The organism is Paenibacillus sp. YAE3, from assembly GCF_057546105.1.
This window is the reverse complement of the sequence record NZ_BAAIYF010000016.1, coordinates 1-57,671: the sequence shown is the minus strand read 5'-3', so window position 1 is coordinate 57,671 and position 57,671 is coordinate 1. Positions and strand designations below refer to the sequence as shown.

Below are 57,671 nucleotides of genomic sequence, written 5' to 3'. Positions count from 1 at the left end.
GGAAAGCGCCGATGTGGTTGCCCGTTATCAGGGCGGCAACAATGCCGGACATACCATTCTGATTGACGGTAAAAAATATAAGCTGAGCTTGATTCCATCCGGCGTGTTTTACTCCGACAAGATCTGCGTCATCGGAAACGGCATGGTGATCAATCCGGCTGCACTCATTGAAGAAATCAATTACATTCACGATAACGGATTTACAACGGATAATCTGGTCATCAGCGACCGCGCGCATGTCATTATGCCGTACCATCTGGTATTGGACGGACTGGAAGAAGACCGCAAAGGCCCGAACAAAATCGGGACGACCCGGAAAGGGATCGGTCCTTGCTACATGGATAAGGCTGCCCGGAACGGCATCCGGATCGCGGATTTGATGGATGCCGAAGAATTCGAGCTGAAGCTGCGTCACCTGATGAAAGAGAAAAACCAAATCATTCAGCAAGTGTACGGCGCCGAGCCGCTGGACGTGGAAGAAGTGCTGAAGCAGTATCTGGAGTATGCGGAAGTCATCCGCAAATACGTGACCGACACTTCGGTCGTGCTGAACGACGCGATCGACGAAAACCGCAAAGTGTTGTTCGAAGGCGCGCAAGGCGTTATGCTTGACATCGACCAAGGAACGTACCCGTACGTTACGTCCTCGAACCCTTCGGCCGGCGGCGTCTGCATCGGTTCCGGCGTGGGTCCTTCGAGAATCGACCAGGTCATCGGGGTAGCCAAATCCTACACGACCCGTGTGGGCGACGGTCCTTTCCCGACGGAGCTGAACGATGAAATCGGCGATTTCATCCGGGAAAAAGGCCATGAATACGGCACCGTAACCGGACGCCCTCGCCGCGTCGGCTGGTTCGACAGCGTCGTGGTGCGCCATGCCCGCCGCGTCAGCGGTTTGACCGGATTGTCTTTGAACTCGCTGGACGTATTGACCGGTCTGGACACCGTTAAAATCTGCACCGGATACAAATACCGCGGCGAAGTGATTACGCATTACCCTGCAAGCCTGAAAATGCTGGCGGAATGCGAAGCGGTGTACGAAGAAATGCCGGGTTGGCACGAGGATATTTCCGAAGCGAAAACGCTCGAGGATCTTCCTGAAACGACCCGCAATTACGTCAAGCGCGTGTCCGAGTTGACCGGCATTCCGATCGCCATCTTCTCCGTGGGACGCAACCGCAGCCAAACGAATCAAATTTTGCCAATCTATTAATCATCATCGCAAGCAGTAAGCTTCGGTCCGGATCGTTCAGTCGACCGCTGCTGCTTACCGTTACGAATCGAGCCCGCTGCCGGAAAATTCCGGACAGCGGGCTTTTTTTCTTGCCCGAATGGGTTAAAAGCGGCCGCAACCCGTCAATACTTCTAGTAAACAGGATTTTGCAAATCTCTTTCATAGATTGATGCCGATCTTTCTATACGCTGCAATCATCCTAGCGTGTTTTAAAAGGAGGAAGACTTGCATGAAATTGACGCGGTGGCTGGTCAAAACGGTATTGACGGTGCTTTTGATCAGCGGTTTGACCATCATGACGACCGGACTGATCGTTAGCAGCTATATGCAATCGCTGTTGTCCAGTTTCAATATTACGCTGGAAGGGCAATCTTTTGGTTTCGGCAGCATGATGAAAGGGTTGTTCGGCTGGAGTGGCGGAGGCGGGGAGGACAAGAAAACGGATCAGGAGGAAGCCGCCAAAACGCCGGAACAACCCGACGGGAAGTCATCGACGGACGATAACGATTCGGCAGCCGGAGAAACAGGCGGATCGGATTCGGGCAGCGGCGATTCGGCATCGGGGTCGCAAAGTAGTGCGGATTCATCCGGCAGCACCGGCATGATCGGCGAGGGAACGGACTCCAGCAGCTCCAGCGACAGAAGCGGCAGCGATGCAGGCGGCAGCGGTCTCGCTGAGGGCATGGCGAATGGCGGAACGTCAGAGGAAGCCGGTTCCTCCGGCAGCGGGGAATCCGCAACGGACTCCGGCGTCAGCGGCAGTACGGGGGAAGGGGCAGCGGAGCAAGAGAAAGCGCCGGATAACGCGTTCCCGGTCATGGGCCAGGATCTCCCCGGGGATGCCGGAACGGGAAGCGCATCGACCCAGGCAGAGGAGCAGAGCGGCACGGATGGCCTGCAAAAGAAACGCGAGCTCACCGGAAGCGAAAAAGAGCAAATATTCAACATGCTGATCACCAAGCTGCCCCCGGCGGAGCTTCAAAAAATTTCGGGCGCCATGGAGGACGGACTGACCGAAGACGAATCGAAGGCGATTGAAGCGTCGATCTCCCGGTATTTGAACGCCGAGGAATACAATGCGTTGAAACCAATGTTGGAGCCGTGAAGAATTGTTATTTTTTTGTTAACGCCGCAGCCTGTGCGAACAGCATACGATTCCCTGAGAGCCCGCATCCCGAGCGGGTTTTTTTGCTAATTCCGTAAAGTTGAATTGTTAACGGAGCTTATGTTAAAGTATACGAGGGTGTAAAAAGGTATCAAAATTTTAACCTTTTTGTCGTTGGATTATATTCCAGCCCACCGATACGCAAAGCATAAGGGAGAGTAAAATGAAAGGTTCTAACGATTTTCGCCAGACGGAAGGAACGCAGGCAGAGGCAACACCGACGGTGCAGGCTTCCGGGCACGGAGAACATGACATAAGCCATTCTAACCCTGTAGAGCCAAAGCGGCCGCGGTGGAGCGCTGCCCGAAAGTGGATCATCGGAACGGCGGGAGCGGCGATCTTGATTACCGGCCTCGTTTTTGCAGGCAATCAGTACGTCGATGCCCAAACCGTACCCTACTATCATGTCTACATACATGGGGAAGAAATCGGAACGATTGACGATCCGGCACGTCTTGAACAATTATACGACCAGAAACGGCAGGAATATCAGAATAAATATCCGGATGTGGCGATGAAGCTGCATACCGACGGGATTACGACGAAGCTGGAAAAAGGCTTTAAGGCGGAACCGAACACGCGGGAAACGCTGGACAAGCTGGGCGGGAAGCTGAAAGCTTACGCGGAAGGCGTCCAGCTGATAGTGGGCGGCAAGGTCGTCGGCATCGTGAAGGACCAGGCGACGATAAATGCCGCGGTGGAAAAAGCGAAGCAGAAATTCGTGCCGCAAACGAAGGCTGCCCAAGCGGGCGGCGCAGCGGTGCAAAAGCTGGCAGCCAGCGGCAAGGCCGTGCCTCAAAAAACGGCGGCCGGGCCTGCCGTAAAGTCGGTGCGGATCGAAGAGAAGGTCACTTCGGCTCCGGTGGAGGCCGATCCGAATAAAATACTCACGGCCGAGGAAGCAGCCAAGCTGCTCACGACGGGCCAGGACGCGCCGCTCGTGTACACGGTGCAGGAAGGCGACACGATCAGCTCGATCGCCGAAGAATTCCACGTGAGCCAAAAGGAGATTTTCGCGAACAATCCGCAGGTGAAGGAAAAATACATGCAGATCGGCGACCAGCTGAAGCTGACCGTGCCGAAGCCGCCTCTGACGGTGACGACGGTGGAAAAGGTATCCGAACAGGTGGCCACGGCCCCGGATATCGAAATCCGCAAGTCCAAGGACCTTCCGGCAGGGAAAAGCAAGGTGGTTCGCCCCGGCCAGGAAGGGCTCAAGGTCATGAACTACGTCGTGACGAAACAAAACGGCAAAGTCGTGGACGAGCAGTGGGTCGGACAGACGGTGATCAAACCTTCGCTCAAGGAGGTTGTGCTGCAAGGAACGAAGGTTCCCGGCAAGGGCACGGGGCGGTTCGCATGGCCGGTCAGCAGCGCCAGCATTTCCAGCTCTTACGGCTCGCGTTGGGGCCGGATGCATAAAGGCATCGATATCGTGTCCGGCAACCGGACCATCAAGGCCGCCGACGACGGCACCGTCACGTTTACCGGGCAGATCAGCGGTTACGGCAATGCGATCATCATCAGCCACGGCAACGGATATGAAACGCTGTACGGGCATCTGAGAAGCATTTCGACGCATGCCGGGGCGCGCGTAGACCAAGGGGATCCCATCGGCATTATGGGCAGCACCGGCCATTCGACCGGCACCCATTTGCATTTTGAAATCCATAAAAACGGCTCCATTCAAAATCCGATGAAGTATTTGAACTAATTCGCAGTCTTACCGCATCCGTTTCGCAATCATTCAACGAATATCGCAACATCCAAGATTCGCAAGTACATGGCACGGCCTCTTCCGGGAGGCGGTGCCTTTTCGCTTCAAGGGAGGCTGCCCAGGAATTGCCGCTTGAACGGGATGTGACGCGAAGCCAGGTATGGTAAAATGGGAAAAGGACTGTACAAGCTTTGATGAACGGGGTGAAAGGCGAATGCAGGGAACCATTTTGGTAGTGGATGACGAACAGCCCATTGCCGATATTTTGAAGTTTAATTTGGAAAAAGAGGGCTATGACGTCATTTGCACCTTTGACGGCGTCAGCGCGGTTGAAATGGCCTTGTCGACCCAGCCGGACCTGATGCTGCTCGATTTGATGCTGCCGGGTAAGGACGGGATGGACGTCTGCCGCGAGGTGCGCGCGCAGGGGCTCCACATGCCGATCATCATGCTTACGGCAAAGGACGGCGAGATCGACAAGGTGCTGGGCCTCGAGATGGGGGCGGACGATTACGTCACCAAACCGTTCAGCACGCGCGAGCTGCTGGCCCGGGTGAAGGCGCAGATGCGGCGGCAGACGAAGACGGCGGGGGCCGAAACGGCTGCCGTGGCGGCGCTGGAGACGAAGCAGGGCATTCAGCTGTTTGACCTTTTTATAGATACGGACATGTATTTGGTGTATAAGGACGGCGAGGCGCTCGATTTGACGCACCGGGAATACGAGCTGGTGTATTATCTGGTGAAAAACGCCGGGAAAGTGATGACGCGGGAGCATTTGCTCCAGGCGGTGTGGGGCTTTGAATATTTCGGGGACGTCCGGACGGTGGATGTCACGATTCGGAGGCTGCGCGAGAAAATCGAGGAAAATCCGAGCAAGCCGGAGTATATTTTGACGCGCCGCGGTCTCGGTTACATGATGCGAAGTCCCAAAAACGGAGGCCTGTAAATGAAGTGGACCTCCTTTTTCCGCACCATTCAGGCGAAGCTGATCATTATTTATGTGCTGCTCATCCTGATCGCCATGCAGCTGATTGGCGTTTATTTCGTGAGTGCCATGAAAAACTCGCTAACCCGGAATTTTACCCAAGATTTGCAGGAAAGAGCCGAGCTCTTGTCTGTGCTGGCTGCGGAGAAACTGGAGAGCGCCGCCGATACGGGCGAGAATAATTCCGTCGAAACCCTGGGGCCGATCGTGACGAACCTGTTCAATATGGACGGGGCGGAAATCCAGGTGCTGGACGCAAGCGGAAAAGTGTTGATCACGTCCAATCAGTCGCATATGGACATCGTCGGCCGCAAAAATACCCAAACGGTGGTGAGCCGTGCCCTTCAAGGCAGCAAGGACAACGAGGAATACGTCATCGACGAGGACAACGTCCGGAAGAAGGTCGTCGCCAAACCGCTGATCAACAAGGGGAAAATCATCGGCGCGGTCTATATCGTCGCTTCGATGAAAGAACTGTACACGACGATGGGGCGGGTCAACAACATCTTCATTTCGGGCATCCTGCTGGCGCTCGGGCTGACGGCGGTGCTTGGCGTCATTTTGGCGCATACCATCACGCACCCGATCAAGGAAATGACGCGGCATGCCACGGCGGTCGCCGAAGGCAAATTCGACCTCAAGATGCCGGTCTTCGGCAACGACGAAATCGGGCAGTTGAGCGAAGCTTTTAACTATATGACGACCCGCCTCCGGGAAGCGCTGCTGGTCAATGAAGAGGAGAAAGAGAAGCTGGCCTCCATCCTGACCAACATGAGCGACGGCGTGATCGCGACGGATGAAGCGGGGCGCATCATTCTGATGAACCGCCGCGCGGCGGCCATTCTGAACGTGGATGAAGAAGAAGTGTCCGGCTCCGCCATCGCCGAGGTGCTCGGACTGAGCGAGGAACAGACGCAGATGTTCACGGAGGGGACGTACGTGACGATGCTGCTGCAAATGAGCCAGGAGGCGGACCGGTCCTATATGATCCGGGTGACCTTTACTCCGATCCACCGCCGGGAGGTCGGCATTACGGGGACGATCGCCGTGCTGCAGGACGTTACCGAGCAGGAAAAGCTCGAGGCGTCGCGGCGCGAATTCGTGGCGAACGTTTCGCATGAACTGCGGACGCCGCTGACGACGATCAAAAGCTATACCGAAGCGCTGGATGACGGCGCGCTGGACGATCCGCCGCTGGCTTCGCGGTTCGTGGGAGTCATTCAGAACGAAACCGGCCGGATGATCCGGCTTGTGACCGATTTGCTCCATCTGTCCCGGCTGGATAGCAAGGAGGCCCTCATGCGCAAGCAGCCGACCGATGTGCTGGAGATGCTGGAGGACGTGGCGGACCGCTTCTCCTTCCAGATGCAGCAGAAGGATATCGGCTCCGAGGTCAAGGTGGGCGCCGGGCTTCCGAAAGCGCTGTGCGACCGCGACCAGATCGACCAGGTGCTGGATAATCTGGTGTCCAATGCGCTGAAATACACGCAGCCCGGCGGAAGCATCACGATGGGGGCCGTGCAAGCGCCCGGGGGCATGCTGGCCATCGCCGTGCAGGATACGGGGATCGGCATTCCGAAGAAGGATCTGGACCGGATCTTCGAGCGCTTTTACCGGGTGGACAAGGCCCGCTCCCGCAGCATGGGCGGCACCGGTCTCGGTTTGTCCATTGCCAGGGAGATCGTCATGGCGCACGGCGGCACCATTTCGATTCAATCCGAACTCGGGCAGGGCACGAAAGTGACGTTTACGCTGCCGCCGGCGGAAGACGAGGGGGTGGCGTCATGAAGGAACGGTTGAAATCGCTCCTCCTGCTGCTGCTCGTCGCGGGCAGCCTGGTGCAGAGCTATTATCTCATCTACCGGCTTCCGGGAAGCGATACGGCCGCCAAAGCGACCAATACCTATATCAAGACGGATAACATGGGTCCGCAGCAGCGGATCGAAAACATGGTGTATCCGGACAAGATGCTCATCCATATGGGCGAAGGCAAGCATACCGTTTTTTATCCGAATTCGACGTTTTATAAATTGATCTACGCGCGCCTCAAGGGGCGCAGCTTCGAAAATTTCCAGCGGGAATCCGTGGAAAACGTGGACTGGAACAAAATCAGGACCGAAAATCCCGGCATCGAGCTGACCTTCGGCGCGGGAATTCCCGTATCGCTGCTCGAACGCGTGATGCAGATTCAGCCCGATTCGCTGTTTGAGGCGGAGCGCATCAACCGGATTTGGATCTATAACACGCCAAGCGAATCGAAAACGCATGCGCTATTTTTCAGCACGCAAGGGGACGTGATGTACGAAGCGGCCAAGGTCGATTTGACCGTCCAGGACGTGCAGCAGCACGTGGATTTCGGCAAGAACTGGATTCCGTATTCGATGCAAAACGGCGGGGCTTATTACGTGCCGGAAAAGCCGCTCGACGTCGTGGAGGCGGACCTGGAGATCGGATCGTATACGGTGGCGCAAATGCAGCAGAGCCTCTTTTTCGACCCGGGCATCACCCGGTACATTCGGGAGAAGGACGGCTCGGAGATCTATACCGATTCGAAACGCAGCCTGCAGGTGCGCCAGGAGCAAAAATGGATGAGCTACACCGATCCGGCAGCGCCCCCGGCAGGGGAGAGCAGCGACAGCAAGGATATGTTGGCCGCCGTGGACTTCGTGAACGAGCATGGCGGCTGGAACGGCGAATACCGCGTGGATTTGTCAAGCGTCGGCGTCGGGCAGAACCAGGTCGTGTTCCAGCAGTATTTCGGCTCCTACCCCGTTTTGGATACGCCTGGCTTCCATTACGGCAAAATGAAGCTGGACCTGCAGCAGGGCAACGTGTCCACCTATGAGCGGTCGTTGATTTACATGAAGCCCGGGCAATCGAAGCAGGTGAGGAAGCTTCCGGCCGGAAACAGCTTAAGGCCGATGCTGCTTGCCATCAGCAAGGATTCGCCGATCGAAGATCTGTACCCGGCCTATTTGCCCAAGCTGGATGAAGGAAAGCTGAAACTGGCGCCGGTATGGGCGGTGAAGCTGGCCAACGGGCAAATCCGGACCATCCGATAGAGAAACGCAAGGTGCGGGTTGGCGGCGGGACCGGCCGGCGATGAACCGCTGGCGGGCCTGCGAAGCGGCCGCTGAACAAGCTTCATAAACGATTCAAGGAGGCGAAGCAATGGATTGGGGACGGGCCAAAAACGTGCTGATATACGCTTTTTTGCTGTTGAACCTGGTGCTGGGATACCAGCTGTGGATCGACATGCGCGAGCAGGCGGACACCAGTCTGGATTTCGCCTCCTTATCGGAAAGCACGCAGAAGGTGATGAAGGAAAAGTCGATCCAGCTGCTGTGCCAAATTCCGAGCATGACGCCGCAGCTGCCGAAAATTACGTACCAATACGTCAACGGGGACAGCGTCGGGCGGCAGGTTACGCTTGGGGAGCATATCGAAAGCCAGCTGATTTTCAAAGAACGGGAGCTGGTCAATGCCTTGAAGCAATCGATTCCGGACATCGCGAACTATCAGTATGACCCGCAGGCCAGCGAATACGCGACCAAAAGCGAGCTCGAACGCATCCAGGAAGCCGGAGCGGCCGGCCGGTTCGTCATGCATACGCTTGTGGACCACAAATGGCCGCTGTTTAACGATCAGCTGGAGCTGTATTACAGCGAGCAGCGGATCATCTCCTACCGCCAGTCGCCGGTTGAAATTACCGCGGTGGACGATGAAGAGCATCAAAAAATGATGCCTGCGAGCAACGCGCTGAAAACGCTGGTCGAGCGGCATCTTCCGCCGGGATCGGCGATCAAGGACATACAGCTTGGATATTACGGGCAAGTATACAATTCGGAAAGCCAGGTAGCCGCCCCGTCGTGGCGGTTCACATTGGAAAGCGGGGATATGTATTACGTTCAGGGCATCAGCGGAGATGTCACTGTGACCAGTCCGAAGACCGAGAAAGAAAGGGAGTAACGGGAATGGGGATATCTTTTACAGTGTTGTCCAGCGGGTCGACGGGGAACGCAACGATCGTCAGAAACGAAGAAACGACGCTGATGATCGATGCGGGCCTGAGCGCCAAACGGATTGACGAGCTTATGAAGGAGCGGGACGTGACGGGAGAGGAGATCGACGGAATTCTGGTCACCCACGAACATTCCGACCATATCAAAGGCCTCGGCGCCGTGGCGCGGAAATACGACCTGCCGATTTATGCGAATGAGAAAACATGGGAAGCGATGGAGAAATCCATCGGCAAAATAGCGGAGGAAAACCGGGTCGTCCTGGGCACCGGCGAGGTGCGCGACTTCGGCACGCTGCGGGTGGAATCGTTCGGGATTTCGCATGATGCGGCCGAGCCGGTAGGATACTGCTTTTACGACGGAAACGAAAAATTGAGCGTGGCGACCGACCTCGGCTATATGAGCGACAAGGTCAAGCAGGCCATCAGCGATTCGAACGTGCTTGTGCTTGAATCGAACCATGATATCGAGATGCTGCGGATGGGCCGGTATCCGTGGAACATCAAGCGCCGCATTTTGGGCGACATGGGGCATTTGTCCAACGAGGACGCAGGGGAAGCCTTAAGCGAGCTGCTGACCGGCGACCTGAAGCGAACGTACCTGGCCCATCTCAGCCGCGACCATAACATGATGGATTTGGCCAAAATGACGGTGCGCGACAGCATGGAGGAACGCGGCTGCTTTTATAAAGACAGCGAGTTCAAATTATGCGATACGTATTACGACCGTCCTACACCGTGGGATAAGGTGAGTGAACCATAAACTGGTCGAGCTCCGCCGCTTTTTTCTCCACCTCTTCGCGGGTGAGGATGCCCTTGTCGATCAGCAGCTCGATGATGGTGCTTAAGGCAAGGGTATTGCGGTAATGCTCTTCTTTCAAATCCCCAAGCTTGGCCATCAACTGCACGTAGTCCATGCCGGACGGAAACCGCTCTATCATCTGTTCTTCCTCCTTATATCGTTTTATCGTTTAGAAGACGACTGGATCGTTAATGCTATTTTTCCCAAAAACAGGCGAATCGATTCCACAAATCACCAGCGGCCGATTTCGATTTCAATTGGGACCTAAAGCCCCCTTGTGGTACAATGATTAGTACCTGAAAAACCTGAAATGCCTTGCTGTGCGAGGGCTTATGGCGTTTGACCTCCAACCCTTTTTTTGGCAGGGGCATCGCGTTTTTTGCCGCGGGAATGCCATTATGTTCAGGTATGCTGTGAAGTATAAGAGGTGCTTTCTCTTTTATTCTAGTAGCCCGCCGCCTGAATTATTCCTATTTTCAAAGAGAAGGTTTGCAAAACGGCCCATTTTCCATAAAAATTTCCTGATTTTCTGCTTGAAGGCACATTTTTAGGGTGATAGAAAAATAAAGGGCCGGCGAAACGAAACCTTTACGGCCATCGGTTAGTTTAAGATATATGGGAGCCTAACTTTCAAGAACATGCAGCCTTGTATCCCGAGACAATATTGGCTTAAAACGGCCTGTTTGCTTTGTAGGCCCTTTGCTCGGAAATGTTTTCCGAATGGAGACTTTTGCACTACAGAAAAAACGGCGCCGAAGAGGTAATCTTTAGGTATAGGACATCGGATGGATTACATACCTATATGGGTATTGGAGAAAGGCGGCAGAAACGGAATTTAGGCGCTTGATAACGAAGGGGAGAGGATCTCATGGGGCTGTTTCAAGATGATTTTTATTCAACCAAAGTGACGAAACGCAGACGTGTATTCGGCCGTGTTCGCAAGGCACGGGAAATTTGGCCGAGATCCAGGAGCAGCCGCGGGCTGTCGACGCTTCAGATCGCAACGATCAGTTCGGTTATCAGTGCGTTCGTGGCCGTGCTGCTGTTCAGCATGATTACGGGTCTGCCTGCCTCCGGGAAGGCGCCGCATGCGGTCGCCGCCCTGAATTCCAAGCAGGTGGACAGCGCCGCCGATCCCTATGAAAGACTGGTTCAGGCTGCGGCCAAGGTGCGGCCTACCGTTGTGAGCATCGTGAATTACAAGGACGGAAAAAAGGATAAAAGTCTGGAAGAGTCGGCTTTGGGATCGGGCGTCATTTTCAAAAAAGACAAAGGGCAGGCTTTTATCATAACGAATAACCACGTCATTGAAGGCGCGCAGGAGCTTGAGGCGGTGACGGTCAATGGCGAAATGAAAAAAGCGAAGCTTGTCGGCGCCGATAAAGTGAACGATATCGCGGTGCTTTCCGTAGACGGCAAAAACATCGGCGAAGTGGCCGAAATGGGCGACTCCGGGAAGCTGCGGCTCGGGGAGACGGTGCTGGCCATCGGCAATCCGCTGGGGCTCGGCGATACGCTGACCTCCGGCATCGTGAGCTACACGAACCGCATCGTGCCGGTTTCGCTGAACCAGGACGGCGTATACGACTGGGAGCAGGAGGTCATCCAGACCGACGCGGCCATCAACGAAGGGAACAGCGGCGGAGCGCTCGTCGATCTGAACGGAAAAGTGATCGGGATCAACACGATGAAAATCGCCGACACCGGGGTAGAGGGCTTGGGATTCGCGATCCCGGCCGATCAGGTGATGAAGACGGTCAACGAGCTGATGACGCACGGAAAGGTTGCCCGTCCGTATATCGGCATTTATTCGATGGACCTGAACAACTCCTATGCACCTTTAGAGGAAGACCAGCTCAAAGAGTTGAAGCTGCCAAGCGACGTTAAGGACGGCGTCGTGGTGTTGGATGCAATCGGGCCCGCGCAGGAGGCCGGACTTCAGCTGAACGACGTGATCGTGAAATTCAACGATACGCCGATCCCGACGACGCTGGAAATGAAAAAATTTCTGTACGACAAAGTCAAAATCGGCGACACCGTGAAGGTCACGTTTTATCGCGACGGAAAAGAGCAAACAACCAATGTGAAGCTGGCGGAAAAGCCGGATCAATAAAACGCATTGGAGCCAAAATAAGAAAGGGAGCAGCGGATTGCGAAGATGCCTGCGGTTCCCTTTGCGGGCCGGCAGAAGTTTCCCCCGCCGCAGGCCCGTCCATGGTATAATCAAAAGAAAGCGCTGGGAAAACCGGGCGCGCATACGCCTGATGAAGGGCTAAAGTCAGTAAAACTAGGGCAGGATCACAACCTTGTGTAGCGCTGGAAGGGATGCTTTCGATATGTACGTAGTATGCAAAGAACATTTGGAACTTGCCATCGACATGTTCGTGGACGAATACGAGGATGCTCCGGACATCGTGGATTTGAAGGAAACGGAATTCTCCGACTGGGATCCGCCGGTGCAGTGTGCGCATTGCGAGCAGGCAGGCAAGTTTCTGGTGGTCTGACATAAGTGAAAAAGCGAAAGAGGAGCGTGGGAGCACGCTCCTCTTTGCACGTTTAGCCTTAAAAGAAAATGAAAGCAGGCAGCGCCTGCCATAATAAATACATAACCCATGTATGAGGGATGGAGGATTCTTCATGTTGATTCAAATCATTGGCGTCGGCAAATTGAAGGAAAAGTATCTGGTGCTGGGCATCCAGGAATACGCCAAGCGGCTGACCCCGTACATCAAATTCCAGGTGATCGAGGTCGCGGACGAAAAAGCGCCGGACACCTTAAGCGAAGCGGAGGTGTCCATCGTGAAGGAGCGCGAGGGCGAACGCATCCTCGCGCAGGTGAAGGAGAGCGCGCACGTGATCGCGCTCGCCATCGGCGGCCAGCTCTGGAGCTCGGAGGAGCTGGCCGCCGAACTCGACCGGCTCGGCACCTACGGGACAAGCCATGTCGTGTTCGTGATCGGAGGGAGCCACGGGCTCTCCGATCAGGTGCTGCGCCGCGCCCAGCAGCGCTTGAGCTTCGGGCGCATGACGCTGCCGCACCAGCTCATGCGCCTGGTGCTGGTGGAGCAGATTTATCGCGCGGTGAAGATCAATCGGGGGGAACCGTATCACAAGTAGGGCGAAATTTTGGATCTTACGAGCTTAAGGGAAGTGGATTGGATTCTGCTATGTTAAAGAATAGGGTAGTTAAGCAAAAGACTTCAAAGATTATTGATCTGTCGAATTAGAGTAGAATTGTTGATACCGTTCTAAAGACTTCTTACCATTCTTCTTGACATACTCTCGTTGCTTCTCAACATTATATCCTACATAGTCAGAATAGAAAGTTCCCGTATCTAAATGTAGACTTGTAGCGTTAGATGCCATGCGGTTTTCAGGTTCCGTAGTAATTTCTATACTGTCATAAAGGCGACTTCTTTTAGCATCTACAACAGTTGCCTTCCAACCTTGATTGGTTTTAATATCAGCAAGTCGGACTCTAGCAACGAGCGCTATAACAACTTCTTGCTCATTATGCTCATCAGTTACAAATGCGTCGATAATATGCTTTTTATGAGCGAGGTCGAGAATTTGTGTAACATCGAGTGTTTTTATTTCATTTGATCCATTCGCCATATAATTCAACCCAACCTTTCATATGTAGTTATAGTTTGTATCGGTAATATATGGGTTGCTTATTATATCAAATGAAAAAGGTGAGCTTGCAATGCAATTTTGGGGTTTTTCCGGACAAAGAAAAAGCCCCTTCCACCGTTATTTCAGTGGAAGGGGCTACGCTTAAAAAATACTTCTCGGTCTCCTCATTGAAAGCTAGCTCGACGCTGTCGACGCGCTTTCTTTCGTCCAGCGTGATCTTCTTTACGATCAGGTGCATCAGGGTCTTGCGCTGCGGGAACGGCGAGCGGTGGAGCAGGGTGTCGAACCTGCCCACCAGGGAACGTACGAGCTCGTAGGAGACGGGCTCGGCCAGATCGTCGCGGAGTTCCAGTTCCAGCTTCGACCGGCGGGTAAGCTCGGTGTCGAGCTCCCTGTTCAGGTCGTTCAGGCGCTCCGCGAACAGGCCGCGGTCGATCTCGTCCATCTCGTACAGCCCGAGGTATTTGCGCTTCTTTTCCTCCAGCTTGTCGATGCGGGCTTGGACTGCCGCTAGCTCGTCGTGAAGCGGCTTGATGCGTCCCGATCGGTGTTCGTTGATGCTGCGTACGACTTTCTTGAGAATGTGAGGCTGAGTCACTGCCTGCCGGATGCGCTCCGTCACGGCTTTTTCGGCCTCGTCCTTGCGGACGCTGTTGGCGTGGCAGACCGAACTGCCCTGGCTGCGAAAGCGACCGCAGGAGTAGTACATGCGGACGATCTTCGTCCCGTCCTTCGCCCGGTTTACCGTGCGGCTTGCGGTCATCGCCGCGCCGCATTCGGGGCATCGGATGAGCCCGGTCAGCAAGTACTCCCCCTCGAAACGCTTCTTCGGCATGACACTCTTCTTCTGCCGCAGGAGCTGTACCTTCTCCCATAACTCTTCAGAGATGATCGCCGGATGATGGCCCTCGGAAAGTATGAGCTCGGTGGACTTGCCATTGCGGCGTCTTTCCGCCCAGTTCTCGTAGCGGTTATAGCGGATTTTTCCGACAAACATCGGATTGTCGAGAATGTCCCGGATGGCGCAAGTGGAGAAAGTCTTGCCAGTCCTGGTCTTGTAGCCCCGGCGGTTCAGGTCGTTGGCAATCGCCTTCAGGCCGTGACCGGCGGCATACTGTTCGAAAATGTTGCGGACAAGTGCCGCCTCCTCCTCGATGACGACAATCCTTGTCTCTTTCCCGCGTTCGTCGACCTTGACGCTCCGGTAGCCGATCGGCACCTTGCCGTTGTGCTTGCCCGTTCTGGCGCGCTGCTTGTGGCCCATCTTCACGTTGTCCACGATCGTGTTGCGCTCCAGCTCCCCCACAGCACCCATCATTTGAAGTGCGAATTTTCCCATAGACGTGGTTGTATCAAAATTCTCGGAAAGTGAGCGGAAGGCGACGTTGTTCTTTTCCAGCAGGTCGACGATATGGAGGAGGTCGATGTTCTTGCGGGCCATCCGATTGAATTTCCAGACTAACACCTCGTCAAACTTCCTGTCCTGAGCGTCGCGAAGGAGTCGTTGGAGCTCATATCGCCCCTCAATGCTCTTTCCACTGACGCCCCGGTCCACGTACTCCCCCACGATCTCCCATTTGTATACATCGCAATACTTTCGCAGAGTTTCAAGTTGAGCGTCGATGGAGTAGCCGTGCTCAGCTTGCTCCTCTGTGCTGACACGAGCGTAGATGGCGACTCTTATTGTTTGGTTCATCCTTGCTTGTCCCTCCTTGTTGGAATCGGCGGAATCTCCAGACTCAGCAGGGCTGACGTGCCCTGGATGGTCGCCGCCGAGATGTCCCGGTCACGCGGGACAGTGATGTAATCGATAAGGCTTCGGTAAAGCTTCTTTTGCTGTTCGGGTGAGGCATTCCGCATCATGGGCCGAAAGCTGTCCAGCGCTTGCCGAATGCTCGCCTCAGGAATGGGGCGCTCGGGCTGTCCGGCTACAGATCGTTCTAATTTTTCCCGCTCTTCCTCCAGAAGCCCTGATTCAGCCCGAATCTCATCCAGCCTTTTTCGGAGTTCCGGGGCATCGATGTGCCCATCTTCGAAAAGCTCGTAACATCGGAGGCTTCGCTTTTTCTGAGAGGCGAGCTGGGCGTCGATTTGCTTCAATGCCTGCCGGATAGGCAGCAACTTCCTGTCCCGCCTGAGATTGATCTCCTCCACCAGCCGCTCTGCAACGGAAGGATGGGTGATGAAATGCCGGACCCGGGATTCGACCCAGGCTTCGGCTTCATCTGCCCGAATATGGTTCGCCCGGCAAACCTTGCTTCCTCCGGAGTTGTATTGGCTGCACACATAGTAGAAGCTGTTGGAATGAATGCCGTTTTTTCGTTTTCGTGAGACGTGGGACGGAATCATACTGCTTCCGCAGCTCGGGCACTTGAGAAGCCCTGACAGCGGGAAGGGACGCGTGATGCGCTTTGTTGGCAGGCATGAGCTTCCGGCAAGCCGCAGCTGCACACGCTCCCAAAGTTCTAGCGAGACGATTGGCTCGTGCTCGCCGTCCACCGTTTGTTTGTTACCTTGCTCATCCGTGTAGGTAATCTTGCCGATGTAGTTCACGTTGGTCAGGATGCCGCGTACCGAAATGCTATGAAAGGCCTTGCCGCGCTTCGTCCTGTGGCCATTTCCGTTCAATCGGTTGACGATGGCCTTCAGGCCGCCGCCGCTGGCGTACATCTCGAAAATGGAGACGACCCGCTCGGCTTCCCCGGGCACGATCTCTAAGTAGGAAAGGCGCGGGTCGTCGGGATGGGTGACCCAGCGATATCCGAGAACCTGATTGCCGCTGTTCCATCTGCCGAGCCTGCTGCGCTGCTGCATGCTGTGGCGGACGTTCTGCGCGATTTGCCGCCTTTCGTGTTCGGCCACGGACCCGGCCATCTGAAGGGCGAACTTGCCCATCGGCGTATCCGTCTGGAACTCCTCCGTCAGGCTGCGCAGAGCGATGCCGTACCTGTCCAGCAGCTCGACGATGTGTAGGAGGTCCTTCAGATTGCGGGAGAGCCGATTCAGCCGTAGGCACACGACTTGCCGGAAGCGACCGCTGCGGGCGTCTTCCAGAAGCTCACGGAGTGCCGGTCGGCCTTCGATCGACTTACCCGAGCGACCCGCGTCGACATAAACCTTTTGAACATCGATGTGAGACTTGCGGCAGTAATCCTGCAGGGCGTCCCTTTGGGCGTCCAGGCTGAAGCCCTCAACCTGCTGCTCAGTTGAAACGCGAATGTACAGGGCGGCCAGTTGTTTCTCGTAATTCATGGAGCACCCCCTACGCCACAATCTGCGCTTCGATGCCCAGACCTGCGAGGTAATTCAGCCAGAAGGCTGCGCGCTGATGCCGCTCCTGTTCGGCATCGATGTATTGGCAGATCATGTCGGCAAGGATGTCGATAAACAGGTCTTGTTCGTTCGATTCTTGTATGTTATTCACGGCTGATTCCTCCCTGGTGTTTGTAGTTTTCAGTATTCTTCGGGTAGCATGATGTGGGCGTGAATGCCCTCGTCGACGATCCAGACGGTGAGGTCGACGGGATTTTCGATGCCGCCAAGCGTGTATTCGGTACGTCTTTCAGGCTGCTCCTGGCGGTGAATGATATGCTGAACCTTCTGCCCCTCGATGTCTCGCACGGACAATTCGAAGATTTGCAGGTAATCCATCTCCAGGTCCTGATCCAGCTGCGCGTCAATAAATTTAAACAGGGTGTACGGCAATTCATGGGGAAGGTTGTCCCAGATTCCTTTGGTCGCAGCGCGCGGAGCGAAAGTGGGTTTTGGCACCGGTGGTGGTGCCCCTTTCTAAAGATGATTTACATAAGTCCTCGTTCTTTCAGGCTGACAAAGCTCCCTTCTCCCAGCACGATGTGGTCGAGAAGCTCGATCCCCATAAGCAAACCCGCATCCCGGATGCGTTCGGTGATTTCGACATCTTCGGAGCTTGGCGTCGGGTCCCCGCTCGGATGGTTGTGGCATCCGATGATGGATGCGGCATTGGCGAGAATGGCGAGCTTGTAGGTTTCCCTCGGGTGCACCAGCGAGGCATTGAGCGTACCGCAGGATACCATGTGGATGGCCGTCGGCTGGTTTTTGGTGTCCAAAGTGAGGATGCAGAACGCCTCCCGGTCAAAGTCGCCGAGAAATTGGCGGAATAAGTCAGCGGCATCGGCCGCCCTGTAGATTCTCCGTTGAGGGTACAGGATGGAAGTTTTCTCGCGAACCAGCCGCAGGCTCACCACCTGAACCCTTTTCGCTGGCTTTTCAATTTCGTTTACCGTCATTCCGGATCGGCCTCCTCTTCAATAGCCTGTAGGGCGAGCCATGTTTCCAGTTCGACCTCCTGCTCTCCCTTCAAGGAGAACACGCTTGTGAAGCTCTCGTTATCGTGCATGAGCATGATCCGGTAGTACGGGATGCCTTTGATTGTAAGCAGCTCGACGAATTCTACATTCAGGTAGGGGTACCTGAGGCCGAGTGAGAAAATGGAGGCTTTCGGTTCCTGGGGTTCCAGGCACACGATGCTGTAACCTCTACCGTCTAGCCGAAAGCCGTCTCCCTTACCGTCGAAATCCAGCAGCTTGCGAAGCTGGTCGAGCTCTTCTCTGGCTGCGCGTATCAGGACGGGCGCGCATTTGTGAGCCATGGTGTCTATGTCTGTCGTGCAGTGAATGTTTAACATATAGGTTTCGCCTCCAAGCGGGTATTGTTCCGCCCCTGTTACTCAAGGGGTACAAGGAAATAATATATATCTGAAAATTCAGACATTCCGCTTGGGGCGATCCCAATCTTTTTGCTTTCTAATTTTTGCCCGAACCGGCGCTTGTGCCTGGACGATCGGGGCGGTAAGGACGGTTTCCTTCAGGGGTTCATTTTCCCTCTGCGTCTCTTCTTGAGGGAGAGGGAAGAAACCGGCTTGTAGTGTTCGTTGGTAATGATGACCTTTCTGTCGCCTGTTTTCCGGGATTCGAAGAAAAGTCCGGCCTGTTCCAGATTCGACCGCAGGTTGTTCATCCGCCGGGTGAGAGCGTTCGGGCTCTCGGGCCAGTTCCTTCCGGAGATGCGGATAGCGTTTCTCATACATACATCCTGAAGCGCCGTGTACAGGGCGGTTGGGCTGCTTTCCCATTCCCGCCGGTCTTCCATGAGCTTTAAGAGGGCCGCTGCTACAGGGTTATTGTGCAGGATTTCCTGGCTTGAGCGTTGCTGATTTTCATTATAGGCTCTCAGGAAAAGCTGACCTGGTTTCCCCATGGCTTCGGCAATGGCGTACCCCCATTTGGCAAAGTCGGCCATCCTTGGCTTCTCGGCAAGCTCCACTTGTGGGAAAATGGCCATTGCCTTTGAGAGTAAGAGAAGGCACGAGCCCAGGATTTGGGGCAGGTCCTCGAGAAAAGCCTCCCATACTTCCCCTTCATCCTTTCGCTCGGAGGGCGGGATGCGCTTGAATTCGATGACAATGGAGCGGTCCAACAGGTCTGAGCGCGTAACGACAATGTTTATGCCGTTAAGCATGACGCAGCGTTTGAGCTGGAGTATGACTTCCTCGTCGTCAGTATAAAGTCTTCTTTTGGCGATGCTGCCCCCAGTGGCTGCCATGCATAGCAGGTCGCTCCGTTCGGACGATAGGGAATCAAGATTGTCGAATCCTGGCATGTAGTTGTTGCTGAGAATGATGCCCAGGTTGTCGGTGCTGTTGGGCATGGAAAGCAAATCCGTTCTCGCAGGATCGACGATGGCGCGAATCATCCGCATGGATGTGGACTTCGCGGCGCCTTTCTCCCCGGCGAGCACGAGAAGCGGATGAGGCATTTCCGGAATGAAACAGCTAACAATGTAGACGGCCAGTAAGAAGAGGTCCTTTTTAAGCTGGGTCCGGAAATGTTTCGAAAGCAATTTCAGCAGGTCGTGCGCCTCATCGAAATCAGGCCACACTTGCGGAGCCGTATTCGTGGTACGGTGGAAGATGCCCGGCCCGTTTTTAAATGCCCGGCATTCATTTGGGCCGACGAGAACGACACTGGATTGCGAATCGGCCAAGTCGTAAGCAATGCGTCCGTCTTTTGCACGAGCTATACGCCTGGATAGCTTTCTGATCTTTCCATCGAATGTAGCAATGGACTCGAAGTGATAGGCTGCTTGCTTCAATGCTTCCGGGCTCACAGGCTTGCCTGTAGCGTTATAGAAACGTTTGTGAAGGAAAAGCTTGTATGCTTTGCTGTTAACCTTCAGGGAGCGCCGGACATTCTTTTCCTTGATTTCTACGTATGCTTCGCCCAGGCTATCCGTGAAGTAAACGCCATCAGCGCCGAGATTGATTAGCTTCTGTACATCGGTTTCCTTCGGGTTTTCCCCAAATCTGCTTTTCATCCTGAATCCCTCTTTCCGAATGTGGTTTTTAACAAACGAGTTGCTAAAAGTGTGTCCTGCAAGCGTGACTAGAAAAGGTCGTCCCAGTCAAGCTCATCAATGTCGTCTTCTGTGTTCCCGTTGGCATCCTCTTCGTACTCAAGGTAGCCTTCATCCATCACGCCGGTATCGTCTTCTGAATCAGGAAAGTCGTCCTCCGGGTCCCAATCGGTACGGGCGATTTCTTCCTCGGTCGCCGCCCGAATATCTCCGATGGTGTAATTTTCTCTCATATTACACATTTCTCCTATTGAAATAGTCGACATTATAGCCGTGCCAAGAAGATCTTCCAGCTTCAGGTGTCCACCTTCTAGGGGAAGACACTGGAGCACGGTGAGTGTATGCATGAATTGGCTGCCCGGCTCCCAATCTACAGGGATGACATGTTCCAGGTAATGGGGGTGATCGCTTCCCTCCGGTAGTAGATGAAGGCCAAGCTTTAGTTTTGCTGAGGCCCCATCTGCACGGTGACATTCCGAGCGAACAATAACACCCAGATGTTCACCGCATTCTAGCGGTGAAAGGTTAGGGCATGGGCGATACAATTTTTCTACTTGCATTTCTAGCACTCCCTCTTCTTTTGATAGGCCCCCCACCTTGCAGACCAGTTACCGCCCGAATCGACCTTCCCGTCCCAAAAGAAACAGGGCGGGCTTGGCGTCTGTGGCGGAATGCTGTACGCTAGCAGGCAGTCTTTGCAGCGGGGATTTTCCAGTGGTACATTTGGTGCTTGTATGTTCTGTTTTCAAGGTGCGTTTGTTTATGTATTTATCATATTAGATGCCTGTTTTTCTGTCATTCTGCGCTAAGCGGGACTGGCTAGGGGCGATCAGACCGATTGGGGAGGGGGAACTTCCGGATACGGCTTATGCTATTTTTCTTGTTTTTGAAATTCCTGAATTTTGGAGGGAAAATCATACTTTTTTAGCGAGTTTCCTCTTTCATTCTCTCCTTTTCTCGGAAACAGAAAAAAAGAAGAGTCCAGGGCTTGTACAGGGCTCTCTTCCTTTTGTTTCACGAATTGGTATCCTGCGCCTTAAGCGCACGCTTTTGGTCTCTCTCTTGTCTAGCCTCTTGAAGAAGCGCTTTGAGTTCAGTTTCCGGGGTATATTTGAGAAGGGTGGGTATGAGCTGTTCTTTTTTCAGGTGCTTGAGAAGTCGTGCACGTTTCTTAAACTTATCCGCTTCCTTCTCCTGTTGTTCTCTCTTCATTGCCCTCTCTGCGGCGGTTCTGGTCTTACGCTTGTTTCCAAGGGCTTTAGCAAGTTCATTTGCCATTTCCCTGCACTCAATCTTGGCACGCTCACATTCACTTCGATCCGGGAAGAGCTGATTCATGTTCTGATTGGTAGTGAGGATTTTGTGGAGAGTAAGAATCCTCCCATGGGAAATAATTTTCCGCGCTTGTTGTTTTTGGGTCATATCTATACCGAATTCATCGTATAAGCAATGGGACTTCTCAACCAACTTTTTCAGGTTCCGGCCCCTTGGTGATAATCTTAGAATGTTACTATTCATGTTGGTAATGCTTCCTCCGTTTTTCGTTTCCTATCTTTCTATATTATATATGTCGGTTGGAGAGAGTGCATTTTGGAAGGTGTATGACGCTGGTAGGCTATGTTCTCCCGTCTCGATTGAATGAGAGAATTGGAAGGGCGGGTTGATCTCGCCAAAATAAAAAAAGAAGACCCGATTCCCAAATAGGAAGAATTGGATCTTCTCACCATGTCAGCTAGCGCCTACTTTTTCAACCACTCCAGCCATTTCGTGTTGACTTGTTCGAAGCTACCAAACGTTTGAACAAAGGCCTTTTCCATCGTTGGCTGTGTGCTAGCCAGGAAGCTGTTGAACTTGTCGCTACCGTAGGTTTCGTACAAGAATGCTGTAAACATGTAACCGCCGATATACTGTGTTTTCACGGAAATATTGTCTTTATAGATGATGATATGCTCCTGAGGCTTCTCAAGTATGATTGGCTTCCAGTACGCCTCGCTTTTCTTGAGATCATCAGTGCCTTTTGCTGCCAGGTATTCTGCTTGTCCTTCCTTGATCCACTGCATCTCCTCTCCACCGGTAAACCATCCTTTTTTATCTCCACGACGAATATTTTCCTGAAGATAAGTTTGCGGTGTATGAATGAATTCGTGTTTGAACAGATGGGTGAAGTAGGACTCGTCGTAAAGACCTCCTTCTAGCGTGTAACCCTTCTTTTGGTACGCTGATGGGGTGAGGACATGAATTTCTGCCTTCAGAACTTCATCAGTGCCGTAGGTGTAGTTGTAAGCCGTTCCCTCACTTACCTTGTCGGTTGCGGTAGGATGCAGATAAATATAGATTGGATGCAGACCGTCGTTCAGAATGCTACCAACCCCTGGCAGGAGAGATGCAAACTCGGTGGTTGCGACGTTGTACCCCTGTTCGAAATCGGCAGCGGCTTTCTCGACGTCCTTTTCATATTGCTTCGTGTATAGCAGCGTAAAATGCTTTGAATGATATTCCAACCAGCCGTCTTCCTTGTTTTTGGTTGATTGTGCCTGGGCCAGAAGCTGCTTCAGAGTCGAGACCTGGCCTTGAAGCTTCTGGATCTGCGCTTTGTCCTGATCCTTCTTATAGCTATTGAACATGAAGGTGCTCGTTTTGGAGTCGAATGCATAATTTGCCTGGAAGACCGTTCCGATGGCTGGTGCAGCGATGTATGTAGTCCCGTTCTGAGCGATCGTTGCGGGTACCATTTTGTTTCCGACCTGTATCTTGCCCTTGTTCGTAGTCAGGGTAAACCCGTCCAGCCCGATCTTGAGAATGGGGTTCGTGGCTGCTGTAGCTACTCCGAACCCGAGCAGAAACACGCAGAGTAGCGAGACAATGACTTTGACTTTTGAAAGCTTCATTTTCTAGTATCCCCTCTATGTTTAATTTCGACATCAGACAATAATTTTCGACATGTCAGGAAAATCCTTCCTGCATGTGGGAAATTCATAATTCATTGGGCTTATTCCTGCTGGTTCTTTGGAACTCCCTTTTTGGCTCCATAAGCGATTAGTGCAAGGACGACGACAATGATGGCAGTCCAGATGTAATGGTGTTTGATAAAGCCGATTCCCCACTCTATAATGGCGAAACCGATCATGACGCAGATGCCAAAAACGACGATCATGCTGTAGAACCCGCCGAAGGTAATGCTGAACATCCGGTTCAGCATAATAAATAGGACAATACCAACAATAAGGCCGAGAATGATTCCGAATGTGCTCACTTGCAAATCGCTCCTATGTTAGAAATTTGGTATGCAAAAATGCTGTGTCATAAGTAGTTCTTTGTTCTTCTCCTTTCGTAATGGTGGCCGTACCCACGCAAGTAAAATGTCGAATTTGTGCGTCTCAGGTACTATTCGTACTATATTCTCATTATAAGAACTTATAAGTATTATTTACAACATTTTCTTCTAGTTTGGTGCTCTGTCCGATAGAGACGTTATTTCCTACCCTTTGGATAAGGGTGGTGGTAGGAATGTCTGACTTCTTGGCGCTGGTAGGCGCCAGAATCAAGCAGTTAAGAGTGCAGAAGGGACTGTCGCAGGCCAGGCTGGCAGAGTTGGCCGAGCTACAGGATTCGTATATCGGGGGCGTAGAGAGGGGTAACCGGAACATCTCTCTGAATTCACTGGAAAAAATCATGTCGGCCCTGGGGGCCGACCCGGTAGAGGCACTTAAGTTTGGTAGATTGGACGAGGTCGCGGATTTGGACGGGGAATTGGAAAAGCAGGAGATCTTGGACATTCACTTGTCCCTGCTCAGGGACCGCAGTCTGCCGGAAATCAGGCTGGTGCATCGTGTGGCGAAGGACATGTTCGATACTTTTGACAGGAAAGCAGAGCACGAATCGTGAGAGGGGGGCGAGCGGGCGGCGTAGGCTGCAGCGCTCGCCCTTCTATTTATTGTCAAGGCCTTACCGCTCGGTAAATGAGACTAAGCCTGCACTTCAATGGCTTCCGATCTGCTTTTGAAAACTGGCAATGAGCTTCGAGACCCACTGGGAATGCGGTGGAGATGTTAAGGCTAAGAGAATGCTTGTCGACATGAAGAAGAATGCCGGTCAGCAGGTTTTGTGACGCCTCGACCTGCTCGAGCAGTTGATCTGCCTGCTTTGTCAGTGGAGCGATACGGTTATTGTTGAACATGGGTGAGTCTCCTTTTCAATGGAAATTGATATTGTTCAGGATTTGTTGTTGTTCCAAAAAGCGTCGGTACCGCCCTTGTCGCCGTCGACGCAAATGACGCAAACTTGGGGTCAAGAGCGGGCGTACTTCGGATTGATGTTGATAGATGCATCCAAATGCTTGCGGTAGAAGCGCATATCCCGGCTCGATTGGTTAGCCTGGGCGGTGAACGCCGTATGTAGCGTCTCATCCTCGAATGTAAAGAAGTCACGTCCCTTCTGGCCCCCGAAGAGGGCGATCATGGCATAGTGGTAGCTGCCCGGATTGCAGACGCCGCCGCTTCCGAGCGGGACAAGTTCGGCAACTTCCCCGACGGTCAGCTTTTCCTTGCGTTCCGGCTGCCTGTCGAGGGCGAGGAGCAGGCAGGCGAACAGCACGTCCGCATTTGCCCTTCCCGCTATTCGTTCGGGAGCGTATTTCTTGCAGTCGATGGCTCCCCAATTCAGTGATTGGATCACGGGCTCAATGGTGGGCGGAGTCTTGTCCGCCAGCTTGGCCAGCGCGTGCCGGTTCCCGTACGCCTTCAGGAAGCGGTCCAGCTGAACACGCGCCCGATCTACATCTTTGGGTTGCATCTTGGGGAGCAGTGCCCGGAAAAAGTCGGTGTAACGCAGGAGTCCGTCCAGGCTGAAGCCGTCGTCAGGCTCGCCGCCATCATGCCCGACCTCCATGAGGAGGTCCCACATCGCTTCTAACCGCTGTGCGTCCGCCAGCTCTAGCGCGTCAGGGCAGATCAGGTGGGCGAGAAATGAGGCGGTATCGAAGGCGAGGGGGTCGTTTTCGAGCCTGTTTGTCCAGTAGTCGAACACATGGGCGGGTTCAGCAGCCTCCTCCCGCACGAACTCCGGCCATAACCTGACGACGGACAGGGCAGTCTGCCGCTGGGCGTAGGGTGCGTCTTTCCGCTGCCAGAATCCACCGCGCCAGGACAGCGCTGTGCGAATCGTCTTCGGGTCGACTGCCTTCGGATCGGAGAACTGCTCGCGCCACTGGTTGAGCGGCTCGGTTGGGTACTTGGCGTAGGGGAAGTGTGACATGTGCTCGTCGAAGTGATCGTTAATGTAAGTGATGATGGCTTTTTTCTTGTTCTCACTGATGCTTAGGGCCATTGTGGGCTCCTCCTTTTTCGTTTTGATAGCTGACTTGTCGGAATCGACGTAATTGACGAAATTCTGTTTGGTCAGAAGGGTAGGCCAAGGTCGTCTTCTTTCTGATCGTCCTTACACTGTGGCTCGGCGAAGTCCTTGTCATGGCCGTTCAGGGAAATCCACTGTTCAGGTGTCAGGAACGGGTCCCTAAGCTGAATGTAGAAAGGTTCTGCGAGATCTCGTACCCATCGGAGTGCGTCGGGGATCGTCCCGCCATGAAAAATGGGAGGTCCCTCTGCCCAGAGGTCCTCCCACACGAAATCTGCTATCTGGTTTTCTTGGTCTAGCCTAACGTAGACGTCTGTTCCGTCTACGTAGTCGTTTGGGCCTGTTTCATCGGTTGTTCGTAGCACGAGGCGTACGATATGAGTAGGTTTATCTCCATTTGGTGTGGGAGTTTCATCGTACAGCGAGAGAGCTGCCGCCATAATCCAGCAGTTATCTCTTTGCGCGAGGTCATTGTATTGAAATTCCTTCTTTAAAAGTTGAAGGAGTAAGTGAATGTAATTGTCCAAGAAAATCATCCTTTCTATACCATGGTCTCTCATAGGGAATTGCCTGGAGTGTTAAAATCAACGTTGCAGACGATTGAATAATGTAGTAAGATTCTCCATAACACAAGGGAGGGATTCTTATTACTAACTGGTACGAAAGCTCATTACCTGATGTTGAATTTATTAAAGAGAGATTGCAGGCAATTATTCCCGAAAATGTTGAGAACGCTAATCATGCTAGGAATATAACTGCCGCTCGAACAGTATTTGTCATGCTCTACGCTTACGCAATAGATGGAGAGGATGGAAGAATTCGCCCATCAATGGTAACCGTTATGACTGACGAACAATGTTTGCAGCAATCTCGAGAGGCGAGGGAATCATGGCGCCTACTTGTGCTGGGACCTAAAAAGCCTAATTTCCCAGGAAGATGGTATAGTGAAAATACCCGTGAACCTATTCGAGATGATACCATAGCGGCTTTAAGGCAAATCGGTGCGGTTGACGAGGTACCAGGTGTTCCAGTTACCTCATCTAAGCCTCGATATTATCTAGCGAGGGATTTTGCAAATTTGTTAAATCCCTTTTTAGATGAGGCAGAGCTAGAAGAGTTAATATTGATATGGAGAACTGCTCACTTAGCGAAAGGCGCACTTATATTGCAGAGCTTAAAGGAACAGGAGCTACGAAGTGAGATATATGTGGAGTTTGGACATATCAAGCATCCAATGGCACCTGGAAAAAGCTCGGTGCTTACGAAAGCAGCTGTCGAGGTATTTGCTCAGAATTTCTTAGAAAAACCCGAAGTTCTTTTAATCAGTGAGTCGGCTGATAAAGTTCACAGGGAGTTCGGGAAAGGTTTAGATAGGATAGGTTTAAAAATTGATCCTAAGAAAACCCTGCCGGATCTTATACTCGCAGAAACGGGATCAAAGGGGTTTCGACTCGTGTTTATTGAAATTGTACATACAGACGGACCCATATCTAATACGCGAAAAAGAAATTTGCTGGAGCTTGCCAAGGGGAGTCGACTAACAGAAGAGGAGTGTACATTCGTAACCGTATTTGCATCACGCTCTGATCCCGCCTATCGCAAAGTACAGAGCAGCATTGCTTGGGGGTCCTTTGTTTGGTTTGCTGATGAACCTGAAAGGATTCTACACCTAGTAGATAAGAAAAAGAAGAAACAAACTTTAAATGATTTGTTGGATATTGAATAAAGGAAATGGGCTACTGCCCATTTCCTAAACACCGTTATATACCTAAGACGCGAGAAACAATTCCATCAATTTCCTGCTGGTTAGGGAGGAATTCATCAAAGGCCTCTCCCATTTGGAGAATCATTTCATAAGAAGGATAAGGCAAGCTTTTTAGATCCCCTACATTAACCTGTGTATGTCCATTAAATTGTCTAAAGAAAGAATCCACTAGGGTTGAACTTAGATAAATAGCAAGCCCTTTAGCAAGATTTAACGACAACCCGGAACCGTTCTGGTGATAAAAGTTAATGTGATTCTCAAACCCTACATATTCGAATCTCATTTGCTTCTCAGCATATACAGCGGGGACAATCCGGCGCTTGTCCTCTTTTGGTGAAAACCTCCGAATGAGTACGTAGTTTCCTCTTGGAACTAACATTTTAGCAGTTTGATCGTTTTTCATAATTGCATTTGGCTTGTCAGCCGGAATGATAGGCCATCTCAAGTATCCCTCATGAAAATGAGAGGGGTAAATCAGCGGGACAGCATCCTCCGTGATTTGATCTCTTAGATTTTCTTTTGTACGGAAGTCGACAACCCTCCCCGTAGAAACACTTATGCCTAAGTCGGCAAGGGAACCCGTAATTTTCTCCATTAGTGTCTTGACTTTCAAGTCGTCCTCATCACGCAAGATCCGGATAAACCTTTCCGTGTCTTCTGGATGGATCAACTGATCATAACTTAATTTATGCGTTGACACTTCTGTATCTAAATTGTCTGATGAAGTTATGATCACATCCCCATGTTGATTACTTTTAATGGCATGGTAGATGAGATTTTCTTGAAGGACTTCATCATCTTTAAAAGCATCGGTTCTTGAATTAAAGAGATGGATCTTTCTAAAAACCATATCGCCGAGAAAGTCTAACCTAAATGGTTTGAAATAAGTCCCATTGCAGAAGCTACGGGGAGTAATAGCAATTAACTCACCCTCCCTGACCAGAAGCCTCTTAGCAATTGCGACAAAAGCGGTATATAAATTTGTCGTCTCAATTCCAGCTTCTCTCAAAGTACTCCTTGTGTTTGATTTACTGCTTATTTTCTTGTATGGCGGATTCATGATTACTTTGTTAAAGCGTCCATGGTTTTTTAATAAGGAAGCACCATACTCTATAAAGTCACCTTGGACTATTGAATACTTAAAATCTATATCATTAAGAGAGCAAATTTTCTTACAGAATTCCATAGTATTCCGTAGATATTCGATTAAGTTTTCATCAATTTCCACCGCAGTTACCTCAATGCTTAAAGGCTTTATTTCATTTTTACAAAGATGAGTAACTGCTGCATTTGTAAGAATACCAATTCCAGCTCCAGGATCGAGGAGCTTAACGTGAGGGACTTCTAGTTCGAACATATTACTCATAAATGTAGCTAATCTGGGCTCTGTGAAGAATTGGCCGAGGCTCGCTTTGGTTTGTTTTTGTGTAGCTTTACTCACTTGCTGACGGAGAAAGTCAATTTGGGTAAGCATTAATTCAGAATATAGTTCATTTTGTTTGTTAAGAGTAAGCATTAAAGCACCTCCAATCCGACAAAAATAAAGTCGGCTTTACTATAGAACAGAACGTATGTGCGATAGATGATCTAGCAGTTATATTGTATAATAGAACGCTTGTTTTCGTCCAACCAAACTATACGGTAGGTTTGCTGATATACATAGGAAAATATACCCACTTGTTGTAAAATGAATACATAAGAACAACAGACAACGGGAGACGGCTTGCCTGATCGGAGCACGGTTTCTAGATATGAAAACTTGGAGGGGATTTTATAGTGAAAAACTTAACGGCATTTGTGGATGAATCTGGAAATTCGGGAGTCAAAATTTTTAGTGGAACAGAAAAATTTCATTGGGTTGGAGTTATGCTTTCCCCTCATGATGTTGAGCTAGTTAAAGATGAGCTTCACGAGTTGTTGAAAACAGTCGGTTTTCAGGAACTTCATGCTGGTAAGCTAGGAGTTGGCAATATTAACTCAATTGCTAAGGGCTTAATAAAGTTATATAAAGATATAGATGCAAAGTTTATTTTCTCTAGAGTCGAAAGAGAACATGTCGCAACGATGAAGTTTGTTGACTTGATATTTGACAATGCTAATAATGAGTCTGCTCCTGGAGAGCTATACAATGTGAAGATTAATCGTTTTTTAATAACATATGCTATGGCAAAAACAATGACAACAGAACATCGAAAAAGATTTTGGAATGTGTTGGGGCTGCTAGATAAGGGAGTGAATGAATTTCAAGAGTTGATGAAGGAAATAAAGCAACATTGCATAGCCAACCCCGACTACATTCCAGACACAGAATTGTTCAGTGCAATATTTGACTATGCTATTGCTCATCCAACACAGATTCTGGAACTTGATATATTAGGGGAAGAAAGAGGACGTATTCACAGAGAGGGTCCAAGAGATGACTCAGATGATGTCTTTACGAATACTGCGAAATATCGTTCGGCTAATCTAGCTACGTTTAACATTACAATTGGAGCGATGAATCATTACTTAGCAAGAGAAAACTCAAGGATTTGTAAATTGGTTCATGATGAACAAAATGAATTTTACAAGCAATTAAAGGTCGCTTACGATAATAATACTAAAATAATTGATTCATCGGAACTTTATTCTGGTCCAATAATAGATGTAGCAGATTATTTTAACGGAGATATAGAGTTTGTTAATTCAGCTAATAACGTCGGGGTTCAGCTTGTAGACTTAGCTATTTGGTTAGGCAGACGAGTATATGACTTGAAACAGGATTTGAAAGGGGATTGTCTAGAACTTTACAAATTTATTGCTGAACGTAGCGTACTCGATGGATTCTCATTAGAGCAACTTGAATATACGCTTGCTGAAGCATACAGTAAATAAGTTGAATAAGTAAGAAGACAACAGAGATAGGCCCTGTAGATTTTGAAAGGGCCTATTTTAATTTTCGCCCTATAGATGATACGGTGAACCGTATCATATGTAGTGGTAAAGCGGAGACGGGAAGTTTCTATTGGTGTATATATATTTAAGGGCATAGTGGAAGATTACTGATGTTCTGATAGAATTTATCAAACATTTTCACATCGCTCAAGAATAGAGTAAGTCTAATATTTTGGATGGAGTGGTTTCAATGTTTGATAAGAAGGTCGAGATTGTGAAAGGGATAATCAATAAGTTGGCACGGGAAACCGCCTCTAACAAGCTGCAGTGGAGTTATTATCAAGAGAAGAACTTTAGTTTGATCTTTGGAAATAGCGAATCTGAAGATGAATCTACTCAGTTTGTGTTTAATAAAAAGTCACTGAGAAAGAGCTATAAAAAAATTTATAAAATTGATTCCATAAAAGAAGAAGCAAGTATTTTTACAAATATTTCCAATAGCAATGGTGAAGAGATTAGGGTATCAATTATTAATTGTAGGTTAGCTAGTGAGGATGATCCCAACGGTCAAGAGAAGTCGAGGAGGAAGAAAATTTATCTGCTAATCTGCGACTTTGAAGAAAGTGACAACTATGAAAATATAGCTGAGTCAGAGTCCCTGCCAGAAGTAAAAGACCTCTACGAAATGGCTTCATTTGTTGCATCAAGAGAAATTAGGTTAGTTTATAACTATTTTTTTAGCGAAGACAGCAAGGCGGATTAACAATATCAATACACCTATTTAAAAGAGAAAGGGATTATTATATGGGGTATTAAGTACCTTCTATTTACCAATGTTAGGTGGTAGTATAGAATTATTATTAAGTTAGCGTAAGCACCGCAACGTAAAAGCCAATGGAGAAGCACTCCTTGGCTTTTCTTATCTTATTTTGTATAACGGTTTGAGGAGAGATACACCAGTGAAAAACCGCTTTTGGGAATTCTATCTTGTCCGCTATTTGGCTGGGACTATCTTTGGTGTTGTGATTTTGTTTTATTTGTTTCACAACTATAACGAAGAAATCAGCAGATCGTTTTATGGTGATTCCACTTCGATGGATATCACGCAAAGCTTGAATAAATTTTTATTCTACACACAGTTCGACTTCGAAGGAGTTACCTTGGATAAGGTAAAGCTTGATAACAATGAACTTCTCCTTCAAAGTTCAACGACTAACGGGCAAGACAACGGTAGCAAGGTCTCAGTGTTAAAAAATGAAGTTACCATTTTATCAATGGTTATTGTTGTTGTGGCGGGTTTTTTATTTATGTACATATCAAGTATGTTGATCCTCTTCCTCCATACAGTTAGATATCGTATATATGGTTTGGTAAGAGGTGGTAGAAGATCTCCATTATTTTATTTTTATTTAGTTTTATCAGGTACAAGAGCAAGAGGGAAACATTATGAATTAATCGGGACTGCAGAAACTGCTGAACAAGCACAAGTACAACTGCAGGAGGAACAGAGTAGGGCTTGGGTTAATGAATATGTTGAATCATATCGACATCTAAGGGAACATGGCAATGCGTTTGGTATTTTAATATCAGAGATCGCATTCGCAGGGTACTTGATTATTACCGATTTTGATGTGCGATGGCTTATGGGGTGGCTTGCACTCGGATTTTTCTCTTGGTGGGTAGCATCTTATCTAGAGGTTAAGCTAGAAAGAAACCATACACATATTTTCAACAAAAATGGTGAAGATAATAAGGTAAGATAGTAGAGCAAAGGCCGCAAAGCAGACGCTGCGGCCTTTTGTATTTTTAGAACACATGTTCCGTCACCTCAAATGTGATATAATAATTAGGTCATGAATTAAGGAGGGGAATCCTTTGTATAATATTGCGGTACGTAGAGAACTAAAAAGGATTTGCCGAGAAGTAAAGTACGATAATAATCTCATAGATACTCTGACATATAGTGAATATAATATGACCATTCTCTCCATTATGGCAGTTTGCTTGCTTAAGCGCATTATGGGGAAAGAGACTTATGAAATCGGCAATTATTATGATTTTAATAATCAATATGCAGAGGAAATTCAGGTACTTACTTCTCAGTTTCCATCCATAAAAGAAAAGTTAGACTCTCTAGAGAGGGTTCCATTTTTATATGTGAAGAAATTATGTGAATATACCCGTTTGCTTGATGGGCCCTACGATAATATCCTCGCGTGGTCATACCAGTATTTAAAATATGATAAAGAAAAAGAAGTATATGGATCATCTCTAAAAGAGGGTAAGAAAATTGGAGGAGACTCGATAGCTCCTGCTACACAATTCTTTACCGAAGACTATATGGTAAGTTACTTGGTAAATCAAGCGCTTAGGGGAGTTTTTGAGAATAAAAAAGAACTCCGTGATATCCGAATAATAGACCCTGCATGCGGTGGAGGAAATTTCCTTATTTATGCCTTAGATGTTTTATATCAAAGGTTCTCTCCATATACCGATTCTAAGGTATTGTTACTAAAAATTATTCTTGAGAATGTCCTTTGTGGGTATGATATTGACTCTGATTTATCGGAAATTGCAGCAATTTCCTTGTATTTAAAGGCAATTTCTTATACTGCACCAGAGTTTATTGAGGTCACACCCTCAATTTATACTACTAGCTTGTACGGGGATGAAGTTGGTTCCTTAAGAAGGAATTCTGCACAAAACAGGATTGTCAAAAACACTAGCGATGGTTCAATGTATTCAATTGGGGAAATCCTCAAGGATCACTATTTTGATGTAATCATTACAAACCCTCCTTTTATGGGTAAGCGAAACATGGGGAAGGATTTATTAAACTTTCTGAAGGAAGCTTATCCCTTATCAAAAGGTGACCTCTGTATTGCATTTATTCTAAGGTGCATTGAGCTAACTAATGCAACTGGGGCTATTGGTATCGTAAATCAAACTAGTTGGATGTATTTAAGTAGCTACACGCAAATAAGGAAACAGCTACTTGAAGAAGGGCAAGTTCTAGAAGTAGTTGATTTAGGTTCAAACTCTTTTTATGATATCAACGGTGAAAAAACGACGGTGGCATTAACCGTATTATCGAATAAGAAGCGGGATTCCGTTATTAAATTTATGAACCTTAAAATGCTTTCTCTTGAGGAAAAAGAAGAAGCACTACTTCATGGAAAAGTGAGTAATGATGTAATTTTTAATCTTCCAGCCTCACATTTCCTGCAAAATGAGGGTTATGTTTTTCAATACAGCGTATCTGCTTCACTAAGTGGCATACTAAAAAGTATGCAATCTTATAAGGAATTTGCCACGCCTATGCAAGGGACCTCAACGGGAGACAATAAATTATTTATTGATTATGCATGGAATCGTATAGATGACCCTGATTGGGTTCTTGTAAGTAAAGGCGGAGGGTATTCAAAATGGAGCGGATTAAACCACTTCAAAGTAAGGTGGGGAAGGGACGCAGAATATATAAAACTTCACCCTGGTTCTGCTGTTCGGAACTTGAAGTACATGAGTGAGACAGAATTAGTGTATAGCGACACTGGAACTTTGGGGTTAAGTGTCAGAGTACTAAAAGAAGGTCAAGTATTTATCGCCTCTGGTCCAGGAATTCGTATTCACTTGGGTAATAAATTTGCGCATCTTGCTTACTTGAATTCGAGAACAGCGAGTTATTTTCTTAAGCTGTTGTCGCCAAAATTCACAATTGCTGCAGGATATATTGGACAATTACCGGTTACAACCGAGTTAATTTTATCTAAACAGTTAGAGAAACTAGGCCAAGAATGCTTGAAGATAAAAGAAAGCTACTTGAGTAGGAAGTTAAGTAATCATGAATATGTGGAACCAAACTTCGAAGGAATAAAGTCACTCGAAGATTACGTCATGACGAGTATCAATAAAGATCTGCATGACGAGTTGCAGCGTTTGGGGAAGGAATATGCAATTGAATTGCATGTTCAGGAGTATTTGGGGTTATCGGAAATGGATATTCTACAGATTGAGGATACTGTTGGGGTGCCTTCGTATAAGATTAAAAGAAATAAGAAGTTACAATGGTCCCCGAGTGAAACAGACAAGAATATATCTAGACTTCTTAATGAATCTTGCCAGTACATTTCAAGGGGGAAGAAAAGGTATGGAGTAGAAGGCGTGCTAGAGGACCTCTCCCAAACATTACTCATCCACCCAGAGGAAGTTTATAATCACATTATTGAACAGATGCCGCATTTGCACGAGGTAAAACAAAAATATATCGATGACCTACTTCACAAAACTTTATTAATGGTCTTTAACTTGCATGGTCATAACTATGAGAATCATGGCGAGATAAGCGTAAATGAAGCAATTATAAGTATTGAGAGTAAAGTTCCCTTTTTAGGCAAGGGGGAGCTTGAATATTGGCTTATGAATCGCTTTGAGGATATTCATAATAAGGTGTTTTATGGTAGCCCAATAGTCAAATTGCTAAAGACATCGAATAATGCAGTGTTATGCCCTGTTAGCGAACTAACAACTGTCTAGATATTATACGTCTTTAGCTTGGAAGGGAAATACATCATGAGTCGTAAGATAATATTAGATATTGTACAGATGGTACAAGAAAGTATTAACGGGTCGATAGCAGAGAACCGTTTAGTAACTGATATTGATCCGGAACAAATTAACAGGATTAAGACGGAAAAAATAGCTCTATGTATAGGTATTCTTTTAATAAGTAAATATGAGAGTGTAGGTTTATTTGAAGCTGAAAGCAATCAGTTTGAGCAAGTTGTTAAGCAGTTTTTAACAAGGTGTCCTTGGAATGCAGACTTATTTGGTTATTTGAAGAATACATCCCCGCAAGAGAGAGAATATTTGGGGGGCTGGTATCAAAGATTGGGTACCGAGCAAGAGGAGATGAACGTTGGTTTAATCTATGAAGCACTGCTCTCCTTTGAATGGGTCCATGATTCAGAGGGATTTCGGTTTATCCAAGATAAATCAAGTAGAAATAGGTCAGGCTCGTACTACACACCTCAGGAGCTGGCAGATAGTTCTGTAAGACTGCTTCTTGATCAGATAATTGAAGGACAATTTAATATAAAAGAATTTTCTCAGAATAATCAAAAGTATCAAAAAATCCTTATACAGATTTCCAGCTTTTTATCGTCTTTGAAAGTAATTGACTTCTCATGCGGTACAGGACAGTTCTTGAAGTCTGTAGTACGTTATTATAATCATTATTTGGTTCTGGAAAGTAATCACGAAATTAAGGAGCAGATGATTAACCAGTTAATATCAAATATCTGGGGAGTAGATATTGATTTTATTGCACTTTGTATTGCAAAAAATGAAATCATTCTAGAGACAAACTTTTCTGGTAACATGGACGCTCTCAATAAACATTTTATACACGGAAACCCATTGCTTCCCCCGGTTAATTCAGCAATAGCTAGTGATGAAAAGAGAAGCATTGCAGCTAAAGGATATCTATACCACCCAGACCTAGGTCTTTCATGGGGAGAAGCGGAGGATGAAACGAGAAATGGGTTCGATCTTATTGTTGGAAACCCCCCTTGGGAGAAGATCCGGTTTGAGGATAAATCCTTTTTTCGAACGTGGGCAGGGAGTATAGCCAGTACTACTAAAAAAGATCAGCGTTCAGAAGCGATAGTGAATCTAAAGGATAGTAGGCCATTGCTTTATGGTTACTATATAAAATTTACAAATAGTTTGAACAAGTCTAAAGCGCTTATACAACAAAAATTCCACTATTCTGTAAGTGGTGAATTAAATACCTATTCTCTATTCACAGAACTCGCCGTATCCAACCTTTCACCTAAGGGTCGGATTTGCTATGTAGTTAAGAGCGCAATTGTAGTGAGTCCTGTGAATGAAAATATTTTTAATTATTTAGTAAAGAACAAGTTGATGATAAGCTGTTATGATTTCATCAATAGAAAGAACATATTTGCTATAGATAATCGGGAGAGATTCTGCGTACTTATACTTGGTTTGAATTCCAATGATTCTTTTAGTTATAAATCTGGGCTTACAATTCCAGAAGAATTATTTACAACCACCGATCTACGTATCAGAACTAATGATTTGGAACTATTAAATCCTTTAACTGGCATGCTCCCAAGTGTCACGGATAGCAATGAGTTGGCATTTTTGTTGGAAATGCACTCAAAACACCCTGTACTATCTGAGGTTTTTCCAGAATGCAAATTTGGGCGAATTGTGCATTATACAAATCATGCTGAGTTTATTGAAACCGAACAATCAGAAAGAAATTTACCAGTATATGAAGGTAAGTTTATTGAGTTGTATGACGGAAGGTATTCAACGTATGAGGGAATGCAACATGAGAAAAAGTATGGTAGTAAAGCAAGCTCAAAACTTATGAGTGAGGAAATGAAGGAAGACCCTAATTGTATTCCAATGTCTAGATATTTCATAAGAAAAGATAAGTGGAACGCACTTACAAAAAACTACCAAGAACAATATTCTTTGATGTGGAGAAGTCTAACCTCTGCTTCAAATAGGAGAACTTGTATTGCAACAATACTCCCGCATATGCCTGCATCGCAGTCAGTACAATTTTTGCAATTAAAGAATAGCAATCACCTAACGCTTTTATTGGCGCTGTTTAATTCAATAGTTTTCGACTACATGGTAAGACTAAAGTTGAATGGTATTGATTTAACTCAGAAGATTCTTAAACAGATTGCAATACCTAAACTTGAGGACTTCGATAAGATTATAAACTTCCAAGGGGTGGAAGACACAATATACAATCATATTGCTGGTAGAGTAGCTGTTTTATTAGGGAATGATACAAGATTAGCAGATTTCTCGCGACAGATTATGCCTGATAATTATCCAGTCAATACGGTAGCAAGTAATAAACGAAAAACAGTCATAGCTGAAATTGATATATTGATTGCTTACACATATAGAGTTAGCAAAGAACAGTGGCATGCTATTGTTACTAGTTTTCCAAGTTATTATAACACGGAAGAAATTGAACTATTCTTTAATAAATTGGGAGACCACTCTTTCTTTCAGTAAAGAGTGGTCTTTTTCTTTATTATTGCCCGTAATGTATAAGTGTTGCAGCACAGTTTTGAGCCTGTTCAATGTTTAATCTGATTCTCAAGCCTCCCTATGGCTTTTCTAATGGGGTTAGTCTCACCACCAACGCTAAGTTCGTCTTCGGGGACTGTGTGGAGTTGAGTTATTGCGGGATCAATGGTACCAATTATCCTGCCCCCATTTAGGTTAATTCCTAGACGAATTTCACGGTCCAAGTAGATATTTCTAAACTGACCAACAATTCTGCAACCAGCTATACTCGTAGAGTTTGGTCAAAAGTCACTAGTTCAAGCAGCTATGGAACTAGGGGCAGATATATTTTCATTAGTTGGTGCTGCCCACATCGCTGAACTGGCAACACTAGAACCAGAGGATTTTAGAGTTGGAACACAAACCCTACCACACATCGATGAGGCTAGAGGTGTGTATACGCCAGCTCTGTAAAGACTGGGTCTTGAATAAACCTTCGCAAACCAATATGAATTGATTATTCTCAAATTTCTCAAATTGAACATCCATCATTGGATTATGCCCTTGGTCTCTAATAGTGGCTATATGGGAAAATATCACGGTTTGTTGTTGGTACTTTTACGACATGCACTCTACGTGGTGGCATCTTAATAATAGCTCCTTTATATTAATTAAATTCTGCCGTAAAATCGTCCTCTTGGAGGGCTTTGATCGACAAAGCTACTTATTGCTTGGTAATGGGATAATCTGGAGTTCGGTTCAACCGTGAGCTCATAATGATCTGGCCCAATCTCATTTAGGACAAGAATTTTGTGCTTTAGCTGACCATTTCTCGTGTGATCGGTAAATCTTTGATTGGATGGCCCGATTCCTTTCATTTGAAGACGCCATGTACCATTAGTTTTGCCGGAAGAGTTAAGTGGAAACTTTACGGTGTTATCAATATAATCGGTACCATTATACCTAATAGTGATCGAATGATTATTTCTCATACTAGGGTTAAGAAGTTGTACTCCACCAGTCCCGCCGTTTCTTCCAACTTGTGAGAGATCCAGGATATTACCGGACCCCCCTGTAAGTGCTCCTGTTTGGAACCAGATAGTCCTCCTAGCTTGATTTAAACCCGAAGTGGCAGCAGCCGTTCCAGTCCCTGTACTTGGAGGTGATGCGTTCGTTCCGGTTGATATACCACCAGATGGCAATGTAGCCGCCCCGACCCCTGTATTTGTAGCTGGTGATGTAGTGGCTCCGGCTTCCGCAGCTGTTGAAGGCGATCCAGTAGTTGTTACTGTATATTCGGAGGTTGCTGCAGCGCCTTCTTGAGTACCCGAGGTACCCTCAGAATCCGATGCTTCCTCAGACTTTGGTTTCTGAGTGCTTCTGGCCGGTGCGGAGGGGATATCTCGTTTAGGAAAAAAGGGGATACTAACGGTAATACCACTATTACTTGCGCCTTGGTTAGTATCGTAATCAGCGAAACCTTCCCCAAGTATTACCTCTCCACCGTATTTCCTTGAAGATTCTGAAGGTATTTTATTTTGTGAGTACAGTTGGTCAATGAGGGTATGATCTAGCAATCTCAGGCTTTTATCTGTGCCATCTAAAAATTCAGCGAAATAAGATTCAATGTTGTCTAGCAAATCTCTTTCAGTTTGGCAGTCGGCATCAATAAGAAAAGATGCTTCGACGTTCTGGTAAAGTCCAGTAGTGGTCATGTTTGAAGACCCTGTGATAATTCGATACTCATTCTGTCCTTTAAATACATATACCTTGGGATGATAAATAACTGATGGGTTTGGTATATGATAAACATAAGTAGGAACTTTGATATCTAATAGTGCTTCTAGTGCTTCCTTAGAGGTTGCCTTATTATCCACACCAACAAATAAAATAGCAGTATTGCCCGCTTTGCTGAGGAACTGTAAAAGATTGTTTCTTAAACGATCCACACCACCCTCGCTCACAAAGGCGATATATCCAATAAAGTGGTTATACTTCTCAGCCATAAGACTCTCGTTAATGATATTTCCCATTTGAAGATCGTTAGTTCGAAGCCCTTGACCAATAAATTGAATTTGCAAAAGATTTCACCACCAAGAATTATAGGTAATATAGCGTAATACTTCCATACTACATCTGATGGTCGATACATGTCTATATGATGCTTTTGCGTTTTACCAATAGTACTTAGCATTAAATCAGACCTCTCATTATAAATTATTCATTCCTTACTTTAAAGTTCACTTAACAATTCTTTCAATATAACCTGGCGAGTTTGGACCTCACTTTATATGTCGTGTAACGCTGAATTCTAGCATTAAACTAAAAATATCAAAAAACTGAACAGGCAATAATAATTATCTGATCAGTTTTGTGTTACACATAATAGGAGCTTGCTGGTGGGGGCACAGGGAATCAGATCCAAGAATGGTCTTCTTAAAATCTTTATTTAAGCAGCTGAAGCTTGGGTTTTATGAAATATTGAATAATAGTAGGTGTGACAATAGCCACGCTTGTATGGGGGACCGCAGCGGACCAGAATCCAAGATGCTCCCTAAAGCCGTAAGTAGCATTTCTTACGCGGTTCAAGATCCGATTTTATGAAATATTGAATATTAAGCGTGGAAATCAGCACGCACAAATTTGACTTTGGTAGATACGAATATATAATGATTTCACCCTTTGATTAGGTGGAATATTATATTTTACGGATGTGATAAGCGTTCACTGATAAGATAACGAAAGAGAACCAGCGAGTGAATAAGGAGAGTCTTCTGAATATGAGACTCTCCTATTGCGCGTTTTCAACTCTTAAGTTCATCTGAGATGCTGTGTGATGAAGAGCGCAGCAGGGTCTAGGGCTTGATCGGGTTCATCGAGAATACCTGTGAACGTCTGGAAAACATGCGGGACGTCGGCGGTAACGTCAAGGATGACATCCACGCCTGCTGCATGGGGATCTTCCACTCAGAGACACCCATCTTCCAAACTTTTTACATAGATTTTAAATACTTTACGATTTTTATGACTTGATTTATGTTAAAGTATTTCAGAACAGAATTTGGAGAGGGGTTTTTTATCTTATGTTATGGAAAAAAGTTCTGGGTAAAAGCACCATTCGTGTGGCTGCTACTGCTCTATTGCTTTCCCAACTGTTTGGCGCGGCGGGTTCTGTCTCGGCTGCAGGCAACGATGTCGAAGTACACTTGATCGGTATCAATGACCTGCACGGTCAGTTAGATACCACATCGATGGTTGGCGATAAAAAGGCAGGAACTGCTCCAATTCTAGCAACATATCTAAAAGAAGCTCAAGCCAAATATAAAAACTCCCTGCTTTTCCATAATGGAGACTCTGTCGGCGCGTCCGCTCCAATTTCATCCCTGGATCGTGATGAGCCCACGATGGAATGGATGAATATGATGGGCTTTGATGTAGGTTCTTTGGGCAATCATGAATTCGACCAAGGTATCGCTGCATTAAAAGCACAAATCTTTGGCGGCCTTGATCCCAAAGAAGGCAAGGTAACCCATGCCGGAGCAAAATTTGATTATGTCAATGCAAACGTCGTTGAAACCTCCACGGGCAAACCATTGATCAAGCCATATGTGATTAAAGAAGTAGGCGGAGTTAAAATCGGATTTATCGGATTAGTGACGAAAGCGACGCCTTCTAAGGTATCCCCATCGGGCACAGCAGGTGTGCGTTTCTTAAGCGCAGAAGAAGAGGTTGAAGCCGTTAATAAATATGCAAAAGAATTGCAAGGTCAAGGCGTAGAAACGATCATCGTCCTGGCGCATGATCCAGCAACAACCAAAGAAGGCGTAACCACTGGAGAAGCGGCTGATTTGGCCAAAGCTTTGCCTGCCGATTCCCCTGTCGATGTGATCGTTGCAGGTGACAATCATGCTTTGGCTAACGGTGAAGTGAATGGAAAATTGATCGTGCAGGCTTATTCTTATGGTACGGCATTTGAAGATATTAAGTTGATGATTGACCCTGCGACGGGGGATGTAACGGAAAAATCAGCTACAGTTACAACGACTTATCAAGACGGCGTAAAAGAAGACCCTGAATCTTTAGCTATTATTAAAAAATCATTAGACAAGCATCCTGAGCTGACGAAGCCGGTAGGTACAACAGATGGTTCTGTGACTCGTACAGATGCTTATAATAACGAAGCGCCTCTAGGAAACCTCATTGCAGATGCCATGCGTCAGGCAGACTTTGGTGATAAAGCAAGCGCTGCTGACTTTGCATTTATGAATCCAGGCGGGATTCGTGCGGATCTGCCGCAAGGCGATGTAACCTTTGCTGATCTTGCTAAAATCCAACCTTTTGGCAATACTTTAGTGAAGCTAGAGCTGACCGGTAAACAAATTCAAACCTTGTTGCAGCAACAATGGGGTACAAACGCTGACGGTACACCAAACACCAAAACACTGCAAATCTCTGGCTTGAAGTATACAGCAGATTTCAATAAGCCGGTCGCAGAACGTGTGACCAGTCTGACTCTTGAAGATGGTACACCGATTGATCCTCAAAAAACGTATACGGCTGTAGTGAACAACTTTATGGCAGCAGGCGGAGATAACTACAAAGTGCTGGTGGATGCTAAATCATCCTTAGCAGGTCCGATCGATCTGGATGTATTCTATCAGTACATTGTGGATACGTTTAAAGGCGGTAAGATTGAGGCTAAAAAAGAAGGACGTATCACGAACCTGGCTGCATCTACCGAACAACCGAAAACACCAGTAACCACAGAAGCTATTTCCCGTGCTGAATTTGTACGTGCGCTGGTAGACATGTTGAAACTAAACGAAGTAGCCACAGCACCTGCATTTAAGGATGTTGCTGCTAACGCTGCCTATGCAGATGCTATTGCTGAAGCTGCTCATGCCGGATTTATTCAAGGCTACAGCGGCAACTTCAATCCGGATCGTGATATCACTCGTGAAGAAGCGGCTACCATTCTTGCTAGATTGTTGAACAATCCGGTTTCTGATAAAGACGCTGCTGCGATCCTTGCAGGTTTTGAAGATGGCAAAACCGTTTCTGCCTATGCGGTTAAATCTATGGCAAAACTGATTGATAAAGGTATTCTAAGTGCAGCGGAGAAAAAGTTGCTTCAACCTAAACAAACTTTGTCTACTGACGATGCAAAAGCTTTAATTCAAAAAGCAGTGGCAGCAAAAGCTTCATAATTTAGAACTTAACCCAACCATATATTGCGACAGGAACACACATCCTTTTTGGTGAATAAGCTTTCTTCAATTGATAAACCTCGATTATGCCTTCAGTTCATGGGAAGGTTTATCTAGAAGAATGCTGTATCCCCAATTAGGATGTGTTTTTTCATGCCGACCAAACCGCTTATACGAATGCATGAAATTTAGGAAAGTTGTCCGTCAAGGCCTGCCGCTGAACCGCTCGAGCGCTTCTTCCGTTACCGGCGCGAAGAGGTTGACGAGGTTGCCGTCGAGGTCGCGAAACAATGCAGAGCGGTTCCCCCATGGCATCGTGGTCGGTTCCTGTACCCACTCGTCGACAAGCGGCTTCAAGCGCGTGTACTCGGCATCGACGTCGTGGACGCGAAATTCGATGATGACGGTGTGGTTGTCGGCCGGGCGCACGGAACCAGCGCCGAACAGATGCACCGTTTGGGAGTGGCCGATCGCCAGCGTACACGATGGCAAAACGAACTCAGCGAAGACAGGCGCGGGACGCTTCGCCGAAACGCCTGTGACTTTCTCATAGAACATGACGAGTCGATCCAGATCGTCGGTAATGATGCGTACAGAAGCGAAATTCATGAGATAACAACCTTTCAATAATGGAATATAACGCTACGATACCGTATCGTATCATATTAGCCTGAAAAGTACAAGTGATCGCATGACAAAGCCTGATGCGGTCGTGAATCCGGCGCCTGGGATGCCCTCATGGTATAATGTGAGGGACCTTTGTTTTAAAGTAACGAACCTTAGTTTAAATATGTTGATGTTGGAGGGAAGATGGTGAATACGTCTAAGAAATCCGAACGTGTGCCGTCGGCTAAGATGAATAGTCGCGTCGAGCGTTCGCGACATAACATTTTGACCACTGCGTTTGAACTGCTCAGCGAAGGCGGTGTGGGTGGCTTCACCGTCGACGAGGTGGCGCGTCGTTCCGGGGTCGCGAAGACGACCATCTACCGCCACTGGCCGACGCGGGAAGCACTGGTGATCGACGCCTGTTCACGAATGATTGCCGAGCAGGAAACTCCCGATACCGGCTCACTCGAAGGTGATGTCACGGCAATCCTGATGGAAATTGCGCATCTGCTGCCCACGGCGAATTGGTCCTTCGTCCTGCCCTCAATCGTCGACACCGCCGAGCGCAATCCGGAGTTCGCGGAAATCCACAGTCGGATTCAGCGGGGACACGCGGCGCCCCTGCGAGAGGTCCTGCAGCGCGCGATAGAGAGGGGCGAACTGGCCGCACACACCGATGTGTCAACGATCGTCGCAGCCCTGATGGGGCCGCTCTTCTACCGCCGCTGGTTCTCGCGCGAACCGATCGACGACCAGTTCGTAAAGGCGATCATCAAACGCGTACTCGCTTCACTTTAGTACGAGACGCCTATAACTGCTTGGTCGGACATCGATGGCGGCCCAGTGCTCACCCCTCGATCTTTTCAGCTCGCTGAGTCATATCAAGTGAAGGCAAACTATGCTGTAATAGGATGACAAGCAAGCCCCTCTCGAATCATGATCGAGAGGGGCTTGCTTATTGAAGCCATTTCCTAAGGCATCCCTTTCCTCTTCGAGTCTATTGCACGGGAGCCGAAATCATAGCCTTCAGGCTGTCTTCCGGGAGTTTGTCCATGCCCCAGAAAACGGCAGTATAATAAATATCGTTCTGCTTCCATAAGTAATAAGGAAGTTTTATGTCTTCGTCGGATGATAAGTAGACATGATTTTTATCTTCATAAGCCGAAATTGCGATGCCGTCCATCTCCAGCGTCCGGGTGAGCGAGAGTTGGGACGCATCGAAAAGCGGCTCTTTGCTCTGATACAGCGAGACATTGGTTGAGGAATCGTCAGATCCGCGATAGGTCGTCCATAGAGCGTCCGTCGTTTGTCTGAACCCATACCTGGTATTCTGGTCGCCGGCTCTAAGCAGTACCGAACCGTTCAGGCTAAGTCCGGGCAATTCCTGAGGGATTTTCACCTTAAAGCCGAGAATATTCTTCGCCGCAAGCAAATCCTTCTCATCATACAAGGGAAATGAGTTTCCGGCTCCGTCGTAGCGGACATGCTGTACTTCCTTCGGTTTAACAAAAGATTGCACCATTTTTGTGAGATCTTCCTGCGACATATACCCGCTATAATAATCGATTGCGTACCATACGTTGTCATCCTGCCAGTAGAAGCTTTTGCCGGTTTCCGGCTTTTTCTTGTCGCGTCTCATTTCCGTGAATAAAGCGCCTTTGACATTTCCGATCGTCACAGCTTCCTGTCGGTATTCAAGCGGCTTGTTCGGATTTGGGTGAATCTGAGCATAAGGAGCTCCTCGCAATTCACCTTCCTCCAACAAATTACCCTTGCCCTTGGAAGCCTTGACCTCTATGGTCTGTTCATTTTTTTGGCCAAAGTTAGATACAAAAGTAACGGATGCTACATCGAGAATAGGATCGGTATCATTGATGTTGGTGACATTCTTATAATATGATATAGCATCCAAATGATAACCTTCAGGAAGATAGTCAGGCACTTTATAATTATATTTTGGGAAATCGAGAGCCCGATCCAGACTATGAAACCATCTGAATCTGTCGTTGTATGCAGGATATAGATTCAAACCAGGGTTTACGGATGGTTCCGCCATATCCAACCTAGTATCCTTCCCGGCATCCGACGCATTGGTAAGCAAGATGGCTCCCAAGACAATAACCCAAAGAATCGCAGCGGCGGATAGCTTGTACGAACCTTCCTTAAACTTGGTAATCATCATCATCCTCCGTTTCGCTTCATATTTGCTGTCCCCAAAATGCGACAGGTTGATCCCAGGAGGAGGTTGTTGGGAAAATGAACGCGACAGCAGGAGTAACGTCTTGCCATATGGCAAAGCTTGGCGCTCTCCCAGTGTTTCAAGAACTTTTGCGTCGCAGGCCACCTCCTGATCGGCCTTCATCTTTCTTACGGAAAGCCACACCAAAGGGTTGTACCAATGCATCCCTACGGAAAGAGCCCACAGGGAGTTGAACCATAGGTCCTTACGCTTGTAGTGCACCAGCTCGTGCATCAGGATATGCGTCAGCTGGCTTGGGTCGGCGATCGTGCATATATCTTCAGGTAAATAAATTCTCGGCTTCCATAAGCCATAAAGACAAGGGCTGCGAAGATAGCTTGTTTCATAGGCGTATATCCGTTTTTTTATGTTCAGCTTCCGTTTGCACGCCTCAAGAGCGGTGAGTACTTCAGCATCCTCGATCTTTAGGGAGTTCCCGACCCTATTTCTGAAAATGAGCGCGCAAAACAGGTAATATCCTCCCAAGCATAGAAACCCTATAAGCCACGCCAGCGAGCCAATCGATAGCCAAGTCTGTCTATCCGTGTTCACTGGGGAATGATCTTGAGAAGAACGCGACACGGCGGAAGGAACGGGTTCATCCGCACGGTTCAGGGTGAACTCGGGAAGATTTTTTTGTACATCCGCATCATTGGACTGAATTTCCGGGTTGGAACCGTTCTCGCTAAGGTGAATAGGTTGCTTACTTTTCTGACCTGAATCCCATTCCATCGGGAACGTTTGCGGCAGCACATTAAACAGGCTCACCGGACTCTGCGGAGCAATGGGAACCAGAAGCTTAATCAACACAAGAAACCACAATATATGAACAATTCTTGGTTTAAGATGCTTTTGGAACAGCTTCCGGATCAAAAGCAATAACAATAGGATTACCGTCGATGCCACTGAAGCGTTGAACAGAAGAGAGAAGGTTGTTTCCAGATACCTCATGACTTTTTCTTGTTCTCCAAGATTTGTTGGAGCTCCTCAATATCTTTCTCCGAAAGTGACTCTTCTTCGAGAAATTTCGCGCACAGCATCCCTACAGCTCCTTTATAAACTCTATTCAGGAATGAGCGATTCTCGGATTTTAAGTATTCATCATGCGAAACGAGCGGATAGTAAAGGTAATTCCGGCCGGATTTTTCAAATCGGATGGCTTTTTTCTTGTGAAGCCTATTCAGGAAGGTTTTAATCGTTTGATCCGACCATTGCATTTGTTGGGTTAATTCGGAAATGATTTCGCTGGCGGTCATAGGCTCCTTTTGCCAGAGAAGCTTCATCACTTCGCTTTCAGCCTCGGTAATGTGTGGAGACTCGTGCATCGTATTCACCCTTCTAGATTTTTTTGTTTACACACGTAAACGATATTTAAAGTTTACAGGTGTAAACGTAATGTGTCAAGCGTACATCGAGCGTAGAACGCAAGCGTCTATACCATCTTGCATGCAAGCCATTTCCCTTGATCGAGAGGCAACCGGTCTTTGATAGGCATAAAATCAAGGCATCCGAGCGGATGCCTTTTAATTTCGCGCTATAAGTGGTATGAAGAACCGTATCATCGCTAGTGGTAATGCAGAGAATCGGGCTAAATGTTGGGGCTTAAATTGTCGAGTTACTTGACGCATGTGGAGTGTCTAATTATGAACGGTTTTAAAAAATCTGCACTGGGCTGGTCTTCATTTCATAGATTTTTTGGAGCGTATGGACATGTTTCGTCTTCTCGTCATCGTCCTCTGTGTGGAGATAACCCTCCACAAGCCTGTACCCGAATATGAGAAGGATCATCTCGTAGACGCAATGATCAGTGATAGGGGATACATTCGCATACTCCGAAAAGCCTTTGTAATACGCGGGGATGCATCGCTGGTAGTATTCGACCATGTGATCGATATCTGCTTCATCCGCAATCAGGCTTGCGAGATCTTCTCCCAAGTAACCCCATCCGGATGTGTCCCAATCGATGAGCGCGATTTTCCCGTCGGCATAGATCAGGTTGGTTACCCAGAAATCCCTGTGGCAGAACACGAGAGGCAATTTTTCGATGCGGGCGAAAATTTCGTCTGAATGCTCATCGATATCGATGAGCATTTGCCGCACGTGCTGCGGCAAATCACAGCCATCCGAACGGATATACTCGTAGACGACCGGCCATGACCGGTAATGCAGATACGTATTCTTCATGAGATCTGCATGGCTCAGGTTGGTCAGGCTCTGCAGCATAGCGGGCTTCTCCATATACAGCTTGCCTTGATAGCGTCCTAACTCCAGCGCGGCCTGTTCGTACATGTCACCGGTCAAGTCTAAACCGGTTACGCCGTCGATATATTCCAGCCATAGCCGGAATTCATTTTCTTCCGCATTAATCTCGGCGTGATAACATGTCGGCCAGCGGAAGGCATCCGAGAACGTCGCTCCCAAGTCGGACGCGTAGAGATCAAATTCCCGGCGCCATGAACCCGGATCTCCGTATCGCTCCCATTTCTTCTGGATTTTCAGCACGATACGGTACGGCAATGATTCACTATCTGCGGTTTCGGCGATCCCCGTTACCAGGTACACTTTTCCCACAGTTCCGCCCTGTAACGGCATCGTTTGGCAGTCGGCAGAGATGATATCCTTCCTGAACCGTCGGCTTAAGGCATAGATCAGCGTTTCATATTTAATAATCATCTCTTCCAACCTCCGTTTTTTTCGTTTGCTTGCTCCAAAGGGGAGCATGATATTTCTGTGTAGCCATAGGCTTTCAAATCCATCACGTTTTTTTAGTTAGCTCCTTTAATGTTGTTTTTTGGACGCAAAAATGCCGCGGACAAGCAGCCTCTAAAGAAGCTGCTGTCGCGCGGCATCAGGACGCAAAAAAGATACGACCTTCATCGTATCCTGCAAACAGCAATATTCACGAAAGGTTACTTTTGAATGGCATACCAAATAATACGGGCGTTTTCCCGCTTTTTTTCGCGTATGCCTGCTATATTCAGTTTTAAGACCAAACCACCATATAAGTCGTTGCCATTAAAACACATCTCCCTTCATGTCAGGAACTCGCTTATCGCTAAGCTGTGTATAGAGTAATTTGTTTTGGAAAAAAAGTCAATGTATTACAGCGCTATACTGACGGTACGGATTGTGTCAGCCTGTTCTGCGATGCATCATTTGTGGGGCTTTGCATAATTTCGAGGTCTTGTTTAAGGAAGCAACTAATGATGAATTCCTGAAGTCTTTTGTGCTTACCCATTAGTGATTTGATGTGCCATTATACGTAGAGAGTATGACGGCCAGGTTTTTTTCGAAAATAAATTCCAATACGATATTGTTTTCTTTATCGAAATAACCTAGAACGTTGTCTTTTTCTCCTGTATCAGTTCTCGTATAATAGTTTTTGCCATAATTCTCAATAACATCTGCCTTGGAATCCCCGATGGAGATACCTTTTTCCGTGGTAAGCTTTTGGTCCGAAAAAAAATACTCTTTCACAACCCCATCTACGATTTTGAATTGAACATCTTCATTTTTACCGTAAATCAAATAATAAGTATCAGGCTCTTGTGACCGATGGATAGAATCCGGTTTACCAAAAACGTTCGTCACATCCTTTTCAATGGATCCGATCTTGATCCCGCCGATATTTTCCTTGGATAGATCTGTAGTATCCGTATTCTCGTAAAAATCCATTCGATTTTGTGAGCAGCCACTGAGGAACCCAATCAAAATGAATGAACAAAATAATGAATGAACTAATAAGGTGAAGTTCAACTTCTTTTTAGACACGATTTTTCGCTCCTTTTTTCAATGATTGGGCCCTAGTTGTTGTCATCGAGAAAAAACGGAATTTTAAAGGAAGATCCAAAAAAGGGACTGGTTCGGCCAGCCCCTCGTTCATTTCTTTTTCTCCAACTCCGCCTTTAATCTTGCATTCTCTTCCAACAGCTTTTGAACGTCCGGGATATCCTTGCCGGAAACCCAGCCATACAAATCGTCTCTTGCTGCATACTTCGGCAATTGATCATGAAGAACCATTTTAATGTGCCGTACATCATCAACATAATAGATCGGGACTTCTTCCATGACCGTTTGCTTAAACGCTTGAAACTCCTGATAGTGCTCAATTTCTGTAAAATCGTATGGCAGTTGTCTTAATCTCTCATCTGTGAGAACAAAAGCAAATCTAGGTTTTCCCGTTTCTCCGGCATATTCATATTCCCATTGCGTATAGCTTTTGGATTCATCATCGGGGAGCGTTAAACCATAGAATCCGCCAAGAATCAGGATATATACGTCGGAATCGTCGATCCATCTTTTCCTCATGTTCAGTGGACTTTCATTAAAAAATTGCTCGACTCCAGCAGGGATATGACCGGCTCGAAGTATGGATTCAACAGCGGCATGTCTATCTTCGATAAGATCGTAGTAAGTAGCCGATATATAAATTTGTAATTTTCTTCTCATAAGCCCACCCGAATGAAAGAATTAGTATAGATAGAATCTACCATTCTCTCACTTTATTTGTCAAAATTGGGGGGGTACAGATAAATTGAGCAGAGATGATGCAAACGGCTTCGATGGGATCTTTTTTGCGGAGACAATAAAGTAATAGCCGCAGTCTGCCACGGTCCCGCCGGCCTGATTAAGGACTTTGTTCAAACAAGCTTTTTTACAGCATAAATATGGGGCTTTATAGGCAGTCGCCGCATTCTTTCAAGTCAAAAAGTCATAGTTCTCCAAAATATTACAAATGGAGAGAAATGACTATAAAAATAAGGCCGTAGAACCTGATTTCATACGCTTTAATAATATACCCTTAGTATAATAGTTAAATTTCCAACTAAATACAAGATCGTAGGATCAAGGCAAACCCGTTGAAAAATGGGGACGCAAAGCTAAAGGGGCTAACGGATTTGCTGAAAAATGCAAATGCTACTGCCAGCCAGTTGCCGAATACGACGGAGGACTCCGTCTATTAGCGTTTGCTTTTGGATGGAGTTTTTATTTTTTTACACTAAAAAGCTCAGCACTGATGCAGCATGAGTATACCTGCGATCGTGAAATCCAACGCTATGTGGACAGACCGATTCAGAAAATATTCAGAATTGCCTCATATAATGTCAAAAGAAGCTACTAAAGTACTAAAGCAGACAAAATTCAACAACATCTAGTAGACTAGCCTATGATTTTGAGGAAGGCTAACAAATAGGAAGTTTTACTGCAAATCTTACATATATACACTCGTACGAAAAGAGCAAACCCGCTTGAAAATCGGGGACGCAAAGCTAAAGGGGCTAAAGGATTTGCTGAAAAATGCAAATGCTACTGCCAGCCAGCTGCCGAATACGACGGAAACCTCCGTCTACTTGCGCACTGTCCGCTAATGAGATGGGGGTTTTTTCACTTTATTTGGAGTACGTCGGTCTGGAAAAGGGTCAATGAAAGGTTTGCAGCATTGAAAGGAGCTGATGCTTTTTTTGATATACTCTGTTAGTTTGTTGAACCATTGAACGGGGCTAGATGCTTATTTTGAGGTAAGCGTAGATAGAGTAGAGCAAAAGTCCCAAGATATTTAAGAAAATTCGAATCTTCCCGCAACTGCTGGGAGGTACGAAATGAAACAGGAGGTTGAGATCGATTGTTAGCACGAAGAAGTAAGTTATTTTGGAAGAAACAGCTTATGGTTTTACTCGCGTTCATCGTTGTGGTTGGCGGCTTCCCAGCTGCGTTCGCATCGGTAGCGAAGGCGGCTGATTCAGCGCCTAATCTTATTGTGGATTATGAGTTTAGGGACCCCGGAAATGGAGGGTTGCCTGTTGATAAACTGGGTCACTCGAAACTGGAAGAGGTGTCCGGTGAACATACCTTTAATGGTAAGACTCGAATGTATGGCAACGCTACGAAAGGGTACGGAGCGGACAGTGCCGGCAGCTATTGGTATTGGACGGCAATTAATGAAGGGAAAGATGAAAAAGGTGGCGGATTTACGCTCGACATCGATCCAGTCGTTGATAAAGATATTTCTCGTAGTTACTCAGTAGGGGTTCGTTTTTCTTATGACAAGTTTAATCCTAATTGGACCAAAATCATTGATTATAAGGATAAAACGACTACAGAAGGATTTTATTTTACTGGTGATGGCGACAGAAAGTTGATGTTTTACAATGTAGGTACAAAAGGAGCAACAACTGCTGAACCAAAGCAAATTGTCGACATTATCGCTACAAGAAATAATGATTCGAAAATGTTTACTGCCTATATGATGATTAACGGGGAATTTCGCAAGGAAATTGAAATTAACGATTCAGGTGGAAAAGCTACCCCAATTGAGTTGCAAAATGGGAAAATTCGCTTCGGCTTTTTCCATGATGATCTTCCCACTATGGGGGTTGAGAGACCAGAAGGCGGCAAGGTGTATTCTATTAAATTCTGGGATGGAGCCATCACGCCTGCAAAAGCACTGGAAGCTACAGCGGTTAAGGGAACTGAAGCCGGAACGAAAATAACAGCCACACCTGAGAGTGGAAATTCTTTGATGGTGCTTGTTTCTGACACGCTTCTCCCATTTCCGCTTCAAGGGGAAGATGTTCCAGCGGGTGCTCAAGAATACACCTCGGGTTCTGACCTCAAAGGTGTAGATGCGAACACGAACAAATATGTTGGCGTCTATGAGGTTGATTCAAATGGAAAAATTGTTGGGTTCAAGTTAATTACACTGACAGAGAATGAGATTTTACCTCCTCCTTCTCCAGCCTTAGAGATCACTGAACCAAGTGGTACGGTGAACGTAACGAAACCTGCGATCAAAGGGAAAACGGAAGCAGGTACGGAAGTCACCGTAGTGATCAAAGACAAAGATGGCAACGTGGTTCCAAATGCCGGAGGAAAAGCCACTGTAGATGGAAACGGCGACTGGAGCTTTACACCATCGGAAGATTTGTCTGACGGAAAGTACACCATTGAAGTGACAGCTGAGAAAGACAGCAAAGTATCGAAAGTGTCAAGAGACATTACTGTGGATACGACAAACGTTGTCGACAAATCCGCGCTGAAACAGAAAGCGGAGGAAATCAACGGCAAGATCGCTGCAAGCGAATTGACCGGGTCCGACTACACCTCGGCAAGCTGGAACAATCTGACTAGCGCGCTTGATGCAGCAGAAAGCGTACTGCGTGATCCTGGTGCGACCCAGGATCAGGTAAACCAGGCTTTGGCTGCTCTGCAAGAGGCTGAGAAGAATCTGGTGAAGGTAGGCGGGGAGCTGGATGGACTGAAGCTTGCTGGACTGATCGAAGACGGTCAGGAAAAGCCGATCAATCTGACTCCGGATGTTGATTTGGAGAAATACAAGCATTATCAAGCTACGGTAACGGACGACGTATACGCTATCAGTCTGGATCCGAAGGCGAAACATCCGGACGAGACTCAGGTGAAGGTATACGTGAACAACACGGAGTATTCTGCCGATGAGTGGAGTAACCTTCCATTGAATGTAGGCGACAACACGATTATCGTTAGTGTTCAAGATAAGGCTGGCAAGGAAATCGATAAGTACACCATTACCATCGTTCGCGGAAACGCGGCCAATAAATTGGAATCGTTAGTTCCTTCTGTAGGAAGTCTGTCTCCGGCTTTCGATCCGAATCAGGATACCTACACGATGAGCGTAAGTAACAGCGTGTATCAGATTCAATTGACGCCGAAGGCACTGGATCCAAACGCTACGATTCAAATTCGCGTAAATGACGGGGAATAGAAAGAAGTCCCTAGTGGTCAGATCAGCGATGATCTCGCGCTAAATGTGGGTCTGAATAACATTGTCGTAAAAGTTACCGGTAAAGACGGCAGCTTCAAAGAATATACCGTGAAGGTAACGAGAGAAACCAGCAGCAACACTGGCGGCGGCAGCACCGATGGCGGGAACTCGGGCACAGGCAATACAACTCCACCACCAACGACAGACCCTGTGAAACCGGGGAACATCATCACAACCGATAACGGTTCGAATGTATCGTTTGCTTCGGGTACGGTAAACGGTGACCAAGCGACGGTTACGATCGATAAGGACAAGCTGTCCGGCATTCTGGCGGACGGTAAAGGACATAAACTCGGCATCAGCGTACCGGGTAAGGGCGATGTTGAAGTTCGAGGATTGACGCTTGAAGGCTTGAAAAAGATCGCCGATACCGGCTCCAGCCTGGAAATTGAAGATGTGCTGGCGATTTATCCGGTTCCTGCAGGACAGCTTGATGTGGATGCCATTAGCAAACAATTCGGCAACGCGCCGCTCAGCGATATTGCCGCTAACATCAAAATCAAACGTTCTGCGGACGATCTGGCCAAGCTTGCCCGTGAGAAGGCAGCTCAAGGCGGTTATGAACTGCTTGTGCATCCGGTAGATCTTGACTTGAGCTTTATGCACGGCGGGAAAACGGATAGAGCGGGGTTGTTGAACGGGTATGCGCCGAAATACATCGCGCTTCCGGAAGGCATCGACCCGAACCGCATCACGACAGGCGTTATTGTGAACCCGGACGGCAGCGTGTTCCATGTGCCGACGGTCGTCACGAAGGTGAATAACCGGTATTTCGCACTCATCAATGATTTGCGCAGCAGCGGTACCTATTCGGTGATTTGGAATCCGCAGGATTTCGAGGATGTCCAGTATCATTGGGGCAGAGCGGACGTAAACAACATTGCCGCAAGACTCGACCTGAAAGGCAACGGCGACAATACGTTCTCGCCAAACCGATATGTGACACGCTCCGAATTCGCTGAAATCGTCGTATTGGGCCTAGGTCTGATGCGTCAGGACGCGCCGCAAAACATCTACCCTGACGTGCCGTCGACGGCATGGTATCGGAATGCTGTAGCGCTCGCGGATGAATTTGATATTGTTCGCGGATATGAGGACGGCAACTTCAAAGGCGGACAGCAAATCACGAGAGAGCAAGGTTTTGCCATGATTGCTCGTGCATACCGCTTGATTCAATCCGTAAACGTGCCGAATCAGGAGCAAATCGCTTCTACGCTGGCACCATATGCGGATGGGGATAAAGTAGCTTCTTGGGCGAAAGCGGATGTTGCCCAGCTGATCGCAGCGGGAATTATCCAAGGCAATGGACCTAAGCATCTGAGCCCGAAAGCAGGAATGACGCGTGCGGAAGTCACTGCACTGATGGCAAGAATGCTGAAAGTAACGAACCTGATTGACAAGTAATGAAGCAACGCAAACAACCATTGATGACGACAAGTCGTCAATGGTTGTTTTTTTATCTGTTTAGTAATTCCTTCTGGTAACAACTTCTTTAATAGCAGGAGACTCTTCTAAAACCAGACCGATTCAGAAAATATTCAGAATTGTCTCATATAATGTCAAAAGAAGCTACTAAAGTACTAAATCCGACAAAATTCAACAACATTGAGGTTAGTAGATTAGCCTATGATTTTGAGGAAGGCTAACAAATAGGAAGTTTTACTGCAAATCTTACATATATACACTCGTACGAAAAGAGCAAACCCGCTTGAAAATCGGGGACGCAAAGCTAAAGGGGCTAAAGGGAGCCAAGTGCCTATGCCAGCCAGCTGCCGAATACGACGGAAAACTCCGTCTACTGGCGCTTGCTATTGGATGGAGTTTTTATTTTTTTAGGTATTCTATTGAAGGAGCCCGTTGCTGTAAGGACCGGCCGTAATCCTTATCGGTTTTCTGCCAATTGATTTCTGCAGCTCGTGTGATCCTGACATAGCAGTTAAAAAAGTGAAAAAAGAGGTGGACAAGGGTAGCTAAAAGAGTGCATTGATAACTTTTACACAAGAAAGGAATGATCTATTTGCTAAGCAACAACATTAGATTACGGAAAATAGGGATGATGTTCCTGATTTTTTCTCTTGTCTTCACGGGTCTAGGGGCAAGCTTAGGGACTCCAGTCAGCTATGCTGCTTCTTCGGAAGTTTATGTAGCTAGTGGCGGCAATGATAGCACAGGGGATGGAACTAAAGAGAATCCTTATAAGACATTGAACAAAGCCTATCAAGAGGTTGATAACGGGGGAACGATATATGTCAAGGACGATATCACATTGCCACCACCCTTTGATATGAATGCTGCCAAGAAGTTTACGATTACTACGGACCCTGAAGCCGATAAGCCTGCTGTGATTCATCGTGGTTCAAAGAGCAGCGGTTCAAAAACACTTTTTGGTCTTAATAGCGGTCACCTTACTTTGAAAAATATCGTTATTGACGGTGGGAGTGAATTAGTAGATGGAAGGATATTTAATATAGGTAGTTCAAAACTGACCATTGAAAAAGACACTATTTTACGCAACAATTATGACACTATAGGAGGAAGCGCAATCATTCTCCTAAACCAAACTTCGGTCCTAGAAATGAATGGTGGAAAAATTACAGGTAATATGCATGCGAATTCAAGTGCGGTCCTTATTAATATAGCTGGTGCAAGATTCACTATGACTGGAGGCGAAATCACTGGGAATAGTGGTGGTGGAGTTCAAGTAAAAGCTGGTGAGTTTGACCTTTCAGGCAATGCAGTCATTACTGGGAATACGTTTGGGGAATCGGAGCGAAACGTTTATCTGGAAGGTTCTAAAAATATTACTCTAAGTGGAGACTTTACCGGGCAAGCGGGTATTACCGCACAAAATCGTATGATTCCGGGAAAACAGTTTGGACAAGCAAATTCCAGAGATTTGAAAGGGATCGAAAATCTGGTTGCAGACTCAGGCGGTCTTCTTGCAAGTTATGGAGAAAACAATACTTTAGTATGGAAAACGACGCCTGGCGGGGTAAAAGGTAGCAATGTATCCTTATGGCTAAAAGCAGATGACGGTGTAACAGCCGGTGGCGACGGTACGCTTCCAGGTTGGAAAGATCAGATTGGCAAGAATAGTTTTTCTATTGTGGGAACAGCACCAACCTATCAATCGGATGGTGTAAACTTTAACCCTGTCGTTAATTTTGGTAAGAACGGGTATTTGCGGGGCGATACCGAGATTAACATGACGGAAGCATATACCGTAGCCGCATGGAATGGAGATAAGGGGACGGATCGGGGCGCTATCCTTTCTCCAATAGTACAAACGGGTATAAGCCACCAGGCCATGTATTTCTTCTTTTCTTACCAAAGTAAATTTTATACCGGAATCTTCCCTCTATCTGATGCACAGAACAGCGCAGGTAAATATATGGAAGCGGGTCCTCCTGAAAATGGGGAATACGGTTTATGGAATGCAGCTCGTGATAAAGAAGGTAGTATATACAGAAAAAATGGTAGTCCAGCGCTCACCAACTCAGTACCTGGACTCGAAAATCCTATGATTGGAGTACCACAGATAGGCAGAAGATCTGATAATACCACTCCTTCTTACCTTAACGGAAATGTTGCTGAAATTATCGTCTTAAATAAAAAAGCCACGCCTGAGGAACGTAATAAGGTAGAAAGTTACCTTGCTCTGAAGTACGGTATTACGTTAAATGATGGTAAGAGTAACTATTATGATGCTGCTGGTAACCAAGTGTGGGTAGCAGATGCAAATTACACGAAAAATATTGCAGGTATTGGCCGTGATGATGCGGGGAGCTTGTATCAAAAGCAAAGCCGTAGCATTAATACAGGTGACCAAGTAGCGATTGGTATCGGCGAACTGGCTGAAACGAACGCGCTTAATACTAATCTGCTTACAGATAAGCAATATCTGATCTGGGGCGATAATGGAAAAGGGCTTGTTTTTGACCAGCAAATTGGAAATGTAAACCATGCCCAGCGTGTATGGAAGGTACAAAACACTGGTGCAGTTGGTCAAGTTCAAGTAGCAATCCCTACAAGTGCTATTCCTGCCGGAAAAAAGTTGCTTGTAAGTAATAGTGAGGCAGATTTTAATTCCGCTAAGGGATATGAATTAGCGATCAAAGATCTTAACGGTGTAGAATATTATGTAGCTACAGTATCGGATGGATTAACGAATGGACAGTTCTTCACATATGGTGTGGAAGCGCCAAAAGTGAAAACAGCTACTCTTGAAGAGGTTACAACTGGTGGGAAAGAGATTACTCTAACCTTCGATCAAGAGATTGAACTAACTGATTTAACTGGTCTTACGGTTAAAATTGGTGCGAAAGAGCTTTCGATTAATGACTTCGAAATAGGAACAGATGGCAAGACATTAATCTTGAAGACAACTGAAGATATTAAATCTGATGATATTGTTGAAGTGTCTTATCTGGCTTCTAAAGGTAACATAAAAGGAACAAACGGTGCGCCTGTTCAAGATTTTACAAAAGTCGTGGAAAACAAGCTAACACCAGCTACTCCATTAGCTGCACCAAGCAATGTGAAAGTGACTGGAGATCAGTTAACATGGGATGCAGTCGAAAATGCAGGAAGCTACGAAGTGAGCATAACGGATAGTAAAGGCAATGTAACACCAGTTTCTGTACCAAGCGGAACGACACTAGACTTGTCGACTCTAGAACCACCGTTAACACCCGGTGAGTACACTTTAACGGTTACCGCGAAGTCGAATAACCCAGCATATACAGATTCGCAAGAATCGGGGGCGGTGACGTATACCGTACCAACAACACCAGCTACTCCGTTAGCTGTACCAAG

General features: G+C 47.3%; 47 protein-coding genes and 3 riboswitches (1 of these 50 running past the window's edge). Of the genes, 23 read left to right on the top strand and 24 right to left on the bottom strand.

Translation table 11 applies throughout. The annotated features are described in order from the left end of the window. From AC27KL_RS24450 to AC27KL_RS24415, 8 genes are all read left to right on the top strand, one after another. Positions 1 to 1,213: the 3' portion of an adenylosuccinate synthase gene (locus AC27KL_RS24450; RefSeq protein ID WP_339322813.1), read on the top strand. It extends 71 nt beyond the left edge of the window; the window shows 1,213 of its 1,284 coding nt (coding positions 72-1,284); the start codon falls outside the window, past its left edge; the stop codon is at positions 1,211 to 1,213. Positions 1,214 to 1,463: 250 nt separating this feature from the next. Next, positions 1,464 to 2,339, top strand: coding sequence for a hypothetical protein (locus tag AC27KL_RS24445; RefSeq protein WP_487171412.1), 876 nt, complete (start codon positions 1,464 to 1,466; stop codon positions 2,337 to 2,339). A 223-nt stretch (positions 2,340 to 2,562) separates the two neighbouring features. Then, on the top strand, positions 2,563 to 4,113 hold the full coding sequence (locus AC27KL_RS24440) for a peptidoglycan DD-metalloendopeptidase family protein (protein WP_487171411.1): 1,551 nt from the start codon (positions 2,563 to 2,565) through the stop codon (positions 4,111 to 4,113). A gap of 217 nt (positions 4,114 to 4,330) precedes the next feature. Further along, a complete protein-coding gene (gene yycF / locus AC27KL_RS24435) occupies positions 4,331 to 5,062 on the top strand; it encodes a response regulator YycF (protein ID WP_339322810.1) in 732 nt (243 codons plus the stop codon). Beyond that, positions 5,063 to 6,889 (top strand): cell wall metabolism sensor histidine kinase WalK, encoded by a 1,827-nt coding sequence (gene walK, locus AC27KL_RS24430; RefSeq protein WP_339322809.1) that lies wholly within the window; start codon positions 5,063 to 5,065, stop codon positions 6,887 to 6,889. Continuing rightward, the gene (locus AC27KL_RS24425) at positions 6,886 to 8,163 is read left to right on the top strand and encodes a YycH family regulatory protein (RefSeq protein ID WP_339322808.1); all 1,278 of its coding nucleotides are present in this window, start codon (positions 6,886 to 6,888) and stop codon (positions 8,161 to 8,163) included. Before walK ends, AC27KL_RS24425 begins: the two co-directional genes overlap by 4 nt. 109 nt (positions 8,164 to 8,272) lie before the next feature. Then, positions 8,273 to 9,070, top strand: coding sequence for a two-component system regulatory protein YycI (yycI, locus tag AC27KL_RS24420; protein ID WP_036710650.1), 798 nt, complete (start codon positions 8,273 to 8,275; stop codon positions 9,068 to 9,070). 5 nt (positions 9,071 to 9,075) lie between these two features. Further along, positions 9,076 to 9,882 carry an MBL fold metallo-hydrolase gene (locus AC27KL_RS24415; protein ID WP_036710646.1) on the top strand — a complete coding sequence of 269 codons (807 nt, stop codon included), beginning with the start codon at positions 9,076 to 9,078 and terminating at the stop codon, positions 9,880 to 9,882. Here AC27KL_RS24415 and AC27KL_RS24410 read toward each other — a convergent pair. Beyond that, entirely contained in the window at positions 9,851 to 10,060 is a 210-nt protein-coding gene (locus tag AC27KL_RS24410) for a hypothetical protein (protein WP_036710643.1), read from the bottom strand. The two genes, AC27KL_RS24415 and AC27KL_RS24410, sit on opposite strands and share 32 nt — an antisense overlap. Positions 10,061 to 10,789: 729 nt before the next feature. Here AC27KL_RS24410 and AC27KL_RS24405 point away from each other — a divergent pair. From AC27KL_RS24405 to rlmH, 3 genes are all read left to right on the top strand, one after another. Then, positions 10,790 to 12,034, top strand: coding sequence for a S1C family serine protease (locus AC27KL_RS24405; RefSeq protein ID WP_487171410.1), 1,245 nt, complete (start codon positions 10,790 to 10,792; stop codon positions 12,032 to 12,034). A 223-nt stretch (positions 12,035 to 12,257) separates the two neighbouring features. Beyond that, positions 12,258 to 12,425, top strand: a complete 168-nt coding sequence (locus AC27KL_RS24400) for a CxxH/CxxC protein (protein WP_339322806.1) — start codon at positions 12,258 to 12,260, stop codon at positions 12,423 to 12,425. A gap of 133 nt (positions 12,426 to 12,558) precedes the next feature. After that, on the top strand, positions 12,559 to 13,038 hold the full coding sequence (rlmH, locus tag AC27KL_RS24395) for a 23S rRNA (pseudouridine(1915)-N(3))-methyltransferase RlmH (RefSeq protein WP_487171409.1): 480 nt from the start codon (positions 12,559 to 12,561) through the stop codon (positions 13,036 to 13,038). A 90-nt stretch (positions 13,039 to 13,128) separates the two neighbouring features. On the opposite strand, the gene AC27KL_RS24390 is transcribed toward rlmH, so the two are convergent. The 12 genes from AC27KL_RS24390 to AC27KL_RS24335 all read right to left on the bottom strand — a co-directional run bounded on the left by AC27KL_RS24390 (position 13,129) and on the right by AC27KL_RS24335 (position 23,203). Further along, complete coding sequence (locus AC27KL_RS24390; protein ID WP_415998668.1) at positions 13,129 to 13,536, bottom strand: hypothetical protein; 408 nt, start codon at positions 13,534 to 13,536, stop codon at positions 13,129 to 13,131. A 67-nt stretch (positions 13,537 to 13,603) separates the two neighbouring features. After that, the gene (locus AC27KL_RS24385; RefSeq protein ID WP_487171408.1) at positions 13,604 to 15,253 is read right to left on the bottom strand and encodes a recombinase family protein; all 1,650 of its coding nucleotides are present in this window, start codon (positions 15,251 to 15,253) and stop codon (positions 13,604 to 13,606) included. After that, entirely contained in the window at positions 15,250 to 16,809 is a 1,560-nt protein-coding gene (locus tag AC27KL_RS24380) for a recombinase family protein (protein ID WP_487171407.1), read from the bottom strand. The genes AC27KL_RS24385 and AC27KL_RS24380 overlap by 4 nt, the downstream gene beginning before the upstream one ends. A 10-nt stretch (positions 16,810 to 16,819) precedes the next feature. Continuing rightward, the gene (locus AC27KL_RS24375) at positions 16,820 to 16,981 is read right to left on the bottom strand and encodes a hypothetical protein (protein ID WP_487171406.1); all 162 of its coding nucleotides are present in this window, start codon (positions 16,979 to 16,981) and stop codon (positions 16,820 to 16,822) included. Between the two features lie 29 nt (positions 16,982 to 17,010). Next, positions 17,011 to 17,328: a DUF960 family protein gene (locus AC27KL_RS24370; protein WP_487171405.1), complete on the bottom strand. Its 318-nt coding sequence runs from the start codon at positions 17,326 to 17,328 to the stop codon at positions 17,011 to 17,013. A gap of 29 nt (positions 17,329 to 17,357) precedes the next feature. Further along, positions 17,358 to 17,825 (bottom strand): JAB domain-containing protein, encoded by a 468-nt coding sequence (locus AC27KL_RS24365; protein ID WP_487171404.1) that lies wholly within the window; start codon positions 17,823 to 17,825, stop codon positions 17,358 to 17,360. Continuing rightward, on the bottom strand, positions 17,822 to 18,187 hold the full coding sequence (locus tag AC27KL_RS24360; RefSeq protein WP_339322799.1) for a hypothetical protein: 366 nt from the start codon (positions 18,185 to 18,187) through the stop codon (positions 17,822 to 17,824). The genes AC27KL_RS24365 and AC27KL_RS24360 overlap by 4 nt, the downstream gene beginning before the upstream one ends. 215 nt (positions 18,188 to 18,402) lie before the next feature. Then, positions 18,403 to 19,911 (bottom strand): hypothetical protein, encoded by a 1,509-nt coding sequence (locus tag AC27KL_RS24355; RefSeq protein ID WP_487171403.1) that lies wholly within the window; start codon positions 19,909 to 19,911, stop codon positions 18,403 to 18,405. A gap of 68 nt (positions 19,912 to 19,979) precedes the next feature. Next, the gene (locus AC27KL_RS24350) at positions 19,980 to 20,510 is read right to left on the bottom strand and encodes a hypothetical protein (protein WP_487171402.1); all 531 of its coding nucleotides are present in this window, start codon (positions 20,508 to 20,510) and stop codon (positions 19,980 to 19,982) included. Positions 20,511 to 20,964: 454 nt separating this feature from the next. Continuing rightward, on the bottom strand, positions 20,965 to 21,468 hold the full coding sequence (locus AC27KL_RS24345) for a hypothetical protein (protein WP_487171401.1): 504 nt from the start codon (positions 21,466 to 21,468) through the stop codon (positions 20,965 to 20,967). A gap of 221 nt (positions 21,469 to 21,689) precedes the next feature. Continuing rightward, the gene (locus AC27KL_RS24340; RefSeq protein ID WP_487171400.1) at positions 21,690 to 22,838 is read right to left on the bottom strand and encodes a hypothetical protein; all 1,149 of its coding nucleotides are present in this window, start codon (positions 22,836 to 22,838) and stop codon (positions 21,690 to 21,692) included. 101 nt (positions 22,839 to 22,939) lie between these two features. Then, entirely contained in the window at positions 22,940 to 23,203 is a 264-nt protein-coding gene (locus tag AC27KL_RS24335) for a hypothetical protein (protein WP_487171399.1), read from the bottom strand. Between the two features lie 254 nt (positions 23,204 to 23,457). On the opposite strand from AC27KL_RS24335, the gene AC27KL_RS24330 reads away from it, so the two are divergent. Further along, the gene (locus AC27KL_RS24330; protein WP_487171398.1) at positions 23,458 to 23,835 is read left to right on the top strand and encodes a helix-turn-helix domain-containing protein; all 378 of its coding nucleotides are present in this window, start codon (positions 23,458 to 23,460) and stop codon (positions 23,833 to 23,835) included. A gap of 52 nt (positions 23,836 to 23,887) precedes the next feature. On the opposite strand, the gene AC27KL_RS24325 is transcribed toward AC27KL_RS24330, so the two are convergent. From AC27KL_RS24325 to AC27KL_RS24315, 3 genes are all read right to left on the bottom strand, one after another. Next, the gene (locus AC27KL_RS24325; protein WP_487171397.1) at positions 23,888 to 24,127 is read right to left on the bottom strand and encodes a hypothetical protein; all 240 of its coding nucleotides are present in this window, start codon (positions 24,125 to 24,127) and stop codon (positions 23,888 to 23,890) included. A gap of 110 nt (positions 24,128 to 24,237) precedes the next feature. Next, entirely contained in the window at positions 24,238 to 25,275 is a 1,038-nt protein-coding gene (locus AC27KL_RS24320; RefSeq protein WP_487171396.1) for a hypothetical protein, read from the bottom strand. A gap of 71 nt (positions 25,276 to 25,346) precedes the next feature. Further along, a complete protein-coding gene (locus AC27KL_RS24315; RefSeq protein ID WP_487171395.1) occupies positions 25,347 to 25,829 on the bottom strand; it encodes a hypothetical protein in 483 nt (160 codons plus the stop codon). A 173-nt stretch (positions 25,830 to 26,002) separates the two neighbouring features. On the opposite strand from AC27KL_RS24315, the gene AC27KL_RS24310 reads away from it, so the two are divergent. Further along, positions 26,003 to 27,028, top strand: a complete 1,026-nt coding sequence (locus tag AC27KL_RS24310; protein WP_487171394.1) for a BsuBI/PstI family type II restriction endonuclease — start codon at positions 26,003 to 26,005, stop codon at positions 27,026 to 27,028. Between the two features lie 34 nt (positions 27,029 to 27,062). Here the strand turns inward: AC27KL_RS24310 and AC27KL_RS24305 are convergent, their stop codons facing one another. After that, positions 27,063 to 28,583 carry an Eco57I restriction-modification methylase domain-containing protein gene (locus AC27KL_RS24305; RefSeq protein ID WP_487171393.1) on the bottom strand — a complete coding sequence of 507 codons (1,521 nt, stop codon included), beginning with the start codon at positions 28,581 to 28,583 and terminating at the stop codon, positions 27,063 to 27,065. A gap of 260 nt (positions 28,584 to 28,843) precedes the next feature. Between AC27KL_RS24305 and AC27KL_RS24300 the strand changes: the two genes are divergently transcribed. The 5 genes from AC27KL_RS24300 to AC27KL_RS24280 all read left to right on the top strand — a co-directional run bounded on the left by AC27KL_RS24300 (position 28,844) and on the right by AC27KL_RS24280 (position 37,006). Continuing rightward, positions 28,844 to 29,941 (top strand): DUF3800 domain-containing protein, encoded by a 1,098-nt coding sequence (locus tag AC27KL_RS24300; protein ID WP_487171392.1) that lies wholly within the window; start codon positions 28,844 to 28,846, stop codon positions 29,939 to 29,941. Between the two features lie 250 nt (positions 29,942 to 30,191). Next, a complete protein-coding gene (locus tag AC27KL_RS24295) occupies positions 30,192 to 30,704 on the top strand; it encodes a hypothetical protein (protein WP_487171391.1) in 513 nt (170 codons plus the stop codon). 196 nt (positions 30,705 to 30,900) lie between these two features. Further along, positions 30,901 to 31,704 (top strand): hypothetical protein, encoded by an 804-nt coding sequence (locus AC27KL_RS24290; protein ID WP_487171390.1) that lies wholly within the window; start codon positions 30,901 to 30,903, stop codon positions 31,702 to 31,704. A gap of 112 nt (positions 31,705 to 31,816) precedes the next feature. Further along, positions 31,817 to 34,474 carry an HsdM family class I SAM-dependent methyltransferase gene (locus AC27KL_RS24285; protein WP_487171389.1) on the top strand — a complete coding sequence of 886 codons (2,658 nt, stop codon included), beginning with the start codon at positions 31,817 to 31,819 and terminating at the stop codon, positions 34,472 to 34,474. Between the two features lie 36 nt (positions 34,475 to 34,510). Next, positions 34,511 to 37,006 carry an Eco57I restriction-modification methylase domain-containing protein gene (locus AC27KL_RS24280; protein WP_487171388.1) on the top strand — a complete coding sequence of 832 codons (2,496 nt, stop codon included), beginning with the start codon at positions 34,511 to 34,513 and terminating at the stop codon, positions 37,004 to 37,006. 665 nt (positions 37,007 to 37,671) lie between these two features. On the opposite strand, the gene AC27KL_RS24275 is transcribed toward AC27KL_RS24280, so the two are convergent. Next, on the bottom strand, positions 37,672 to 39,081 hold the full coding sequence (locus tag AC27KL_RS24275; protein WP_487171387.1) for a phospholipase D-like domain-containing protein: 1,410 nt from the start codon (positions 39,079 to 39,081) through the stop codon (positions 37,672 to 37,674). Between the two features lie 1,002 nt (positions 39,082 to 40,083). On the opposite strand from AC27KL_RS24275, the gene AC27KL_RS24270 reads away from it, so the two are divergent. Beyond that, a complete protein-coding gene (locus tag AC27KL_RS24270) occupies positions 40,084 to 42,207 on the top strand; it encodes a 5'-nucleotidase C-terminal domain-containing protein (RefSeq protein WP_487171386.1) in 2,124 nt (707 codons plus the stop codon). A 204-nt stretch (positions 42,208 to 42,411) separates the two neighbouring features. Here AC27KL_RS24270 and AC27KL_RS24265 read toward each other — a convergent pair whose 3' ends face one another. Next, on the bottom strand, positions 42,412 to 42,816 hold the full coding sequence (locus AC27KL_RS24265) for a VOC family protein (protein WP_487171385.1): 405 nt from the start codon (positions 42,814 to 42,816) through the stop codon (positions 42,412 to 42,414). Between the two features lie 201 nt (positions 42,817 to 43,017). Between AC27KL_RS24265 and AC27KL_RS24260 the strand changes: the two genes are divergently transcribed. Continuing rightward, positions 43,018 to 43,614 (top strand): TetR/AcrR family transcriptional regulator, encoded by a 597-nt coding sequence (locus AC27KL_RS24260; protein ID WP_487171384.1) that lies wholly within the window; start codon positions 43,018 to 43,020, stop codon positions 43,612 to 43,614. Between the two features lie 199 nt (positions 43,615 to 43,813). Here the strand turns inward: AC27KL_RS24260 and AC27KL_RS24255 are convergent, their stop codons facing one another. The 5 genes from AC27KL_RS24255 to AC27KL_RS24235 all read right to left on the bottom strand — a co-directional run bounded on the left by AC27KL_RS24255 (position 43,814) and on the right by AC27KL_RS24235 (position 49,504). After that, positions 43,814 to 46,006, bottom strand: coding sequence for a M56 family metallopeptidase (locus tag AC27KL_RS24255; protein ID WP_487171383.1), 2,193 nt, complete (start codon positions 46,004 to 46,006; stop codon positions 43,814 to 43,816). Beyond that, on the bottom strand, positions 46,003 to 46,380 hold the full coding sequence (locus AC27KL_RS24250) for a BlaI/MecI/CopY family transcriptional regulator (RefSeq protein ID WP_487171382.1): 378 nt from the start codon (positions 46,378 to 46,380) through the stop codon (positions 46,003 to 46,005). Before AC27KL_RS24250 ends, AC27KL_RS24255 begins: the two co-directional genes overlap by 4 nt. 328 nt (positions 46,381 to 46,708) lie before the next feature. Then, on the bottom strand, positions 46,709 to 47,728 hold the full coding sequence (locus AC27KL_RS24245) for a phosphotransferase (protein ID WP_487171381.1): 1,020 nt from the start codon (positions 47,726 to 47,728) through the stop codon (positions 46,709 to 46,711). Positions 47,729 to 48,292: 564 nt separating this feature from the next. Then, positions 48,293 to 48,826, bottom strand: a complete 534-nt coding sequence (locus AC27KL_RS24240; protein WP_487171380.1) for a hypothetical protein — start codon at positions 48,824 to 48,826, stop codon at positions 48,293 to 48,295. A 108-nt stretch (positions 48,827 to 48,934) separates the two neighbouring features. After that, positions 48,935 to 49,504: a DUF4062 domain-containing protein gene (locus AC27KL_RS24235; protein WP_487171379.1), complete on the bottom strand. Its 570-nt coding sequence runs from the start codon at positions 49,502 to 49,504 to the stop codon at positions 48,935 to 48,937. A 390-nt stretch (positions 49,505 to 49,894) separates the two neighbouring features. Next, a riboswitch (cyclic di-GMP riboswitch) is annotated at positions 49,895 to 49,994 on the top strand. A gap of 289 nt (positions 49,995 to 50,283) precedes the next feature. After that, positions 50,284 to 50,384, top strand: a riboswitch (cyclic di-GMP riboswitch). A gap of 294 nt (positions 50,385 to 50,678) precedes the next feature. On the opposite strand from AC27KL_RS24235, the gene AC27KL_RS24230 reads away from it, so the two are divergent. The 3 genes from AC27KL_RS24230 to AC27KL_RS24220 all read left to right on the top strand — a co-directional run. Next, positions 50,679 to 52,796, top strand: coding sequence for a cadherin-like beta sandwich domain-containing protein (locus AC27KL_RS24230; RefSeq protein WP_487171378.1), 2,118 nt, complete (start codon positions 50,679 to 50,681; stop codon positions 52,794 to 52,796). Between the two features lie 45 nt (positions 52,797 to 52,841). Further along, positions 52,842 to 54,260, top strand: a complete 1,419-nt coding sequence (locus AC27KL_RS24225; RefSeq protein ID WP_487171377.1) for an S-layer homology domain-containing protein — start codon at positions 52,842 to 52,844, stop codon at positions 54,258 to 54,260. Between the two features lie 283 nt (positions 54,261 to 54,543). Continuing rightward, positions 54,544 to 54,633: riboswitch (cyclic di-GMP riboswitch) on the top strand. Positions 54,634 to 54,909: 276 nt separating this feature from the next. Next, positions 54,910 to 57,671, top strand: a 2,762-nt coding sequence (locus AC27KL_RS24220) for a DUF8202 domain-containing protein (RefSeq protein WP_487171376.1), incomplete at its 3' end; no start/stop codon positions are given.

What these genes read in the sequence shown, in the direction of transcription:
- AC27KL_RS24445 (WP_487171412.1), top strand. Translation starts at nt 1,464, where the DNA reads ATGAAATTGACGCGGTGGCTGGTCAAAACGGTATTGACGGTGCTTTTG.
- AC27KL_RS24440 (WP_487171411.1), top strand. Translation starts at nt 2,563, where the DNA reads ATGAAAGGTTCTAACGATTTTCGCCAGACGGAAGGAACGCAGGCAGAG.
- yycF (WP_339322810.1), top strand. Translation starts at nt 4,331, where the DNA reads ATGCAGGGAACCATTTTGGTAGTGGATGACGAACAGCCCATTGCCGAT.
- walK (WP_339322809.1), top strand. Translation starts at nt 5,063, where the DNA reads ATGAAGTGGACCTCCTTTTTCCGCACCATTCAGGCGAAGCTGATCATT.
- AC27KL_RS24425 (WP_339322808.1), top strand. Translation starts at nt 6,886, where the DNA reads ATGAAGGAACGGTTGAAATCGCTCCTCCTGCTGCTGCTCGTCGCGGGC.
- yycI (WP_036710650.1), top strand. Translation starts at nt 8,273, where the DNA reads ATGGATTGGGGACGGGCCAAAAACGTGCTGATATACGCTTTTTTGCTG.
- AC27KL_RS24415 (WP_036710646.1), top strand. Translation starts at nt 9,076, where the DNA reads ATGGGGATATCTTTTACAGTGTTGTCCAGCGGGTCGACGGGGAACGCA.
- AC27KL_RS24410 (WP_036710643.1), bottom strand. Translation starts at nt 10,060, where the DNA reads ATGATAGAGCGGTTTCCGTCCGGCATGGACTACGTGCAGTTGATGGCC.
- AC27KL_RS24405 (WP_487171410.1), top strand. Translation starts at nt 10,790, where the DNA reads ATGGGGCTGTTTCAAGATGATTTTTATTCAACCAAAGTGACGAAACGC.
- AC27KL_RS24400 (WP_339322806.1), top strand. Translation starts at nt 12,258, where the DNA reads ATGTACGTAGTATGCAAAGAACATTTGGAACTTGCCATCGACATGTTC.
- rlmH (WP_487171409.1), top strand. Translation starts at nt 12,559, where the DNA reads ATGTTGATTCAAATCATTGGCGTCGGCAAATTGAAGGAAAAGTATCTG.
- AC27KL_RS24390 (WP_415998668.1), bottom strand. Translation starts at nt 13,536, where the DNA reads ATGGCGAATGGATCAAATGAAATAAAAACACTCGATGTTACACAAATT.
- AC27KL_RS24385 (WP_487171408.1), bottom strand. Translation starts at nt 15,253, where the DNA reads ATGAACCAAACAATAAGAGTCGCCATCTACGCTCGTGTCAGCACAGAG.
- AC27KL_RS24380 (WP_487171407.1), bottom strand. Translation starts at nt 16,809, where the DNA reads ATGAATTACGAGAAACAACTGGCCGCCCTGTACATTCGCGTTTCAACT.
- AC27KL_RS24365 (WP_487171404.1), bottom strand. Translation starts at nt 17,825, where the DNA reads ATGACGGTAAACGAAATTGAAAAGCCAGCGAAAAGGGTTCAGGTGGTG.
- AC27KL_RS24360 (WP_339322799.1), bottom strand. Translation starts at nt 18,187, where the DNA reads ATGGCTCACAAATGCGCGCCCGTCCTGATACGCGCAGCCAGAGAAGAG.
- AC27KL_RS24355 (WP_487171403.1), bottom strand. Translation starts at nt 19,911, where the DNA reads ATGAAAAGCAGATTTGGGGAAAACCCGAAGGAAACCGATGTACAGAAG.
- AC27KL_RS24350 (WP_487171402.1), bottom strand. Translation starts at nt 20,510, where the DNA reads ATGCAAGTAGAAAAATTGTATCGCCCATGCCCTAACCTTTCACCGCTA.
- AC27KL_RS24345 (WP_487171401.1), bottom strand. Translation starts at nt 21,468, where the DNA reads ATGAATAGTAACATTCTAAGATTATCACCAAGGGGCCGGAACCTGAAA.
- AC27KL_RS24340 (WP_487171400.1), bottom strand. Translation starts at nt 22,838, where the DNA reads ATGAAGCTTTCAAAAGTCAAAGTCATTGTCTCGCTACTCTGCGTGTTT.
- AC27KL_RS24330 (WP_487171398.1), top strand. Translation starts at nt 23,458, where the DNA reads ATGTCTGACTTCTTGGCGCTGGTAGGCGCCAGAATCAAGCAGTTAAGA.
- AC27KL_RS24325 (WP_487171397.1), bottom strand. Translation starts at nt 24,127, where the DNA reads ATGTTCAACAATAACCGTATCGCTCCACTGACAAAGCAGGCAGATCAA.
- AC27KL_RS24320 (WP_487171396.1), bottom strand. Translation starts at nt 25,275, where the DNA reads ATGGCCCTAAGCATCAGTGAGAACAAGAAAAAAGCCATCATCACTTAC.
- AC27KL_RS24305 (WP_487171393.1), bottom strand. Translation starts at nt 28,583, where the DNA reads ATGCTTACTCTTAACAAACAAAATGAACTATATTCTGAATTAATGCTT.
- AC27KL_RS24295 (WP_487171391.1), top strand. Translation starts at nt 30,192, where the DNA reads ATGTTTGATAAGAAGGTCGAGATTGTGAAAGGGATAATCAATAAGTTG.
- AC27KL_RS24280 (WP_487171388.1), top strand. Translation starts at nt 34,511, where the DNA reads ATGAGTCGTAAGATAATATTAGATATTGTACAGATGGTACAAGAAAGT.
- AC27KL_RS24270 (WP_487171386.1), top strand. Translation starts at nt 40,084, where the DNA reads ATGTTATGGAAAAAAGTTCTGGGTAAAAGCACCATTCGTGTGGCTGCT.
- AC27KL_RS24265 (WP_487171385.1), bottom strand. Translation starts at nt 42,816, where the DNA reads ATGAATTTCGCTTCTGTACGCATCATTACCGACGATCTGGATCGACTC.
- AC27KL_RS24260 (WP_487171384.1), top strand. Translation starts at nt 43,018, where the DNA reads ATGGTGAATACGTCTAAGAAATCCGAACGTGTGCCGTCGGCTAAGATG.
- AC27KL_RS24255 (WP_487171383.1), bottom strand. Translation starts at nt 46,006, where the DNA reads ATGAGGTATCTGGAAACAACCTTCTCTCTTCTGTTCAACGCTTCAGTG.
- AC27KL_RS24250 (WP_487171382.1), bottom strand. Translation starts at nt 46,380, where the DNA reads ATGCACGAGTCTCCACACATTACCGAGGCTGAAAGCGAAGTGATGAAG.
- AC27KL_RS24245 (WP_487171381.1), bottom strand. Translation starts at nt 47,728, where the DNA reads ATGATTATTAAATATGAAACGCTGATCTATGCCTTAAGCCGACGGTTC.
- AC27KL_RS24235 (WP_487171379.1), bottom strand. Translation starts at nt 49,504, where the DNA reads ATGAGAAGAAAATTACAAATTTATATATCGGCTACTTACTACGATCTT.